Source organism: Pontibacter diazotrophicus (assembly GCF_003367245.1).
Lineage (GTDB): Bacteria > Bacteroidota > Bacteroidia > Cytophagales > Hymenobacteraceae > Pontibacter > Pontibacter diazotrophicus.
Window position 1 is genome coordinate 114,792 of sequence record NZ_QRGR01000012.1, and the last position, 57,671, is coordinate 172,462.

The window sequence follows — 57,671 nt, forward strand, 5'->3', positions numbered from 1 at the left end:
TGCGCCGTCAACGTTGCCAAAGCCTGTGATTATATCGGGGCCGGCACGGTAGAATTCCTGCTAGATGAGAACCTGAATTTCTACTTCCTGGAAATGAACACCCGCCTGCAGGTAGAACACCCGGTAACAGAACAGATCACCGGGCTGGACCTGGTTAAAGAACAGATTAAGATAGCGGAGGGTAATCCATTAGCTTTCAGGCAGGAAGATTTGAAAATCAATGGTCATGCCCTGGAACTTCGGGTGTATGCCGAGGACCCATCAAATAACTTCCTACCGGATATAGGCCGGCTGGAGACATACCAGCGCCCACAGGGCTTAGGCGTGCGGGTGGACGACGGCTTTGAGCAAGGCATGGATATACCTATCTACTACGACCCGATGATAGCGAAACTGGTAACCTTCGGCAAAGACCGCCAGGAAGCCATAGACAAGATGCTACGGGCAATAGATGAATATCAGATAACCGGAATAGAGACCACTTTATCGTTCGGCACCTATGTACTCCAGCACGAGGCCTTTGTTAGCGGTAACTTCGACACCAAATTCATTGACCGGTATTTTACCCCGGAAGCACTGCAGCAGGAGCCTGAAGAGGCCACTGAGGAAATCACGGCTGTGCTGGCTGCCATGCTTGTGGATCAGAAAAAACCAGCGGCGGTAACTGAAGGAGCAAATAGTGTACCTCGCCCTACTTCGAACTGGAGAAAAAACAGAACCAGGTAAAATCTTTCGGCAGTAACCGACTTCGCAGTGGGTTTTAGAGGATTTGAAAGAAAACAAAAAGAAAGGGCACTGCAATATACTTGCAGTGCCCTTTCTTTTTGTTTCTGTATCGTGTTTAACTTTAAATCAGGTCGAACAGATTACGCACGCCAATATAGCGTTCTTTCGTGAAGCCCTCCCCGTAGGTAACGCCTATTGTATGGCCCAGTTCTTTGGCTCTGGCCTCTACAAAACCAAGAAACTCAGGCGAAGAGATGTAGGTGTTCGGGGAGTCATCGTTCGGGTTATAGAACTGTGACCTGTAAGCCCGTATTGATTCCATCTTCTTTTCCCAATAAGGTGTTACGTCAACCACAATATCCGGTGTGATAAAACGATCCTGGATAAAATGGTATACTACCTTCGGGCGCCACGCCTCCTGCGATTCCCCCTCCTCATTGGTGGTGCTTATCATTTTAAGACCTGCTTTAAAACAGGATTCCGTTAAAAGATCAGCACCACGCCCATGATCCGGGTGGCGGTCATGAATGGCATTGGCAATGACAATCTCGGGCCGGTACTGGCGTATTTTCTGGATAACCTGTAACTGATGCTGCCGATCATTCTGAAAAAAACCATCCGCAAAGCCTAAGTTGTCTCTTATCTCCACTCCCATCACTTTGGCCGCGTCAGCTGCCTCCTGCAAACGAATCTCTGCTGTGCCGCGCGTGCCAAGCTCTCCGTGTGTTAGATCCACTATGCCCACCTTTTTACCAGCGGCAATATGGGCAATCAATGTTCCCGCGCAACCTAACTCTACATCGTCCGGGTGCGAGGCAAAGGCAAGAATATCTAATTTCATATTTCTTTAAGTGATTATCTGATGCGCAGCGATTTACCGATGCGCAAAGTGGTGCGGGTACTCATGCCATTCAGCTTTGCCAGCTGGCTCACAGAAACACCGTATTTTTTGGAGATACCGGAGAGAGTATCACCGCTGCGCACTTTGTGGTAAGTGGCCCGCCTGCCGGCACTCGCACTTCCCTTCTTTGCTTTGTTGTAATAGTTGAATACTGCTGACGTAATCTGAAAGCTCTCCCCTTTCAGCAGGTAATCAGGGAAATCGTATATATTTTCCGGATCCAGCGGGTTTCCCTGGTAACGTACTTCGTAATGGAGGTGCGGACCAGATGATCGACCGGTGCTGCCACCGAGGCCTAACAGTTCCCCCGCCTTCACATACTGCCCGGGTTGTGCAATAGCCTTGCTCATGTGGCCATACAAGGTCTCCAGGCCATTGTAATGCCGCACTACAATATAATTACCGTAGCCACCGCCGTCCCACTTGTTAATGCGCACCACCCCGTCAAAAGCCGCGAAAATGGTATCGCCGGTATTCAGGTCAATATCAGTGCCGTAATGCCAGCGCCCCCCCCTGCTTCCAAAGTGGCTGGTGATGGGGGTTTTTACCAACGGCATGTTGTACTTCCGGTTAGAGGCCATGTCATACAGTTTAATGTCTACCGTATCCTTCAGCTGCCGCGCATCCATCTTGTAAGGGTTGAGGTTGCGGGTGTCCCAGATAGCATAGTAACCCGCAATTTTGATCCAGCTGGAGTCTACCAGCACCTCTTCCGACATCTCTACTATATGCTGCTCCCCCAGGTCAAGCTCAGAGGTGTCTTCACTTACGATAGACAGCTCCTTCTTCGGATTGAAGAAGATGGATGCATCAGCATCTGAACCCTCATCCGGAAAATCCTCATACTTGATTAAGATAGTCGTGTCGGGACGCACATACTGAATCTTTGGGGTCTTCACCTTAAAGAAATCCTTTGTCTTGCTTTGCGCCATCGCACCTCCTGCACTACACAGCATGCAGAGAAAAAGCAATACAAAAAATATGGGTGCTTTGATTTTAAACATTCTTCTTGAAAGGTTGGCTGTGCTGCCTTTTCTGCAACACATTTTGCTTCTTTTAACTACAGCACAGCCATATTATTGTAATACATCCCCTGTCACAGCATAAAATGACAGTAAAAGCAGGATGCTCTAAGGCACCGGTAAATTAATGCAGGTTCTGAGCTGCCAGGTACCTTTCGGCATCGAGGGCAGCCATACAGCCGGTTCCAGCCGCCGTTACGGCCTGCCGGTATGTGAAGTCCTGCACATCCCCGCAGGCAAACACACCATCTACATTTGTCTTGGATGTGCCCGGAATGGTACGGATATAGCCGTTTTCATCCAGGTTCAAGGCATCGGCAAATATGTCAGAATTAGGCTTGTGACCGATGGCCACAAAAAAGCCTGCCACTGGAATCTCACGTGTTTCCTCAGTCAGCACGTTTTTCACACGAACAGCCTCAACGGTATGCTCTCCTAAAATCTCATCTGTTATCGTGTTCCAGAGAATTTCGATGTTCTTCGTGTTTTTCACGCGCTCCTGCATGATAGTGGAAGCGCGCATCTCACCACGGCGTACTATCATGTATACCTTCTTGCACAGGTTAGAAAGATAAGTGGCTTCTTCCGCAGCCGTATCTCCGGCTCCGATGATAGCCACATCCTGCCCCCGGTAAAAGAAGCCGTCGCAAACGGCACAGGCAGACACGCCGCTACCGTTCAATCTTGCCTCAGACTCAAGCCCAAGCCATTTGGCAGAAGCACCGGTTGAAATGATCACCGTGTGTGCTTCAATTACTTTCTGATCGTCGATCGTTACCTTGTGTGGCTTCGAAGAAAAATCTACGGCTGTGGCAATACCATAGCGTACATCAGTACCAAAGCGCTCTGCCTGCGTCTTAAAGTCTTCCATCATCTGTGGCCCGTTAACTCCTTGAGGGTAACCCGGGTAGTTTTCAACATCGTTGGTGATGGTCAGCTGACCTCCTGGCTGAAGGCCCTGGTATAAAACGGGATTAAGACCGGCCCTCGAGGCATAGATGGCAGCAGTATATCCTGCAGGCCCGGAACCGATTATTAAGCATTTAACTTTTTCTATTTCCATTACAAATATGTTTCAAAGAAATCAGGATGCAAACATACAAAATTTCTGTGCCTCTGCCTGCATAGCGGCCTGATTTTGCCTTGCTTGGTAGGATAAAAAAAGCCCCGGCGTTTGGGCCAGGGCTATTACTATTAATGTGAACGAGCCTTTAGCCTAGGTAAGGCTTCAATGCTTTGCTTCTTGATGTATGGCGAAGTCTTCTGATAGCTTTTTCTTTAATCTGGCGCACACGCTCGCGTGTCAGGTTAAACTTCTCGCCAATTTCCTCCAGTGTGAGTGAATGTTCTCCATTTAAACCAAAGTATAGAGAAATTACGTCAGCTTCGCGTTTTGTTAAGGTTGAAAGGGCACGCTGTACTTCTTTACGCAGTGAGTCGTTCATCAGACCCATATCCGGCGACTCTTCGTCTTCGTTCTCCAGCACGTCCAGCAGGCGGTTTTCCTCTCCTTGCACGAAAGGCGCATCTACAGACACATGGCGACCAGATATTTTTAGGGTATCTACGACCTCAGCAGTTGTTAATTCAAGTACCTCGGCGATTTCTTCAGGTGATGGCTCACGCTCAAACTTTTGCTCAAGCTCTGAGAAAGATTTAGAAATCTTGTTAAGGGAACCTACACGGTTAAGCGGAAGGCGCACAATGCGCGACTGCTCAGCCAAAGCCTGCAGAATAGACTGGCGGATCCACCAAACGGCATAGGAGATAAACTTAAAGCCTCGTGTTTCATCGAATCGCTTGGCTGCCTTAATCAGACCCAGGTTACCTTCGTTGATAAGGTCGCCCAAAGAAAGGCCCTGGTTCTGATACTGCTTTGCCACCGACACGACAAATCGTAAGTTGGCTTTCGTTAATTTCTCAAGCGCAAACTGATCTCCCTCTCTGATTCTCTGAGCCAGCGACACCTCTTCGTCTGGAGTAAGCAAATCAACTTTACCAATCTCCTGTAGGTATTTGTCAAGCGACTGGCTTTCGCGGTTTGTAATCTGTTTGCTTATCTTGAGTTGTCTCATCAGAGTATGTTGTTATTGCAAAAAAAATGTGAAAATTAATAAATTAGTTTGGTGTCTGAACACTAGAAAATCGCGCAAAGTTCTTTCATCTTTTAAATAAAATCAAGATGTGAGGCTTTGGTGACTAAAGAAACTCTTGGCACCATGTACTTAACCAAAGTGAGGCACCAAGAGTTCTGTCATGTGATAATATTACTATTGATTTTATTCAGGAGCACCTGGTTTAGGTAAGATAGCCTTGCGAGACAACTTAAACTTGCCGGTCTTCTTATCTACATCAATCAATTTCACCTTCACTTCTTCTCCAATTTCAAGCACACCTTCCATTGATTCGAGGCGCTCGTGCTTGATCTCAGAAATATGCAATAAACCATCTTTACCGGCCATAAACTCTACGAAAGCACCATAAGGCTGGATAGACTTCACTTTACCGATGTAGGTATCGCCAATCTCCGGCTGGGCAACAATGGCTTTGATTCTGGAAATCGCATTGCTCATGGCTTCCTCGTCTGTGGCGAAGATGTTCACATGGCCCTTCTCGTTCTTTTCCTCGATGATGACAGTAGCACCGGTATCTTTCTGAATCTGCTGAATCACCTTACCACCTGGTCCGATTACGGCGCCGATAAATTCTTTATCGATTACGATGTTGAAAGAACGTGGCGTATGCGGCTTATAGTCTGCATTAGGTTCAGCCAGTGTCTTGGACATCTCGTTCAGGATGTGCGCACGGCCAGCGTTAGCCTGAGCAAGCGCCTGGCTCAACACCTCGTAAGACAAGCCCTGTACCTTGATATCCATCTGGCAGGCGGTGATACCGTTTTTAGTACCAGCCACTTTAAAGTCCATATCACCTAAATGGTCTTCATCCCCTAGAATATCTGATAACACAGCAAATTTGCCTGTTTTCTCATCTGTGATAAGACCCATCGCGATACCGGAAACGCCACCCTTTACAGGAATACCGGCATCCATCAGCGCCAGAGAGCCAGCACATACAGTAGCCATGGAAGAAGAACCATTAGACTCCAGGATATCGGAAACGATACGAATCGTGTATGGGTTCTGATCTTCCGGCGGAAGCACTTTCTTAAGGGCACGCAACGCCAGGTTACCATGGCCTACCTCACGTCGGCCAGGACCTCTGTTCGGTTTTACCTCACCGGTAGAGTAAGCCGGGAAGTTGTAGTGCAGCAAAAATTTATTTGTGCCGGATACCATGGCGCTATCAATCAGCTGCTCATCCATTTTGGTACCCAGTGTTACCGTAGTCAAAGATTGTGTTTCGCCACGGGTAAAGATAGCGGAACCGTGTGTAGCAGGCAGGTAATTCACCTCCGACCAGATAGGGCGGATTTCATCCAGCTGACGGCCATCCAGGCGAACACGCTCATTTAGAACCATGTTGCGCACTGCGTCTTTCTCCGTATCGTGGAAATAAGTCTTGATCAGGCCCATGTCGTAGGTGTGATCCTCTGGCAGGGTAGAAACAAACTCTTCTAAAACTGCAGCGAAGCCTTCTTTACGCTCTGCTTTGGAAACGCCTCTTCTAGCTACCTCGTACGCTTTCTGGTAAGTAGCTTCATACACACGCTGACGCAACTCTTCGTCGTGCGTTTCGTGCGAGTACTCGCGCTTTACGGTTTTGCCAACCAGTTCAGTCAACTCCATCTGCGCCTGGCACTGCACTTTAATTGCATCGTGAGCATACTGGATTGCCTCCAGCATTTCTGCCTCAGACACTTCACTCATTTCTCCCTCAACCATGGCCACGCTGTCAAATGAAGCACCAACCATCAGGTCAATGTCAGCACGCTGCAGGTCTGTTACGGTTGGGTTTATCACCAGTTTGCCATCTATTCGGGCTACGCGCACTTCAGAGATAGGACCGTTGAATGGAATATCGGATACTGCCAGGGCAGCAGAAGCTGCAAGTGCGGCAAGTGCATCCGGCATGATCTCTTTATCAGCAGAGATCAGGTTTATCGATACCTGTGTTTCAGAATGGTAATCAGACGGGAAAATCGGACGGAGTATACGGTCTACCAAGCGAGACACGAGGATTTCATAGTCAGATAATCTGGCTTCTCTTTTAAGGAAACCGCCGGGGATTTTACCGGATGAGGCAAATTTCTCCTGGTAGTCTACTGAAAGAGGCAAAAAGTCAACCCCTTCACGGGCATCTTTGTTTGAAACAACAGCTGCCAGCAGCATGGTATTACCCATTTTCACTACGACAGATCCGTCGGCCTGCTTGGCTAGTTTTCCTGTTTCAATTGTTATCTCCCGGCCATCCGGAAGTATAATGGTTTTTGTTATCGCGTTGTAAGGCATCATCATTTTTTCATTTACATCAAAAAGACAGGGCTACCCATTGTGGCCGCTGTCGGTACTGGCAATTGAGGAAGGAAGGGGGGTATAAAAAAGATTAGGGAATTCCTGTAAAAGAAATTCCCTAACACTTGAAAGCTTACTTACGGATACCTAGTTCCGCAATGATTGCTCTGTATCTTTCAATGTCGTTTTTCTGCAGGTAGTTCAGAAGTCTTCTTCTTTTACCTACGAGTTTCAAAAGTCCCAGGCGTGTGCTGAAATCCTTCTTGTGGATTTTCAGGTGCTCTGTAAGGTCAGCGATGCGTGTGGTGAACAGCGCTATCTGCGACTCGGCAGAACCTGTGTCAGTCTTAGACTTGCTAAAACCATGCTTTTCGAAAATGTCTTGTTTCGCTTCAGTGGTTAATCTCATTGCGTAAATATATCAATCTGTTTTTATCTTGCAAAGACTATAATACAAGCCACAAAGGTATATAATTTACTTCTACAAAAAAAACTTTTGCAGCATCTTTATATACCAAACCTGCTATAGTTTATTACGGCGGAAGCGGGTCATTAGCTTACGCCAGAAGTCTACCTCCAGCAAACTGGAGTCATTACGCGCCTGGTACAGGAAGAATAAACCCATCGGAAGCAGGATTAAATTACCTCCCCACAAGCCTGCTCCTATCGACACCATACCCTCACGCGCCCATTTCTCCCCTAGTATCGCCATCACATACATCAGAATGAAGAAGATAATGGATATGAGCACCGGCACGCCAAGGCCTCCTTTCTTAATGATGGCTCCCAGAGGGGCACCAATTAGGAACATGATGATAATGGCGGCGGATTGCGTATACTTCTTCCATATCTCGATCTCGTAGTTGTTCGCTTCACGCAAGGTGTTCTTAATACGCTCCTGGTAGCTACTGGTAAAGCTTTTCACGTTCCGGGCTTTATTGGTGGCCATCCGCAGCACATCAGCACTTGGCGCTGTCAGTTCGCGCTCCACGGATTTACCTTGTAAGCGGTAACCATTCTTTACCTGCCCGGTATCTGCTTTAAAGTAAGAATAGAAAGGGTCCACGTTGGGCGCGTAAAAATTAACTTCCCGGGCGCTGTACCTGCGCAATGAATCTGTTACGATACTTAGTTGCGCGATATTCTTCATCATCTTATTATCAGAAAACAGCTCTTCACGGGTACGGTCCAGGTTGAAAGAAGCCATACTCAGGATGATTTTGCTTGCATCAAACTGCTGCCGCACAAACTGATCATTGGAGGCCCGAAAGGATGCATTACCCTGCGCAACGTAAGTGTTACCCCTGAACAACTCCATTATCAGGTAGCTGTCGTTATAGGCCATATACATCTCACCGGAGTCAGCCAGAATCACGGTGGTATTGGAGCCGCCTTTGGAGTGATCATATATCATCACATCGCCCAGGGTCTGGCCATCATTCATTTTTTTGTTTACCTTAATGCTATAGCCGGGTATGCCATTGTAAAACGCCCCTTCCTTGAAGTTCATGGCAGGTTTTTTCTGGCGAATATCCCAGAGAAGGCTATATGCTTTCAGGTTGGCCTTGGGCACAATATTATTGTTGAAGAAGAAAGCACCAACAGTAAGCAAGGAGACTACTATTAGAACAGGACGTAATATGCGGGTGAGGGTAATGCCGGAGGTTTTGATGGCCGTGAGCTCATTATGCTCGCCCAGGGTCCCAAAGGTCATCAGCGACGACAGCAATACTGCCAGGGGCATTGCAACCGGCGCCATGTTTATGCTGAAATAAAAAAGGAGCTCCCCAAAAACTTCGGCACCCAGGTCTTTACCTACAAGTTCGTCGAGGTACTTTAGCATGTACTGGGTGAGCAGAATAAACTCCACCACAGCAAATGTCAGGATAAATGGCCCGAAAAAGGCCTTTAAAATAAGCTTATCTAATTTTTTCATGGGCAACAAAGGGCAATATGGCTGGGCGCCACAGTGCCCAAGCCTTTTAGAAGGCTCTCAAATATCGTGCAAAGATAAGCAGATGCAGTGGTAAACCTGCTACCCCCCTACTAATTCACGAAGATTTTGCATCAGGTTTTCCCACATTTCCTCCAGTTCCTCCTGGTCCTCTTCGTCTGAGTAGTCCGTCACTTTCAGAAACTGCTCCTGTGTCAGTTCGCTCGACTCAATCGAAAAGTCTACATAGGAAGGATCTGCCACATGCATTTTCCTTTCGTTCAGGAAAAGAAAGCGAATCGAACGGTTGGAGCGGAAACCGGTAAGTTCTGCAAAGTGGTTGACGCCATCCCAGTAGAAGTTATAAACTTTGTCTTCGTCTACAGTCACATCATCGCAAAACCACTGTGATAAGCCGCTCGGCGTCGATAAATAAGGGTAAAGAAGCTTTGCAGAAGCATTGATCGGGTACTCGCGAACAAATTTAGTCTTCGTAGCTTTGGTCATAATTTGTCATATAAGTGTCTGAGTAAGTATAAGATTAATTTCCCAATCTACGTATATCTTAAAAATAAAATATTTTTTTTTAGAGAAGCAACTTGCTTATTTAAGAAACAATGCCCTATATTTGCACCACAATTCGGCGGGGTAGCTCAGATGGTTAGAGCGCAGGATTCATAACCCTGAGGTCGGCAGTTCGATTCTGCTCCCCGCTACTAGAAAAGCCGCACTATCTACTGGTAATGCGGCTTTTTCTATTAACAGCGTTCACAGCAGCCAAAAACTCCAAACACCCTCTTGCTGTGCTATTGCTCCTCCTTTATTTAGCGGCTGCTAATCTATCACACATAAAGCTTTCTCCAGCATCCATGTTTACTGTTACAGGCAGGCATACCGACTCATGTGCTGCATTACATGCTGGCGTTATAACAACTATACAAAAGTAGAAATCACCTGATCGCTCTCATCAGGTTTGTAACTCTTCTCTCGCAGATAAGCTTTCAAATTCTTCTCGTTACATATACTGAGCTAATCTTTTTACCTGTTGTTCCGTAAAAACCTGGGACAAATAAATTAGAATAGCTCTATATAAAGTTTTCCTGACAAAGATTCTGCTATGCACTCCAAAAGCAAATTCCCTGTAGCCACCCTTGTGTCGCTGGTTCTAATCATTTCAACAGTATATTATCCTGACGAAGCAGAAACAGTGGCGAGTATGTTGTTCCCCATTGTGTGGCCGTTGATATTTATAGCAGGATTTGCCGCCATCGGTCTACTTATCTACAAAGGCAGCCTGGCAAAAAGACTCCGAAAAGAGGCTGTTACAACCCAGGCATACCGGCAATACGCTCGCAAACTTCAGCAGGAAAACAGCCATTAGGAACCCAATAAGATACAGAGCAGGTGCGATTATTAAAATGCTCCTTAGGGGCTCATCTTGTTCCAATCAACCAGGTTCTTTCCTGCTTTCACGGCAAAAAAAAAGGTTCAGAAACGCTTCCCGTCTATTCAGGCAGAAAGCGTTTTTTTATTTCTCCCCATTCTGTATTCGCAGCCAGATATTCCACAGAAGGTGTTTCTGTGTAGTTAGTAAATCAAGCCATTTCTCCTTCCTCCTACCTATAATCTCCGGTGTATTATATCCCCTTCCGCTCCGCTTCGTACATACGAAACAGAAATCAAGATATATCCAAATATAATATATACGCTGAACAATATGGCAAACAAGCAGGAACAAGAGCATTTATGGTGGCACGAAGGAGTTATTTATCAAGTTTACCCCCGTTCGTTTCAGGACAGTGACGGTGATGGCGTTGGCGATCTGAAAGGTATTATCAGCCGGTTAGATTACCTGAAGTGGCTGGGTATTACCGCTATCTGGGTCTCTCCTATTTACCCCTCGCCCATGGCAGACTTTGGCTATGACATCGCTGACTATTGCGGTATTCACCCTATGTTTGGCACGATGGATGACTTTGATGAACTGCTGCAGCAGGTGCATAGCCGTGACATGAAACTTATCCTGGACCTTGTGCCAAACCATACCTCCAATGAGCATCCATGGTTCCAGGAGTCAAAGTCGTCGCGCGACAACCCGAAGCGTGACTGGTACATCTGGAAAGACCCGGCAGAGGATGGCAGCGAGCCTAACAACTGGCTGAGTGTGTTTGGCGGCAGTGGCTGGGAATGGGATGAAAACACACAGCAGTACTACTACCACGCCTTCCTGAAAGAGCAGCCAGACCTGAACTGGCGAAACCCGGAGGTGCAGGAAGCCATGTTTGATGTAATGCGCTTCTGGCTAGACAAAGGCGTGGATGGATTCCGGGTGGATGTGATGTGGCATATTATCAAAGACGATAAACTGCGCGACAACCCGCCTAACCCGGATTACAAGGAACATATGTCCACTTACGAAAAGGTTGTTCCTGCCTATTCCACAGACCAGCCGGAGGTGCACGATATAGTGGCTAAAATGCGGAAGGTAACGGACGATTATGAAGCGCGTGTGATAATCGGTGAGATCTACCTGCCGATTCATCGCCTCGTGACGTACTATGGTCACGAAAACACCGGAGTACACCTGCCCTTTAACTTCATGCTCGTCAACGAAGAGTGGAATGCCCGAATCTTGTCTTTGAAAATAGATGAATATGAAGGTGCCATACCTCCCGGAGGATGGCCGAACTGGGTAATTGGGAACCACGACCAGCCCCGGATTACCAGCCGCGTGGGATATTCTCAGGCGAAAGTGGCCGGTATGCTCCTGCTTACGCTTCGGGGTACCCCAACCATGTATTACGGAGACGAAATAGGTATGCGCGATGTACCTATACCGCCGGAGGAGGTGCAGGACCCACAAGGTCTGAACATGCCCGACAAAGACCTGAGCCGGGACCCGGAGCGCACGCCCATGCAATGGGACAATAGCGAGAATGCAGGCTTTACAGAAGGAAAACCCTGGCTTCGCCTGCCGGATAACTTCCGCCGTGTAAACGTGGAGGTGCAGCGCGACGATGAATTCTCTATGCTTACCTATTACCGCCGTTTGATAAAGTTACGCCAGGAGGAGCCTGCACTGCATGTCGGTGATTATGCCCCTGTTGTCTCAAAGGATTCGTTGCTCTCTTTTATCCGCAAACACGAGGATCGGCAATTTCTTATCATTTTGAACCTGACGCATAAGCCATGCCTCTTCCGGGCAGAACACCATACCTACAAAGGCAAAATCGTGTTGGCAACAGACCCAGAACGCGAAGGCAAGCAGGTAGAGAAAAACATCAGCATTTCAGGAGATGAGGGCATCGTGGTGCTACTAGATTAGCCGGAGCAGCATCAACTTTTGTCGAAGTTTTAGAGTAAAATCAGTCTCTTACATGCTTTACGCTGACATAAGAAGATGGAAACAGTTGGTTCTGAATATATGGGAAATGGCCGATGCCGCTTTACGGTATGGGCACCCGAGAAAAAGACGATGGCACTACACCTCGTGCACCCTCGGGAGCGCGAAATAGCTATGGAGTGCGCCGAATGGGGCTATTTTACAGCAGAACTGGAAGATGCCTCGCCAGATATCCGGTACTACTATAAACCGGAAGGTGAAGAAGGATTTCCCGATCCGGCCTCCCATTGCCAGCCAGAGGGTGTTCATGGTCCTTCAGAAGTGGTAGATCATGGCGCATATACCTGGCGGGATTCCAACTGGAAAAACATCCCGATGCAGGATCTGGTGCTCTACGAGTTGCACGTGGGCACTTTTACTCCGGAAGGTACTTTCGAGGCCATCATACCACGGCTTGACGCTTTGAAGGAGACTGGTATCAACGCCATCGAGTTGATGCCGGTGGCCGCTTTTCCGGGTAGCCGCAACTGGGGCTATGACGGCGTTTTTCCTTATGCGGTGCAGGCTTCCTACGGCGGCCCTACGGGACTGAAAAAGCTGGTGGACGCCTGCCATGCCAAAGGAATAGCGGTTTACCTGGATGTGGTGTATAACCACCTGGGCCCGGAAGGAAACTATTTTGAGAAATTCGGCCCCTACTTCACAGAGAAATACGGCACTCCCTGGGGCAAAGCTATCAATTATGATGGTGCCTACTCCGATGGAGTCCGGGAGTATTTTGCTAACAACACGCTATACTGGCTGGAGTACTATCATATAGATGGACTGCGATTAGATGCCATTCATGCCATCTTTGATCAGAGCGCCGTCTCCTTCTGGGAACTGCTGCAAAACAAGATACAAGCCCTGACGGAGCAGATGGGAAGGTCATTTTACCTCATCGCAGAGAGCGACCTGAATAACCCCCGGGTGGTGCAGCAAACCGAAGTGGGGGGATATGGGTTTAATGCGCAGTGGCTGGATGATTTCCATCATGCCTTATATGTGCTGCTAGACAAAGAAGGAATAAAATTTTATGAAGATTTCGGTAAGACAGAGCAGTTCGCAAAAGCCGTTACAGAGGGATTTGTTCACAGCGGCGAATATGTGAAGTTCCGTAAAAAAACCTTCGGCACCTCCTCCGCTGCCATTCCGGGCAATCATTTTGTAGCCTTCGCGCAAAACCATGATATAGTAGGCAATCGCCCGGAAGGAGAACGGCTGTCGGTGCTCGTGGACTTTGGAAAGCTTAAAATTGCTGCAGCCGCAGTTCTTCTGTCGTCATACATTCCGATGCTTTTTATGGGAGAAGAATACGGAGAGGAAACCCCCTTCTTGTATTTTGTGAGCCACTCAGATAAAGGACTGATAAAAGCAGTGCAGGAAGGACGCAAAAAAGAATTTGCAGATTATAAGGTCAACGGCGCACTCACCGACCCGCAGGACGAAGAAACTTTCCAGCGGTCTAAGCTGGAATGGGGAAAAAGAAACCAGGGCAAACACCAGAAGCTCCTGAAATGGCACCAGACCCTGATTCAACTCCGCCGCAACCATGCAGTACTACAGAACTTTGACAAAGCTGCTATAAATGCGCAGACACTGGAGCAGGATGGTTTGATATTCATTCGCCAGAACCATGATGGTTCAGAGCACCTGATTTGCCTGTTCAATTTTTCTGAAAAAGACCTCAGCTATACATTGCCTAACACAAAAACCCATTGGAGCATGCTCCTTAACTCCAAAGAAGTACAATGGCTCCACGAACAGGAGGAAGAATTTACAGCAGCAGCGCAAATGGCAGCAGGGCAAGTTTTAACGATACCACCCTTAAGTGTGCTCGTTTATCAAAGCCAAACTTAACTACTACCATCATCAACTGAATGCTGCGCATATGATGTACAGCTTTAATCCACCCCTAGCCTTTCCAAAGAGGGGAATCTGCCTATAGACAAAGTAATGCGCACTGATCAATAGATATCGGTATAATATCAGGATGTAGTATCAAAAGTCAAAAAAGGCCCCGATATTTCATCTCGGGGCCTTTGCTGTTTTAATAAGAAGTTGAATCAGAACAATGAATATTCATCTCAACCACAATTGCATTCTCCACTTACTCCGCTATTTTGGTTTCTATTTCTTCGATTTCCAGCATTATTTCTTCCCACTTCTCCTGGGCCACCTGTATTTTCTGCTGTACCGCTTCAAACTTTTGGGTAACTTCCTGGAGCAGGTCTATATTGCCAAAAACTTTCGGATCAGCCAGCTGCTTCTCATAGTCCTGCTTCTCTTTCTCTAAGTCCTGCACTTCTTTCTCTACCTCACTCAGTTGCCTGTTTACCTGCTTTAACTGATTGGTGAGCTGCGAGAAATCGCTTTTCTCTTTCGGCTGCTTATCCTGCTGCTTTGGCTCCGGATTGGCTGCTTCCACTTTCTTTTGCTCCTTTTCGCGCTTCTCCTGCCATTGCTCGAACTCGCGGTAAGTGCCAGGGTATGTTTTCAGCTCATAATCTTCGATGTACCATATTTTTGTGGCGACATTCTCTACAAAGAAGCGGTCGTGCGAGATAATAACAAAGGTACCCTCATACTGGTCCAGTGCCTGAATAAGGATGTTCACCGACTGCATGTCCAGGTGGTTGGTCGGCTCATCTAGCATCAGGAAGTTAGCTTCGGAGATGAGTGTTTTGGCCAACGCTACCCGGCTCTTCTCTCCTCCTGACAACACTTTGATTTTCTTGAAGACCGTTTCTCCGGTAAACAGAAATGAGCCAAGCAAGGTGCGCAATTCTACTTCTGTTTTCTTGGATCCTGCCTGCTGCATTTCCTGCAGGATTTCGTTGTCCACGTTCAGCGCCTCCAGCTGGTGCTGGGCATAGAATGCCATGATGACATTATGGCCCAGCTCCCGGTTGCCCTTTATAGGCTCTGTACCCGCAATAATACGCAGCAGCGTAGACTTACCTTTACCATTGGCCCCTATCAATGCAATCTTATCACCCCGCTCAATGTGTGCATGGGTGTCTTTGAAGATTACTTTATCACCGAAGCTCTTGCTCATGTGCTCCAGCCGGAAAATATGGCGGCCAGGCTGGATGTTAAACTTAAAGCTGAAATTCACCTTTGCCGCATCCGGTGCCACATCTTCAATGCGGTCCATACGCTCGAGTTGCTTCATCCGGCTCTGCGCCTGCTTGGCTTTAGAGGCTTTGGCTTTAAACCGTTCAATAAAGCGCTCTGCCTGTCGTATCTGTGACTGCTGGTTTTCAAAAGCGCCCTTCTGAATTTCATCGCGCAGCACTTTCTCCTCCATGTAGAAGCTGTAGTTTCCCGCATACAAATTCAGCTTACTGTTAGAAACCTCCACTGTTAGGATAGTGGTGCGGTCAAGAAACTCCCGGTCATGCGACACAATCACCACTGCCCCCTCATAGCGTTCCAGGTAAGACTCCAGCCATTTAATGGACGGAAGGTCGAGGTGGTTTGTCGGCTCATCGAGCAGCAGCAGCGAGGGTTTCTGGAGCAGTATTTTCGCCAGCATCACCCGCATGCGCCAGCCTCCGGAGAAAGTCGCCAGCGGCTGCTGCAGTTCTGCGGTACTAAAGCCCAGTCCTTCCAGGATAGCCTCCGCATTGGCTTGCATGGTGTAACCACCCAACGCCTCAAAGCGCTCCTGCAGGTGCGCCAGTTTATCTACCAGGTCGTCATGAAAATTATTTTCGAACTCGACCAGCACTTTATCAATTTCCTGCTGCAAACTGATGGCCTCTTCAAAAGCCTGCATCGCCACCGACAGAATACTTTCATGCGTCTCATAGCTCAGCAAGTCCTGGTTCAGAAAGCCAATGGTCGTTTCCTTGCTCATCTGGATACTGCCTCCGTCAGGTGTATACTCCCCGACAATGATGCGCAACAGCGTAGATTTTCCTGTACCGTTTAAACCAATAAGGCCTATTTTGTCTTTTGGTTTTATATGTAGACTGGCATCCTCGTACATGGGGCGGCTGCCAAAATGGAAACTGAGATTATTGATCGAAATCATGTGATTGCTTATACTGAAAAAACAAAGGTACTTAATTTTGTGCTTCTCTGAAAAACACAGCAATGCCTCTGAAGGTGCAACAATGTTTTATTTAAAATAAATGTAGACTCCGAACGGCAAAACAATTGCATTGAAAAATAAAATAGGGGCACTTCCAGAAAGGGCATCTAAGAGCATGTTTAAAATTTTTTGCGCTGCAAATTGTTCAAAAAGGAGAAGCCAGTTTCCTTTCTGAACAATTTTCGCTTACAAAAACATAATTTAAACATGCTCTAAGGCTATTGCAATTACTGAAATAAATATGTAAATTTTAATCTTTTAATCCTTAGCAGGAATGGCTGAAACAACTTGTAATTTATACATTGCAACGGGTTTAATTAAACCTATGCCTCCTGCTGCTCACCCACCGCCACCTAAACAATAATGGAGTAGGTACGTTTCATATCTTTATGCTAAGGCGTAAGCATATTTTGCCTATAGCTAAAAAAGTACTAAAAGCTATACCTTTATGATTGCGATTACTTCGCTTTTAGATAGTAACACTTCAGCGCGTGTGTCGGAAATGACATCAAAACTGGAGAGTAAATTTGGTTTAACTGGTGTAAACATAACGCCTTACCCCCATCTGACAGCACTAACTGCTGAAGTTCCGGACATGGAGGAACTAAAAGAATACCTCGAGTTGACCTGCCTGGAGACACGTAAAATTACCGTCCGGACTACGGGCCTGGGAATTTTCCCTGGGAAGAACCCTGTCATTTTTATACCTGTGCTGCGCACGCCGCCACTAAATGATTTACATAGCCGCCTGCACCGTGATATTGCCGAGATGAGCACAGAAATGGGGGTCTATTATAACCCAAACCTGTGGCTGCCCCATATTACATTGGCACTGGGCGATACGACTCCTGAATTGCTTGGCCCTGTTCTGAATTTTCTGGGTGAATATAATTTTAACTGGGAGATTACGCTGAACAACCTGACTATCATGCAAAAGTGCGGAGACTATTATCTGAAAGATGATGAATTCCAGTTTGGCAAAAGAGAATTGATAAGCTAAGGAAAAGAGCGGCTTCTTTGTCTTCACCTTTCATTTTATGATTAACAGAGCCAGCTTTGACTCATCCCGTTATTTACCTCCTATCATCAGTATAAAACGGTAATTTTATATATCACAATGCAATTTATAGATTAGGTTAGAGTCAATTTATTTGTTCCTGACCCCACACATTCAAGCTTCCTTTCAAACCTGTAGTCCTTCTGCTTTTCTACAAAATATATCCTCAATATCACACTGGAGATAACCAGCGCCATATTTCTCTTCTCCATTCCTACTCATACAAAACTCCTGCTGCTAAACCTACTTTGTACAAACAAGAAATAACTACTTTAACTTAAAGTAGTCACAGTCCTATTATAATACTATTTTAATTCAACCAAATAATTAAAGTATCCAACTATCTCCTTTTTAAACCCGTAGTTTCATCATACAAATTAGTGTCAAAAACAGCCTGACTGTACTCCATGCGAAAAATAGCAAAATCATCACACTCATCTTATTCCCAAGAAAACAAATAAGTATTCCTTAAAATCTCCAGAACAATTTAATCATGAAAGAGCACGAAAACGAAGGTAACATGAAAGCAAACAAACCCAATGTAAACCAACACTCCAAGGATAAGCAGCTGGATGATTTCAGAGAGGATCCGCAGGACCAGTATATGACGACCGACCAAGGAGTTCGTGTGAACCATACGGATGATCATCTCAAGGCAGGTCCACGGGGCCCACTCCTGATGGAAGACTTCCACTTCAGGGAAAAGATGACACATTTTGACCATGAGTCTATACCAGAGCGTGTGGTACATGCCAGAGGCTCCGGTGCACACGGTTACTTCCAGCCTTATGATGACTCGATGAAAGAATTCACGAAGGCCAAGTTCCTGACGGATCCGAATACCCGAACACCTTTGTTTGTGCGCTTCTCAACGGTGGTAGGCTCCAGAGGCTCTGCCGACACGGTACGAGACGTGCGGGGATTTGCCACCAAGTTTTATACGGAAGAAGGAAACTATGATTTGGTAGGCAATAATATCCCTGTTTTCTTTATTCAGGATGCAAATAAGTTTGCAGACCTTGTACACGCTATCAAGCCTGACCCGGACAATGAAATGCCGCAGGCTTCTGCTGCGCATGACACCTTCTGGGATTTTGCCTCGCTGATGCCCGAGATTAACCATATGATCATGTGGGTACTATCAGACCGCGCCATTCCAAGAAGCTTCCGTATGATGGATGGCTTTGGGGTCCATACCTTCCGCTTTATCAATGAGGCAGGCAAAGCCACTTTTGTAAAGTTCCACTGGAAGCCGACACTTGGGGTTCATTCCCTTGTATGGGACGAGGCACAGAAATTGGCAGGTAAGGATGCGGACTGGCTGCGACGTGACCTGTGGGAAGCAATTGATATGGGCCATTACCCGGAGTTTGAGCTGAACGTGCAGCTTGTGCCAGAAGAGGATGAGTTTAAGTTTGACTTCGATCTGCTGGATGCCACTAAGATTATACCAGAAGAACTGGTGCCACTGAGGCCAATCGGAAAGATGGTCCTGAACCGCAACCCTGACAACTTCTTCGCTGAGACCGAGCAGGTAGCTTTCCACCCGGGCAACCTGGTGCCTGGTATTGATGTAACGAATGACCCGCTGCTACAAGGCCGCCTCTTCTCTTACATTGATACACAGCTAAACCGCTTTAACAGCGCAAATTTTGGCGAGGTGCCAATAAACCGACCTGTCACTACTGTACATAACCATCAGGGAGCTGGCTTTATGCGGCAGACCATTAACAAAGGCAAGGCTAACTACTGGCCAAATTCTATTGGCGGTGGCTGCCCGATGATGGCCCCGGGTAACCAGGGAGGCTATGTGCATTATGCGGAAAAAGTAGAAGGGCATAAGATACGTGCGCGCAGCGAAAGCTTTAACAACCATTACAGCCAGGCTACCATGTTCTGGAATTCCATGACGGAGCCGGAAAAGAAACATATCGTAAAGGCGGCACATTTCGAACTTGGTAAGGTAGAGTCGAAGGAAATACGCCAGCGCATGGTGGGGCATTTCTCCAAAGTATCCATGGACTTCGCACAAAGGGTTGCAGAAGGTATTGGCGTGGAAGTGCCTAAAAACTTTGACCAGGAATCGACAGGCAATTATGAAGCTGACGATGCGAGCAAAAAAATGAAGAGTGGGAAGTCTGTGAAAGAGACGAAGTTCGTCAGCATTGAGAAAGACAAAGTCAGAACAGCAAAATCAAGAAAAGTAGCGATTCTGCTGGAGGATGGTTATGACTACTGCGAAGTAATGCAGGTGAAGCAGGCGCTGAAAGATGCCGGTGCCAGTGCTAAAATCGTTTCCAAGTTCCATGGCATGCGCAAGGCCAGCACCGGGGAAGAAATAGAGACAGACAAGAGCCACATTACCACAGGCTCCATTATGTACGATGCCATCTACATCCCGGACGGTGAGAAGAGCATAGAAGCGTTGATGAAAGAAGGTGATGCCCTGCATTTTATCAATGAAGCGTTCAAACACGGTAAAGCTATCGCCACCTCCGGAAAAGGTATAGAGTTGTTCAAGAAGGCTGATGTGCTTGGCGTAGACTTTGCCGATAAAACTTCCGGCAAAGTGAAGTCTGACAAAGGCGTGGTAACGGCAGGCAACGATGCAGAGGCAAAAGAGTTTGCAACGATGTTCATTGATGCCATCAAAGAACATCGCCACTGGGACCGCGAAGAGAAAATGATGGTTCCAGCTTAATCATCTAGTATAATTACATTATTGAAAGGCCAGTATTTAGCTGGCCTTTCTTTTATTAAAAACTCACTCCCGATTTATGAGGGGCAAGAAAAACAAAAAGGCCACAGCATCGGGATTGATGCTGTGGCCTTTCTTACTTTATTGATGCGCGCTTAAGTAGCTGATTTTTCGAGCAGCTGCCCTGTTTGCGCTTCGGTTTCGTCCTGTTTCTGATCTTCCAGGCCGTGCGTCAGCTTATTGATTCTACGTGTAAGCACCATCAGGATAACACCTAGTACAATTGTAAAAGCGGCGATAGACATAAAGATCTCCAGCTCTCCCAGGCGTTGCGCCCAAATACCTATCCAGGCGGCAACGTAGTTACCGGCTCCTGTAACAGCAAAATACAAGCCCATCATAGAGGCCACGATGCGTTTTGGCGCTACCTTGGTGATAAAGGAAAGTGACACCGGCGACAGGGCTAATTCTCCTATTGTGTGGAACAGGTAAGCAAAAACAAGCCAATGCAGGGAAGACAAGCCATCTGGCGACGCATTGCGCTGCAGGGAAGCAAACACCATAAAGATAAAGCCAATCCCCAGGATAGAAGTACCAAGTCCCATTTTAAAAATGGAAGGCGGGTTTTTACCACGTCTCGCTAATGCCACCCATATGGCAGCCACTACGCCGCCTAGTGTAATGATGAAGAAAGCATTCAGTCCCTGCAGCCAGCTTGCCGGTACTTCCCAGCCTAATACATAACGGTCGGTGTATTGCAGTGCGTACAGGTTCATCAGACCGCCTGCCTGCTCAAAAGAAGCCCAGAACACCAGTACAATGATAAATGAAATCAGGATTACAATGATTCTGTCCCACTCATTTTTGGTAAAGCCCATAAAGCCGTGAGAAGCAGCTCCTTCTGATTTAGTAAAAATCTTGTCTGCGTCCTTTTCTGCCTTTGTTGTCAGGTTGCCTACCCCTTTCAGGAACTTACGACCCCAGATAAACACTATCTGCCCCAACACCATACCGAAACCGGCAAGGCTAAAGCCGTAATGCCAGCCGTAGGTTTCACCTACATAGCCCACAATAAGAGAGGCAAGCAGGGCGCCCAGATTAATGCCCATGTAAAAAATGGTGAAGCCAGAGTCGCGGCGGTTGTCATTTTCGCGGTAAAGGCCACCAACCATCGTAGAAATGTTTGGCTTCAGCAAACCTGTTCCAGCCACAATAAGGCACAAAGCGGTATAAAAAGCCCATTCAGGTGGGTACGCCATCAGCAAGTGGCCCGCCACCAGTGTAAAGCCGCCTATGATAACAGCTTTCTTCTGCCCCAGGAATTTGTCTGCCAGAATACCTCCCGGTATTGACATCAGGTATACCAGCGCAGTATAGGTACCATAGAGCTCCAGGGCTTCTTCGTTTGACCAGCCGTAACCTCCATTTGTGGTAGACACCAGAAACAGCACCAGAATGCCGCGCATGCCATAATAGCTGAAGCGTTCCCACATTTCGGTAAAGAACAAAACCATCAGTCCTTTGGGGTGGCCGAACAGGTTACCCTGCGTATCTACAAAGCTAGGTGCTCTCCCACCCGAAATATTCTGTGATGTTGACATATAAAGAGATTGATTTTTATAAAAGGTTTGCTCAAAATATCTTTTAAAAATACGAACCTATATCCTCTAAAACAAATTTTGCTGCCTGTGCACCCCAAGCCATAGAAAGCGCTTCGGGTAATATACCGGAGGATTATGTAAAAACCCCATATACAAGTATGAGTCGTGCACGTACACTATATAGTGTGTTGATTAATTTTAGAAGTTGAGTGATTATGAAACTCATAATATTTAAAACAGTAGTAGTTTAATAATTATGAAATTCATAATTATTAAACTACTTTTGACAGCGCAAAGTAACCACTCACTTTTGTATACCACATTATAAAACTTATGAAAGAATCTGGACATAAACCAAATACAGCAAATCTTGAATCCTTAGGCATTAAAGAGGCGAAAGAGATATGCTGGAACCTGAGCCCGGCAGAATTAGTGGAGGAAGCCCTGCAAAACCAGGAGGGTGTTCTCACTAACACCGGCGCACTGATGTGCGACACAGGTAAATTTACAGGACGCTCACCCGAAGACCGTTTTATTGTAAAAGACGCCAAGACAGAAGATGCCGTTTGGTGGGGGGATATCAACATCCCTTTTGACCCGGAAAAGTTCGACAACCTGCAGCGCAAGATGACCGAGCACCTGAAGAACCAGAAACTGTATGTGCGCGATGCCTATGCAGGTGCTCATCCGGATTACCGTCTGAACCTGCGCATCGTCAACACACAGGCATGGCATAACCTGTTCTGCCATAACATGTTTCTGCGTATACCCGAAGAAGAACTTCAAAACCACACCCCTACCTTCACGATTATATGCGCCCCGGAGTTTGAAGCTGATCCGGCAACAGACGGCACACGCCAGAAAAACTTCGCCATTATCAACTTTACCAAAGGCATCATCCTGATTGGTGGTACAGGCTATGCCGGTGAAATGAAGAAAGGCATCTTCTCCGTGTTAAATTTCATTCTTCCGCATGAAAAAAACACCCTGTCGATGCACTGCTCAGCCAATGTTGGCAAAGAGGGTGATACGGCCATCTTCTTCGGATTATCGGGAACAGGTAAAACAACGCTTTCAGCAGACGCGAACCGCGGCCTGATAGGTGATGATGAGCACGGCTGGACAGCAGACAGTGTCTTTAACTTTGAAGGCGGCTGCTATGCAAAAGTGGTAGACCTGAGCCGGGAGAAAGAGCCGGAAATCTGGGATGCCATCAAGTTCTGCGCTATTGTGGAGAATACGCGCTTCTACGAAGGCACCCGAACAATAGATTATACCAACAGGTCAGTTACGCAGAACACGCGTACCGCCTACCCTATCTATCATATCGAGAACGCCATTGAGCCTTCTATCGCTGACATACCGAAGAATATTTTCTTCCTGACAGCTGATGCCTTCGGTGTTTTCCCTCCTATCTCCAGGCTGAACAAGAGCCAGGCCATGTACCATTTTATATCCGGCTACACCGCAAAGGTGGCAGGCACAGAAGTCGGTGTCACAGAACCGGTAACCACCTTCTCTGCTTGCTTTGGCGCCGCCTTCTTACCCCTGCACCCAACAAAATACGCCGAAATGTTTGGTAAGAAGATGGAAAAAGGCAACGTAAATGTATGGCTGGTGAACACCGGTTGGACCGGTGGTCCCTATGGTGTGGGCTCCCGCATGAAGCTGTCTTACACCCGAGCCATGGTGACAGCTGCGCTAAATGGGGAACTGAATGATGTGGAGTATACACAGCATCCTATACTGGGTGTAGAAATGCCAGCGTCCTGCCCTGACGTGCCATCCGAAATCCTGAACCCCCGCAATACATGGGATAACAAAGAAGAGTATGATGCGAAAGCCACGGATCTCGCGTCTAAATTCGTAAAGAACTTCCAGAAGTACGCCGACTTTGCCAACGAGGAAATTATGGCAGGTGCACCACTCATAGAAGAAACTGCCTGATATGAACAGAAATTAATCTGTCTAAAGCCTCTCCGCCATCTGGCAGAGAGGCTTTATCAATTTATAGCTTCCGGAATAGGCGCAAAATCCATAGATTCGTATGATAAATTTAAGGGAGGTGCAGGAAATTTTCTAAACTTTCTGCTCCCTTTCTGCTCATTCGGTTTTATATCCGAATGTAATTGAGCAACGGTTTTGTGATCCGTATTTTGCAGAAGCTATAGCATCAGCAGGCATGCTGGTTGCAAATCAGCTACTAAGGAAGTTAAACGAGTATAGTTTTTAGCACCCAATCATTCACCTATTCAAATTTTATAAAAAAGTGCATTTGTTTTACACACCTGACGTTAACACAGATTTCTATGTTTTAAGTGAAGAGGAATCAAAGCACTGCACGCGCGTGCTTCGTTTGGGGCAGGGCGATACGGTCTACCTCGTAGATGGTGTCGGAGGCATGTATACGGCCATTATCCAGGAAGCTAACCAGAAGAAGTGCCAGCTGCAGGTAATAGACAAGCAGATAGAATACGGAAAGCTGCCTTACATTACGCACATAGCTGTGGCTCCTACAAAAAACATGGACCGCATGGAGTGGTTTATAGAGAAAGCCGTCGAAATTGGCGTGAGTGAGATAACCTTTCTGCTGTGCGAGCACTCCGAGCGCCGGCAACTCCGGCTGGACAGGCTGGAGAAAATTGCGGTGAGTGCCATGAAGCAGTCACAGAAAGGGTATCTGCCGCTTCTGAACGAAATGACGCCATATCACCGTTTTATCCAGAAGGCACTGCCGGAACATACTTTTATTGCTCATTTAGAAGATGATGCAACAAAAAGCATCAAGGAACACTATCAGTACGGGAAGCCGCATTGCATCCTGATTGGCCCGGAAGGAGATTTCTCTGCCCAGGAGATAGACGCAGCGTACAAAGCAGGAATAAAGCCCGTGACCCTCGGGAAAAGCAGGTTGCGTACCGAGACAGCAGCATTAGTCGCCTGCCATACGCTGAATGTACTGCACGACATATACGCACCGTTGTAGAGGAAGAAGGGACGAAGGATTTCAAGATGAAAGACAAAGGACTACTCGTTTATCCTGAAAAACTTTGTTATAGGATTCCTTTACGTCTTCCTTGAATGGCAGGGGCTTTGCTTTCTTCATTTCATTGACGCAGGTTTTTAAACTTGTGTCGAAATAATTTGTTGACTTAGTAACCCGATTGGGCAAGGCCCAGGAATATTTAAACACGAGCGAAGACGATCACACCAGACAATAGAGGGAATAATTTAATAAACCGAATGCTTCATGCTAATTCCGATGCACAAAAGATATATGAAACATACCCTGCTTTTAATAACTTTAGTTCTACTTTCAACTTTCGGCTTACAAGCTCAAAGCCATAGCTTTAGGCTGGCCAAGTTAAAGTATAACGGCGGTGGTGACTGGTATGCAAATAAAACATCCTTGCCCAACCTGATCAGGTTCTGTAACCAAAACCTGAACATGAACATTGCCAGCGACGAGGCCGTGGTAGAAGTAGGCAGTCCGGAGTTGTTTACTTATCCTTTTGTACACATGACGGGGCATGGAAATGTGGTGTTTTCAGATGCAGAAGCACAAAACCTGCGCAATTACCTCTTAAGCGGAGGCTTCCTTCATATTGATGATAACTACGGTCTGGACCAGTACATCCGGAAGGAAATGAAGAAAGTGTTTCCAGAGTATGAGTTTGTAGAACTTCCCTTTGATCATCCTATCTACAGACAGAAGTTTTCTTTCAGCGACGGGCTTCCCAAAATACACGAACACGATAACAAGCCTCCACAAGGCTTCGGCATCATCCATGAAGGCCGCTTGGTTTGCTTTTATACCTATGAAACAGATTTGGGTAACGGTTGGGAAGACCAGGACATCTATAATGACCCTGAGACGGTAAGACAGCAGGCCCTCAGAATGGGAGCCAATATCGTAACATTCGCTCTGACACAGCCGATTTAAAACAGGCGACTTACTTTGATCGCACACCCAGTTCTTTGGAGGGCCATTCCACTTTACTGGCGCAAGTTTTCAAACTTGTGTCTAATCATGATGTCGGGTTTGCAACCCGACTGGGCCAGAGGCCCAGAAATAGTACACACGAGCGAGGACGCTCGCGCCATAGAACCGCCATCCAAAAAACCTTTAGTCATACTTCCGCTTAAAAATCTCAGTCAGAACAAAAGCATCCCGGACAGTAGCCGGATTTTTTAAAAGCTTCGCGTACTTACTTGGTTTTACTACCTGTTGCTCTGCCTTGAAAAGCCTTTCACGTATCTCCTCAGACTGCCTGGCAGCCTGCCTTTCCGCTGCTTTCCGCTCCCACGACATTACCTTGGGCACTTCCATATCGTAATTCCTGTACTTAGGAGGCGCTTCTGCCGCAGGTGGTGCTACAGGACCGGCTACTTGCTTGGCTTGCTCTTTCGCATTTTCAACGATAGATTTCCCCCGCTCCTCTGCCCGCTCCACTTTAGGCTGCAGTTCGCGCAGGATATCCTCGAAAGAAGTGGGAGGTCTGTTCGGTTGCTGCGGCCTTCTCTCCTGCGGAGGCACCTCTACATCAGCATCATCACTGGGTGAGTTGAAAGCTTTACGCCACTGCTGAAATATGAAGTAGATGACAGCAGCCAGCGCATAGAGTATAATGTGATAATCTTCCATGTCGTTTGTTTCTACTCAAATATAACGAATTTTTGATACTTTACTGTACTCCTGAAGCAAGCATTAGTCGCTACCAACAGCAACTGTGCATCTACCAAAACTTCGTACAGGCAGGTCGCGACCCAATGGCATATAACTCAAGGAAATTTCACCCAAAAGATATCACTCTATTGTCATCTCGAACGCAGTGAGAGATCTTTTTAGAATTCCGGATAGTTCTCTCACTGCGTTCGAGATGACAAAAAATGTTAGGTTGACGACATTGGGTCGCGACCTGCTCCACATCGGCATAAATTCAAATTGCAATTCTCATATTACACTGTTCCGCTACCGTTGAATACCCACCCCTACCCCTCCCAAGAGGGGAATTTTGGCATGGAAGAAAGATTCCTCTCCTCATAGGGGTTAGGGGTTCATTTCAGATACAAAAAAATATTCGCCAATGAGTTTATAGTTAAACCGAAGGTGACCGATATAGTTATGCAGGCCCATCCTACAAATCCCTTATATCCTGAAAATCCTGGGGGTATGGACCTTAGATATGTTTCAGGCAAGTACATCCTGAACAATTGAAACAAATTTCAGCATCCTTTCTATCAGAGCAGATGCTCCTGCAAAATACATGTTATCAGCGCATTGGAAACATGCTGTCCTTTGTCATCTGTCTTTATGCCTGTGTCTGTTCACTTATATAACGGTGCAAAATACGATGGTATCAAAAAACGTCTTATTTTTGAGTTTAGTTAGAAATTCCGCACACGCGAATGCAGGTATCAAAATTAGAGATTAAAGGTTTTAAGAGTTTTGGCGATAGGGTCGTCATTAACTTCGACAATGGCATTACAGGTATTGTGGGGCCGAATGGTTGTGGGAAGTCCAACATTGTGGATGCGATCCGTTGGGTACTGGGTGAGCAGAAGACGCGTAACCTCCGCTCCGACAAAATGGAAAACGTGATTTTCAACGGTTCCAAAACACGGAAACCAGTGCAACTGGCAGAGGTGTCCATCACCTTCGATAACAACAAAGGTATTCTGCCAACCGAGTACTCACAGGTAACAGTAACCCGCAAGTATTACCGCAACGGTGACAGCGAGTACATGCTGAATGGCGTGGCGTGCCGTTTGAAAGACATCAACGAACTTTTCCTCGATACTGGGATTGGCTCCGACTCTTATGCCATTATCGAGCTGAAGATGGTGGACGAGATCCTGAATGACAAAGAGAACTCCCGCCGCCTGTTGTTTGAAGAAGCCGCCGGTATCTCTAAGTTCAAGGTCCGGAAGAAGCAGACGCTTAAAAAGCTGGAGGAAACCGATGCCGACCTGGAACGTGTGGAAGACGTGCTGCACGAGATTGGCAAGAACATGAAAACGCTGGAGCGCCAGGCAAAACAGGCTATTAAGTACTTTCAGTTAAAGGAAGACTATAAGAAGCATAGCCTGGCCTTTGCCCGCCGTAACATCTCGCAGTACCAGAATTCCCTGGAGCGCCTGGAGCAGGATGTGCAGCAGGAAAACAACCTGAAAGAGCAGTATGTTAGTACCGTAACTGAAGCCGAAGATGCCATTGCCGACCAGAAAGAGGAGCTGAACGTAACGCAGGAAAAGCTGGCTGAAATGCAGAAAACCATGCAGGTGCAAACAGCCAAGCTTCGCCAGCTGGAAAGCGAGATAAAGCTGAATACCGAGCGAAGCGCTTACCTGAAAGAACGCATGCAGCAGTTGCGCCAGCAGATAAGCCAGGATACGGCCAACGTAGAGCATACCCAGGAGAGCATTCTGGAACTTCGCGATGAGCTGATGGAGGTGCAGGATCAGTTTGCCACAGCAGAAGAGCAGGTAAGCGAACTGAAAGAGCAGTTGCAGGAAGCCAATGAGCAGAAAGCAACGCTGCAGGATACGTTCCAGGACCTGACACAAAAGCAGAAGGCAAAGCAAAACGAGGTATACCAGCTGAGCAAATCCCTGGAGATAAGCCAGGTGCAGATACAGAACATCAACCAGGAGTTGGAGCGCCTGCACCAGCAGCAACAGACCGCAGATGAAGACGGCCGCGTACTGCAGGAGCAGCTGCAGGAGGCACAGGTAGCGCTTGAGGATACCACCTCAGAGTTAGTACGCCTGCAGGCAAAGGAAGAAACACTGCAGCAGAATGTAGAAGCCACTGAGGCCAACATCGAGGAGCTGAAGACACAGCGGGTAGAGCTGAACCGCGCCCTGGATGCAAAGCAAAACCAGTACAACCTGACAAAGTCTCTGGTAGAGAACATGGAAGGTTTCCCGGAAGCTATTAAATACCTGAGCAAATCTGAGAGCTGGTCGAAGCCTGCTCCTCTCCTGTCCGACATCCTGATATGTGAGCCTGACTACAAGCCGCTTATCGAAAGTTACCTGGAGCCTTACATGAACTTCTTTGTGGTGGATGAGCTGCAGGATGCCGTAGAAGCCATTGCCCTGCTCAAGAGCGAAAACAAAGGGCGCGCGAACTTCATCATCCTCTCCGAGATTGAAGAACTGGAGCCAACTGCCACCTACAGCGAAGGCAATCTAAAGGCCGGTTACGAAGTGGTGTCAGCGGAGAAGAAGTACAGCAGCCTGATGAAGTACATGCTGCGCAACGTATACATATCCGACGACAGCGAAGAAGACCTGTACGACAGCGACTATAAAACCATCATTCTGAAAGATGGTAGCGCCATCCGCAAGCCCTTAAGCCTGTCAGGTGGTTCCGTTGGTTTGTTTGATGGGAACCGCCTGGGGCGTAAGCAAAGCCTGGAAAAACTGGCGGAGGAAGTGGAGGAACTGACAAAGCAGGTGGACCTGATGCAGAGCCGCGTGAACACGCAGAACCAGATTCTGCAGAACTATAAGAACGAGTCGCAGAAAGACGTTATCAAGCAACTGGAGAAAGAGGTGGCGAAGCAACAGCAGGACCTGCTTACCGTGCGCATCAAGCACGAACAGCACCAGCAAAACCTCCGCAACTTCGACCAGAAGAAAGATGAGCTACAGGAAAGGCTACTGGCCCTGCGCGAGCAGAGCGAGGACGTGTCTCCGCAGGCGGAGGCCGACCAGAAAGAGCTGAAGCGACTGGAGGAAGAGCTGGTAGTACACAACACGTATATAGAGCGCCAGCAGGAACAGATTGCCGTTATCTCCGGCAGGTATAACCAGGAGAACATCCAGTTTCACCAGCTGAAGAACCGCTTCGCCAGTTTGCAGCAGGAAATCAGCTACAAGCAGAAGACGGTAGAAACAAACCAGGAGCGCATTACGCAGCTGAAGCAGGAGTTGGTAAAGGCAGAAGAAGAAATCGCCACGGCAGATACTTTTGTAGAAGAGAACGAGGCGGTCGTGGAAGCGATGAACGAAGCCCGTAAAGCTTTTGGGCAGGAACTGGAGGAGATAGAAAAGGAATACTTCAGTTTGAGAGGCGACCTGGATGAGAAGGAGAAGACGATACGGGAGCTGCAGCGCAAGCGCCAGAACTCCGACGAACTCCTGCTGCGCATGCAACAAGCCAAGAATGACACGCAGCTGAAGCTGGTGGCCATCAAAGAGCGCCTGGCGGCTGAGTTCAGTATTTCAGATGAAGACTTCGCTACGCCTGTTCCGGAAGAAGACTTGCTGATACCGCTTTCTGCCGAAGAACTAAGCCAGCATATCTCCAACGTAAAAGGGCAGCTGGACAAAATGGGCCCTGTCAACGCCATGGCCGCCGACGCTTACGCTGAAATAGAAGCACGCAATACCTTCATCACAGAGCAGCGCAACGACCTGATAAACGCCAAGAACATCCTCATCGACACCATCAATGAAATTGACACGGTGGCGAAGGAGAAATTCATGATTGCTTTCGAGCAAATCAAGCACAACTTCAAGCTGGTGTTCCGCAGTCTCTTCACAGAAGAAGACAACTGCGACCTGGTGATTTCAGATCCGAAGAATCCGTTGGAGTCTAAGATTGAAATCATGGCGCAGCCAAAAGGAAAGCGGCCGTTAACCATCAACCAGCTTTCCGGAGGAGAAAAAACACTGACAGCCATTTCCCTGCTGTTCTCCATTTACCTCCTCAAGCCAGCGCCTTTCTGTATCTTCGATGAGGTAGACGCCCCGCTGGATGATGCCAACATAGACAAGTTCAACAACATCATCCGCAAGTTCTCAAACGACTCGCAGTTCATCGTGGTAACCCATAATAAGCGCACCATGGCCTCTACAGACGTTATGTACGGCATCACCATGATAGAGGCTGGTATCTCCCGTGTTATCCCTGTAGACCTGCGCCAGATAGCGTAGCCAGTTATCAATTTACATTTAACATTTAGCAGTAACAGAGAGGGCCGCTATCTTAATAGCGGCCCTCTCTGTTTATGTATAGTGCTGTAACAATGCTTCAGCACTCCAGGTAATGAAAATTACGATGGTCAGATTTTTAATGATTTTTTTCCTAATGCCCTATTGCTGTTTTTTTGATGTCAAATGAAATTAATTTATGATGTTTCATTCTAGGCGATTCTCCCCTTGAGGGGAGCTAGAGGGGTGTTTACATTCTAATGAGTTTAACAATAATATTTATGAGGCGAAACAAGATTATACCATACCGCCAGGACCTGAAGCTGAAAGCGAGGGAGCTAAGAAAGAACAGTACGCTTTCTGAAGTACTGCTCTGGCAGGAAATAAAAGATAAAAAACTATTAGGTTTCCAGTTTCACAGACAGGTTCCTCTACTAGATTATATTGTAGACTTTTATTGCCATGAATTACAATTAGCTATTGAAATAGATGGAGACAGCCATGAAAACAAGGGGAGCTATGATAAAAAGAGGCAGAAAGAACTAGAAGCCTATGGTGTATGTGTTGTGAGATTTGATGACCTGGATGTGAAGAAAATGATACGTTATGTCCTTAATGAAATAGCACATTACATACATAATATCGATTCTGGTAGCGCAACACCCCTCTAACTCCCCTCAAGGGGAGAATCTACTAGAATGAAACGTTCTATCCTCAAGGGGAAAATGCTTCTTTTTGCATACAAAATTAATTTTTTTGAAAGCTGTCACCTTACTCCCTGCTCCGGGAATTTACCAGTTTTGGTACGGTAGAAGGCTTTAATCTTTTCGATGTCTGCATCTATGTCTCCGGAGGGATAGATGGTGGGACCAACACCGGCTTCTTTTTTAGCATAGTCCAGATAGCCCAGCACGATAGGAACACCGGCTCCCTCTGCCACGTGGTAGAAACCCCTTCGCCAGCGTGGCTGGTACTTGCGGGTGCCTTCCGGCGTCACCATCACACACATATCTCCAGGTGTATCCTTTATGATCCGTATCATGGCGTCTACCATCTTCGTGTTTTTAGAGCGATCCACAGGTAAAGCGCCCATCGATTTAATCAGGCCTCCTACTAGTGGGTATTCTACAAACTCTTTCTTGATGGTAACCCGCAGCGGTGCGTCCATGAGAAAGAAAGCGGCACGGGCGTAAACGAAATCCCAGTTGCTGGTGTGTGGTGCCGCTATCATCACACAGCGGCGGTTTTCTGGTGTCAGGTTACCCTTTAGTTTCCAACCAGAAAGTTTGAAAAGGGCTTTGGAAAGAAGTTTGGCTATCATTTAAGAATTTGTGCGAAAGCTGCATACCAGTAGCCGAAACTACATCTGGCATATGTTAGCAGCAATTGAAGCCGCATAAATACACACAAAATTCCGCTTTTACAAGGCCTCCTTGATCACGTGCGCACGCTTGCGCCAGATATAAGCCTGAACGCCAAAGCCTAACATAGGCCCTAAGGTAACATTAGACTTGTCACCTTCCCACTCCCTGAAGTATCGGAACGACAGGATAGGCTCTAAGGCAATTTTTTCGTTGATGAAGTGTGCATAGCCAATGCCAAGACCGCCTTGAAATAGATTTGTCTTCTGACCGTTAGAGAAGTTCAATAGACCGACTTCAAGCGATAACTCCCCAAACACACCGTTATCCAGGTAATAGCGGGTAAAAGGGCCGAATAGTAGCATCGTCCGGCGGAATTTTTTGTCTTCTCCTTCCTCCACTGCAGTGCTGAAGCTTTCGTGCTCTAAAGACACTACCAAACCAACCGCAAAATCATGGTCTATAAAGTAGCCGTTCTTCGTTCTGAGAGAAGCTAAGATGTTGGTTCCTTCTTCTGCTCCAAGAGGTAAATGCAGCTCTTTAGTTGTTTTATATGCGGAAGCACTGAGCGTTCCGCCAATTAAAAGAGAACCATGTTTCACCTTAGCAGGAACCATGTGGCTAAGGTTTTCCTGGGCATAGACTGAAAAATTAAAAAGCAGAAAGGCAACTAGTAAAATTTTTCGCATAAGGGGTGTAAGGTTAGGTTTAAGGGCTCGGTGTCTTTATACGTAACAACGATAAAAAGTATCGTATGATTATAAATAAATATTCAATACATTATATATCAGGCACTTTATTTCGTGGAGGTTAAGCAGAAAGGTGTAAACAGAAACAATTTTCAAGTAAGCTTCCCTCCCATCCAGATGAAAATAAATAGTTGCCGGGCGACATATCTTAGTGCGGAATGGCTGTAGCTTGGCGGATAGTGGCCGCAGGTGAAGCCATTTTAAAGCTAAACTGAAGGGCAATTATTTTTTTAACTGACGTTACGCAACAGCAGTTTATCTTTTGTTTTAGTCCCGGCGGAACGACCTATTAATAGCCCTATGGCCAGAAGTCGCCCTTAGGTCTAACGGAGCGGCCTGTACATACTCCCCAACAGTTCGCTCCGCTGGAGCTAAAGAATACTGGGCATTTTTTCTACCAACAGATCGTCCCGCCGGGACTCTTGCGCAATGTCAGCTATGTAGAGCATGTTTCAAATTCATCCTTTGCGCTGTAAACTGCCCATAAAGGAACCTGACTTCACCGTTTTCTCGCTCCATAGCGCTGCTATGAAGCTCCAAAACCGTTTCGCCAGAACCCTTCATGGACAATTTTCGCATCCAAAAACGAAATTTAAACATGCTCTATTCGTTTCCGGCGAAGAGAAACTATCTCTGAGCCACTAGCCCAGATGACTTACAAACCCGACATCATTTAAAGACACAAGTTTATAAACTTGCGCAAGTGATATGGAAAAAATAAGCCAGCCTCATGCAGTTACTTATTCATCAGCTGGCGCAGGTGCTTTTCCATGTGCATCGTGTAATCGTAACCTACTTTAAAGATTTCATCTGCTTTCCTGAAATTGGTGAGCCGGTAGTACCGGAGCTCCTGCGGTTCCAGGAACAGGTCGCAGAGGTGCAGGCGCAGCTTGATGTTGTTGTTGATGGCCAGCAGCACCGTGCGCTCTATCATCCCCCGCAGGCTCGTAACGTGTGCCTGGTGGTTCACCGGATTCACGTGCACGCCAATTTTGACGTCACAGTTGTTATGAAGTGGCTCTACAGGTAAATTGTTTAACAGACCACCGTCATTAAGCAGCTTGCCCTTATACTCGACAGGCTTATAGAGTATCGGAACGGCAGAGGTGGCTATTAATGGCTTGATAAGCTCACCAGAGGAAAAATAAACATTGGTACCCTCGTTCATATCCGTCGTGCCAATCACCACCGGAATCTTAAGGTCTTCAAAGGAGGCATTCGCTCCTAGGTAATTTTTATAGAGCTTTTCTGTCTCCTCCAGGTGCATCAAGCCCGCATTTCCAAAAGTCGGGCGCATAATCTTGAATACGCTGAGCTCCTTTATCAGCTTCAGGATTTCGTCCGGCGTAAATCCATAGGCATACAGCACCCCGGCAATCGCCCCGGAGCTTACCCCCGATATCATACTAATTTTTATTTCCAGCTCATCCAGCGCCTTCAGAACCCCCAGATGCGCAATACCACGGGCTCCCCCACCCGACAAAGCCAATCCTACCCGCATACCTTAAGCTTCCGCTAACTTAAAGGTGTCAGCCAGGCGAATGCCTTTCTCAGTATGTTGCACGGTGCAGCACTCATTTACCGGGTCATGCTCCAGGAACATCACATAGTTTTCATCTGCAGCCGTCTTCATGAATCTCGCCTTCTCATCCAGCGTCAGTAAAGGGCGTGTATCATAGCCCATCACATAGGGCAAAGGAATGTGACCGGTGGATGGCAGCAGGTCGGCCATATAAGCCAGTTTGCGGCCCTTGTACGTGATAATGGGCACCATCATCTTATCGGTGTGGCCATTGGCGTAAAAGATGTCAAATTGCGGTAAAGGCGACGGTGCAGCAGGGTCTATGAGTTGCAGGTGCCCACTCTCCTGCATCGGCAGAATGTTCTCCTTCAGGAAAGAGGCTTTTTCCCGCGCATTGGGTTTGGTAGCCCACTCCCAGTGATCGGAGTTAGACCAGTACGTCGCATTAGGAAACGTCAGTTCCAGTGCTCCATCGCTGTTTTTATACTTCACCCCGCCGCCGCAATGGTCGAAGTGCAGGTGCGTCAGGAAAACATCTGTTACATCGGCATATGAGAAACCAGCCGCATGCAAAGACTTTTCAAGGGTCGCATCGCCGTGCAGGTAATAGTGGCTGAAGAACTTTGCATCCTGCTTGTCGCCTAAGCCATTGTCAATCAGAATCAGGCGGTCACCGTCTTCAATCAGCAGGCAGCGCATCGCCCACGTACAGAGGTTATTTTCATCAGCAGGATTCGTGCGTTGCCAAAGCGATTTGGGTACCACCCCGAACATAGCACCTCCATCCAATTTAAAAAAACCTGTATCTATTACGTGTAGCTTCATGTGTGTTGTTGATTTTCTGTTGTGTGAGTAACGGATGTTACCCCTGTTTCGTTTTTGTACCACTTTGGGGGATGATTTACATCCGCGAATAATTGCAGGGGCATTTATCCATGCCTCGTACGGACATGTCGCAACCTGCTAATCGTTCCCGAATTTGTCTGAATCAGGATTTTCGGGATTATTAGGATTTTCAGGATTTAGGATTGGCAGGATGAACATCCATGTTCCTGTCTGCCGGTATTGTTTCATTCACAGGCTGATGCGGGACAGGTCGCGACCTGTCCGTACGAACAACGAACGACGAACAACGAAATTCCCCTCCTCGGAGGGGCAGGGGTGGGTTCATTTACTTCACCAATGCATCCTCCGAAACAAAAAAATGAACTGGGAATACAGATGGAACTCCATATTTCCAGTTCATTTCAGGTAAAATATATTGAATGGGTAATTAACCTTCCAGTACCACACCCATGCCGGAGAACTTCTCTATTCGCTGCATGATACGCTCTTCAGCATCTATCCCCTCCAGTTCATCCAGAAGCTTAATAATTTCCTTCTTCAGGGTGCGCATCATTTTCGTCGGTTCCAGGTGCGCGCCTCCGAGTGGTTCTTTGATGATACCGTCTATCAGCTTGTTCTGCAGCATGTCTTTGGCGGTGAGCTTCAGGGCTTCAGCGGCCTGCTCCTTATAGTTCCAGCTTCTCCACAGAATAGAAGAGCAGGACTCCGGGGAGATAACAGAATACCAGGTGTTCTCCAGCATCATCACGCGGTCGCCGATGGCAATGCCGAGGGCACCGCCAGAGGCCCCCTCTCCTATGATGATACAGATAACCGGCACCTTCAGCATAAACATCTCCTTCAGGTTGCGGGCAATCGCCTCTCCCTGTCCGCGCTCTTCCGCCTCCAGTCCCGGAAAGGCACCCGGCGTGTCAATGAGCGTCACAATCGGGCGGCCAAATTTCTCGGCCATCTTCATCAGGCGAAGTGCCTTGCGGTAGCCCTCCGGGTTCGCCATACCGAAGTTGCGCAGCTGGCGCTGTTTCGTGTTGCGCCCCTTCTGCTGCCCTATAAACATAATGCTGCGGCCATCCACTTCACCGAAACCACCGACCATGGCTTTGTCGTCACTCACCGTGCGGTCGCCGTGCAGCTCCACAAACTTCTCCGTGAGGCCGTTGATATAATCCAGGGTGTAAGGCCGCTCCGGGTGGCGCGACAACTGCACGCGCTGCCAGCGGGTCAGGTTGGCGTAGGTTTCCTTTTTAAGGTTCTTGATTTTCTCTTCCAGGGCCTTTACTGCCTCCGAAACATCTACCTGGCTCTCATCTGCCAGCTTCTTCATTTCCTTCAGTTTGCCCTCAAGGGCAGCAATGGGCTGTTCAAAATCTAAAAGCATGGGTTCCTCCTTGTTTAGGATACAAATTTAAGAGTTTCCACTCATGATAGGTAAGAAGATAGCAAAATCTGTACAGGTAAAAAATAATCTGCTTGTAAATGAACAAATTAACAATTAAACGGCAAAATATAGCGTCAAAAACAGGCTCTCCGCTTGCACATTCCAATTTAACGCTATACATTTGCATCACCTTATCAGAAAGATTAAGGGATAACAAAACGGTCTGGTAGTTCAGTTGGTTAGAATGCCGCCCTGTCACGGCGGAGGTCGCGAGTTCGAGTCTCGTCCAGACCGCAGCTTTAAAACTGCGGTAAACGCAAAAGAGCAAAAGGCTCTGCATTAGTAAAATTATTGGTCTGGTAGTTCAGTTGGTTAGAATGCCGCCCTGTCACGGCGGAGGTCGCGAGTTCGAGTCTCGTCCAGACCGCGAAAGCCTGAGGTGAAAGCCTCGGGCTTTTTTATGCCCTCACCTGAATAACCTCACCCCAGCCCTCTCCTTTTATCGAGGGCCCCTACCCCCAAAACAGGAGAGGGAGCTAAGCAGTTGCTCTTTACTCACCTATTCTTTCAAGTGCAGTCCCAGCAGTTTTCATATTCAAAAAACTGGCGCCGGAATCCATCCGGTGATGTGCAGTGGGTAAGAGTTTCCAGACTCGCTTTATATTTATAAGAGATGAATGGAGGTGTAACACCGCTTCTCATAAACATCATTCCATAGCTCCGGAAATATCTACTCTACTTAGGCTGCGTAGATTCAGCATATCCAGCGGCATCTCACCTACTGTTCCATTGTTTCTCTCCGAGCTCTCAAGGCCGAGAGGCCTCGTCTTTGGGCATCGCGCTGGGAGTTTTTTGCGCCGGGGCGCTGCCGCGCGAGCGGCACCAAAAATCTCCAAATAGAGGGCCCCTACCCCCAGGCGCTCAACCCAAAGACTGGAAACATATTCACTTCGTGCCGAAGGAGAGCATTAGATAAATTTTTTAGAAGGGGCTGGCAAATTGATGTAACGCTACAGAAACTGCGTCAGCTTCCGGAGTGGCTTCAGATAGCGGGTATAAAAGCGGGGCTGCAAGCCATTGATGTGCCAGGCTGTATGGTCTTCTTTGTTTGCCCTGATTCTGTTCTTCAAGGTTACGTTGCTCTTCCCACCCACACGCATCCGCACAAGGCATTCCGGTACATAGGCCGTGCTGATGTTGTGCTTGTACAGGTAGCGCAACATGAGCTCATAATCTGCCGCACTTTTGAATAGCGTGTTATATAAGCCCAGCCGCTCGTATACCTCCCGTTTCACATAAAATGTCGGATGTGGGGGCATCCAGCCATAGATAAAATTGTCCCGCTTATAGCTTCCTGATTTCCAGTTGCGGGTTACTCTCTCCGGCTTCTCACGGTCAACATAAACCAAGTCAGCATAAACACTTTCGCAGTTATTTGCCTTGAATGCAGCTGCCACGGCTGTAATGGCTTCTTTGGAGTAGAAGATGTCATCAGAGTGCAGCAGGCCTATCACATCACCGGTAGCCATACGTATGCCTTTGTTGATGGCATCGTACAAACCGCCGTCTTTTTCTGATACAAAATGCGTGATGCGGTCACCATACCCTTTCACAACATCCACGGTACCATCTGTAGACAAACCATCCACCACAATGTATTCAATGTTCGGGTAGGTTTGGCACAGTACCGAATCAATAGCGTCGGCTATTGTTTCGCAGTTGTTGTATACGATGGTGATGATGGAGACTTTCACAGCTGATGTATATGGGCAAGCCTTATAGTTTTTGAAAACTTAACGGGTTCTGTTTATTCTAGTATGCGTTCCCGTTTAGCTTCGGCAGGATTACCCTGGTAAATGGTATAGGGTTCTAAATTCTTCGTCGCGACAGATCCCGCAGCCAACACACTATGGGAGCCACAGGTAACATTGGGGCAAACAATGGCCTTCGCTCCTATCCACGCCCCTTCCTCCAGGTGAATCTCCCCTACCACCAGGTCGAAAGTTGGTTGCTTATAATCGTGGCTGCCTGTGAGCAGCATACAGCCCTGGGAGAGCGTTGTATTATCGCCTATCGTTACTTTCACTAAATCATCAATCCAGACGTTCTCTCCTATCCAGACATGGTTACCCACCTGCAAATGCCAGGGGTACTTAACATTTACTCCTGATTTGATAACGACTCCTTTTCCTATCCTGGCACCAAACAGGCGCAGCAACAGCACCTTCAGAGCAGATACCGGGTTCAGCGGGTTGATGAAGAAGAGCGCATTAACAAAATACCAGAGGGTACGCTTGAAAGCGCTGCCTCCAGGCTCGTACCAATCGTTGTTATAGGCCGCCAGATCTACTTTCTTTTGTCTGAAATCAGTAATCACAGTTTGTTGTTTTATTGGAGCATCAGGTGGTTCAGCCCAACTGCTTTCTCATCATTCAAAAATTGTTGGCTATAAAGATAAGCCTTCTCCGAGGAGGTATCATAGTTTTCCTGCTCTTTTTCAGAAAGTTCACGTATGGCCTCCACAAAGTCTTCTATTTTATTCAGCGGAAGATCGTAGCCGATGCCAAATTCTGTAAGATTCTTCCAGGGCGTCTGGTCACTGATGATGACGGGGCAGCCAGCGGTAAAGCTTTCGAGAATAATATGCCCAAAGTTCTCGCCACGGGTCGGCATCAACATAGCATGATAGTTCGGTAAGGTGGCGGCCACCCTCCCGCTCTCCAGGCTCCCTTTGTAGTTTACCACCACATTCTTCGGAAGCCGCTTAATTACCTCCTGGCATTCGTCCCAGTAGGCAGCATTATAGACAGGTCCGTAGATATCAAAAGTCACTTTACCTACTCCGGCACATCTTTCCAGAACTTCCAGGGCATATTTCGTATTCTTTTCAGGAGAAATGCGTGCCACACTAATGAGCTTTAATTCTCCTTTGTGTTTCAGCCGTTTTTCGTTAACAAGTGTAGCAGCCTTCTTTGGCAGGTTCGGAGCTATTACTACCTTCGCTCCAACTCCCAGCGCCTGCACGATATCCTGCTTCTCCCCTTCATGGGTCGCATGGAAACGTATGCCTTTATACATGCTTGTCAGTTGGGCCACTTTCAGGAAAAGCTTTTTCTTTCCCCCTTTTACATGGATGGCACTTTTTGCCAGCATGCCCCGGGCCGAAACAATGATGTTCCGATGCTTCAGGCGCTTCAGTATCAGTAAGGGGAGAACTGAGAAGTAGAAGGAGTAAATACCATTCACAAAAGCAGTATCAGGCTTTATGGCTTTTATTACATTGTAAAGGTGTTTTATATGCAGCTGGTCTGATGAGAAGTAGTAAACCTGTACGTTATCTGCTACCCTATTCCAGCTGTTGGACTTTATACCTGTATAGGGTTCAGATTCGCAATAGTCTGTGTCACGTGTAATGATGTAGAAGTCAAGCTCATTCTGAAGGTGCGCCACAATATTGGCGCAGGACTGTATCGGCCCGCCTGCTTTATAGCCTGGGGTGAACCAGTCAATGGAAATTAAAACTTTAGGCTTTTGTGTCACGAATTTTCCTCCAGTACCCTCTTATACAGTGCCTCATATTTAGCGGCAACCATTTCAGGTTTAAAGCGCTGCACGTTTTGATAGCCTTTGTTAACAATATTGTTCCTGTATGTATCATCCGCTACTAAATCTATGATAGCCTGCCTAATCTGCTCTGGTTTAAAAGGGTCCACTAACACAGCTCCTTCTCCGGCTACTTCAGGCATGGCAGTCGTTGTGCTGGTGATGACTGGCCGTCCTAAAGCATTTGCTTCTAGAATAGGCATTCCAAAACCTTCGTACGTCGACACAAAAGTAACAATATCTGCCCGGTAATAAAGCTTTATCACCTCCTCGTAATCCAAAGAAAAGAAGTTTTCATAGACTATCCCATTTTCTTCTAATAATTCTCTCTGACTAGCTGCAAGTTTCCCCAGGATTAGCAGCCTGCACGATATGCCTTTAATGGCTTCTACAACATTTGGAAAGTTCTTATTGCTTTTAGTGCCCACCTGTAGTAAAACCGGCTCCTGCTTGTTTAGCAGCACCTTCGGCTTAAAGTCCTTATCCGTGAGCTGTACGCAATTCGGGATGACAATGACTTTATCTGCAGCGACACCGGTAGCAGCCAATACTTTCCTTTTGCTATACTCCGAGATAACTGTTACATACCTCACCCGTCTCACAGGAATTTTGAGCCACAACAGGTGAAGCAAAAAGTTCTTCATCCTGTTTTTACTCCCCAGGGAGTCAATATCATGGATGGTGAGGATGGTTTTCTTCTTATCTAAGGCAAGCGCGATGTAATATACATCACCTGTTATATGGTTGACTTGCCCCTGCCTTTTAGAGGCGTACAACGTATTTTCCAGCAAAGCAGCAGGACTTGTAGCAGACTTGTATGGAAGAAAAACTTTTTCAGCTACAGAATGCCTCAGGTTGCTGATGATGGTTTGAAACAGTACTTCGATACTAAAGAAAGAGGGTGCTGCTTTGCGAAAGAAGTATACTATTTTCATGGTTGGTTGAACGGCGAGGAGACAAAGCTTTTCAAAAGTCCCCCTTCGAAGGGGTAGGGGGATGATTACACCTGAGTACAATCCTTCAAATGAAATGATTAATTATTTCATGTTCTTGCGGTTGAGCTAAAGCAGTTCAAAGGCATTGAAAACCTCTCATCCCCCTCACCACCATCAAATGGGGACTAAAAGAGACCTTACTTAACATATTATATTTCAATTTTCAGAACTTTCCTGAAGGTATAGAAAACTAAAACCATCACAATAGTAGCCTTTACCAGATAATTCAAGGTGGTTGTTAAATCAGTTTCGGCTTTCACCACCTGCAAATATAGAAAGGGAATCCAGAAAAGATAGGTAGGGTTAACCAAGCTTTTAAGAATGATAAACCTTAATATGAGGCTAAACACTATACCTATCAAAAACATAAAAATGACGCCACCATCTTTCCCAAAATTACCATAGCCTTCCCCTAGCAGACTGATGTTCATACTTGTTCCTGCTTGCAGCATAATTCCAGTAAAGCGCTCCATATTAGCCCGACCACCAGCTATCGCTTTGTTCTCAGACAGAAAGCGTGGAAGTAAAGCAGCATCAAAGGCACCTCTTATAGTTTCTCCACCAGCATAAGGTTTATGAATAGGAATATAATTCATTACACGCGTGATAATCCAACCCTGGTTAAGCCTCGTGATGGTCAGTTCATTTGCTTTGGGATCGAAAAGGACATCTGGTGAAAATAGTCTATCCACAATCATACCGAAGAAAAGTTCTGATTGGTCGTAGGCGTCTAAAGATGTATTTGTCCAGGCTATGTTCCTGTATTGATATTTCACTGACTGCAGCAAAAACACCATAAAGAAACCAATAACTAAGGCTGCAACCTTCTTCGTAAGGCTTACCTTGTTTTTGATGCAGTAGATAAACAGAAAGAACATGCCCCACAGCAAGAGGTCATGAAATAAGGCAGAAGCCAGAGCTTCAAGCAATAGAAAAGCAAAAACGACGTAAAGGGCTACTTTATTCTGTGAGTCACTGACATACAGGTAGAAACAGCCAATAAACTTTAACTGCGAAAGTAAATATAAAAAGAAAGACAGCGCAGGCGGAGCAAACGGAGAAAGAAAAGAGGAAAGGAAACCAATCCCAATCAGGTAATAAGCCCCTCTCATCTTACTATTTATATGATCTCCTATATTATTAATTACCTCCTTCGGGATATTCTTAACACCCGCAATGGGTAAAGACAGGCCTATATAATACAGAACAACACCTGAAACCGCAAAACTCAGGTATTCCTCCTCAGGAACCTGCATTCCATAAAAGGGATGGTTTATTCCTGTATAATAGCTTAAAACAGGTCCTATGACCCACTGCAGACAAGCTAAAAAAACAATGAGCAAATTAATTGGTATACCTTCACCAAAGCCAACAAGCAAACTATTTAGAATATATAAAGAAAACAATACGCCTGCTAAAGCAAGATATGACAGGGACGTAAAGGCCAATAACAGTACAGCTACAGTGACGAGTGTAGAAGCATGGAAAAGCAACTTATTAGGAGACTGATATTGTTCTGCAATATTCATAAAGCTTTAACCCTGCATATAGCTTAAACTGTTTGATGTAAGGCTTTTGTGATAGCGTCACAAATATGCTCAAAACTCCAGTTCGTTATTATTGCCCTGGAGGTACTACCCATTTCCTTAAGCTCTTCTTTCGTTTTAGTAGCGCATGCCGCTAACTTCTTAACTAAGCTGGCCTCACTGTTAGAGTCAAAGATAAACCCATTTTCACTTTCATGCACCAGGTCAACAGCACATCCTACTTTATTACTGGCAACAACAGGTAAGCCGCAGGCCATCCCTTCATTAATACACAGGCCCCAGGTTTCGCCAGGCCCACTGGAAGGAAGTACCACTACGTTGCCCGCCCTATAAACAGCGGGCATACGGGATTGATTCTGGAAAGGGAGAAAATAAATGTTCGCAAACCCCATGGCTTCCTCTTTTAAATCAGCTTCTAAAACACCATTACCAACTAAGAGTAGGCTGGTATTCGGCCTATTTAGTTTTTTAAAAGCGTTTATCAGTAAGAACGGGTTCTTCTTTTTTTCGAATTTGCCGGTGAAAAGAAATACTGTATCGGTTTCAGGGATACCTAAGCTCTTTCTGATCAGGTTGCTTTCATTCTGGTACAGCAGATCATCGCCAAACCTTGCATTATCAATGGCGTGGGGTGCAAATATAAGATTTTGCTCTTTGATGCCATGCTTCAGAAAATAAGCTTTGTTATTCTTTCCTACATATAAGGCTTTATCTATATAACGGTAAGTCCAGGTTAAAGTCAATCTTCTCAGAATTAACCTGAACCCTTTTTTTTCGTCCAGTAAATTTGAGTCTCCCCTGAAGTAAACGTTGACTTTGTTTTTAAAGTATTTTAAAACCTTTAGATGGCTGTCGAAGCTCCAGCCAAAAACCAAAAGATCGGTAGGCTTAAAATTTTCAATATCCTGAATGATGGTGGGATTAATGACACCTTTGAAATAAGAAGTACCCGGATTCTTCGAAGTATTATCTAAAAACTGGTAGGCATAGCCCTCCAGCAGTGGAATGTCCCAAGCAATCTTTTTACCAAACCCCTTATCTATCACCTCTTCAGAAGATTTACCAAGTGTATAAAATACTTTAATCTGAAGCACTGGATTTGAAGCTAACAGTTTGAAAACCGGGGCATTGTATTGTATAGGGTGCGTTGTGATAATGGCAAGCCGCTTCATATGATGTCATTCAGCTTATGAACAAGGGCCTCTGCAGATGCTCTGGCTGAGTACTTTTCTAATTTACTCAGATCCGGAGTCCACTGAAATTGACCATTCAGTAAAAGCTCCAGCTTATCAGCTATATCTGATAAGAGAAATTGCTCCTCCGATTGCTCCGTATATTCCACCAACAGGCTTGCTGCCTGACATTCCTCCATCACAGTAACAGCGCTGCTCTCTTTGTGGAAAATTCCGAACACAGGTCGTTTGCTTAACAGTGCCTGGTATGTCTTAGAAGCAGTATAGTGCTTTTCTGTGCTGCCAATTATCATGACAGCATAGGCAGCTGACAAGAAATTGAGCACATGCAGGAAAGGAAAACGCTCTCTCACCTCATGAACGATTGATTCAATACCATACTGCTTCGCGTAATCCGCAATGGTTATACCGGCATAAAAGCCGGTACCTAAAAAGAACAACTGCTTATTCTTATCCCAAGCCCCCTGCTCCACTTTCAATTTGATTGCCTGAAACAAAAGTTTTATGAAAAGATGAGAGTTAGGTAAGAACGCACCTGCGTATACTAAAGGTTCACAACCCTTATCCGGCCATGGAAACTTTAACCGATCAATAACAATATTATGATCTTTTGGATCGAAACCATAGGGCATGCCCACATGCGCTATTGCTTTGTATTTAAAGTTTCTCTCCAGCACAGGCGCATAATAAGCAGTAGAAACACCGGAAATTAAGGCAGCCTTTTTAACAGCAATAGGCTCTAACCGCTGTGCCACAAACAAGCTAAGCTTTGAACGCCAATCCTGCCGGTTACTGATATCCCTTACCCACGGGTCAATGTAGTCTATACCATAAGGTAAGCTTGTTTTTGAATGAATTAGTCTGCCCAGCAGCGCACTATAGAAAGACGGTATAGGGATCCAAAGAAAATCTATTTTGCGGGTCTTGATTAGCTCTACAGCTTTTTTATAAAGGAAAGGAAAAGCGCGTAGACCAATGTCACCGACAACTCTAGGTTTAGAAACCTTATAGGCACTAGTATAAATTACCTCTATATCTTGTGAAGCTGTTCTGGCGATATCAGGATCAGCTAGCTCTTCATAATATTCAGGAGAAACAGTCAACAATATGGGATGCCAACCAAAATCATTTAAAAAATTGGCTATAAGCCTCGGGCGGTGCACACCGGCAAGATTAGAGGGAACCCAATGGGGGTATATTATCAATAGATTTTTCATGAACATTATATAGAAGCCTTCCAGGTGCTCAGCAGTTTAGAAGCTTCTTTTTCCCAGGCGAGATTCTTTCCGGATTCAAAACGCTGACTCCTGTTCGCTATAATTTCTTCTTTATGAATCAATATCTCTTTAAGAGCTGCCTCAAAAGCGAGCTCTGACTGCTCAAATACCATTCCTCCTGACGGATTTTGATTCATAAAGTGTTTTTGAGCTTTAGTGTCCGTGGCCAGTATATATAAGCCAGCCTGCGCATAGGCAAAAATTTTATTTGAGTAGGCAATGTCCTTGTTTAGATCAGCAGAACTAACTTCAACAGCCAAACCTAAGTCAAAATTTGCTAATTCAAGGTGTAATGCCTGTTGAGGTAAAGGTTTGTTATAAATAATAAATTCATCAAACTGGCTTAAAAAGCTTTTCTGGAAGGAAGAAACTATATTTCCTATCACTGTCAATTCAACACTGTCTCTGTATTTATAAAGAACAGGCACAACTATCTCCAGACCTCTACCTGATGCTATATTCTGTGAAAACCAAACAATACGCAATTTACCACCTGCATGTGCTGGAGGCAAAAAGAAATCAGTAGATGAAAAAGAATTGTTGATGAGTAAATGATTCCTGTTTTTTAATTCAGGAACAAGTTCTAAAGAGGCTTCCCCTATCAAAGGACTGGCATAACTGATATAGGAGGCATGAGGTAACAATTTTTTCATCAGAGCTTCTCTTCTCTTCACCTCTTGGTTATTGTCACTACTAGTTCTCTCCCCTGGATGATAATCTTCTATGTCAAAAGCGAAAGGAATCTTGTTCTTTTTGGCATAAGCATAAGCAGGATATAAAGCTCCTAAATTATGGCTAATAACAATTTTATAAGTAGAGGTTAACTCATCTAATTTTCTGATAAGGGAGAAACTTCTTTTATCAGAAGCATAAGCATTCAACTTATCAGAATAATCAAAAGCTCTACTAAGCTTTCTACAAATAAAATGTATGCCAGACGAAACTAACCAACTGCCAAAAGCTAGGCGGGTAGCTGGAATGGAAACAAAACCTACACCGTTCAAAGATTCCCTGTGTGTGTTTTCAATTTCAGTCGTCCAATTATCAAAGTCGAAGCATAATACAGTAGGTGCAAATCCATTATCTAAAGCCAGAATAACTTCTTTTAGCAGGCGCGGATTTGTAGTAAGGTTATTAGTTGTTATAAAAAGTATTTTCTGCATTATATAAGGCTAAGCTCAGACGCCCTTATTTAAAACTTTCTTGATCTTGAGTGCTTGTTTCCAGCCAAAAAGAGAGGATAAACAACGGAGCACAGTGCCGCCCGGCAGTTTTAATTCAGATCCACCTAATTCTTTGACCTTGCGTTCTGCTAAAGCAGCTAAGTCAGGATTTGCAATATAATTCGAATAAACAAAGTCTTGGTACATGTTAGCGATAGTTAACTTCGCTCGCGAAGATACCTCTAGGCTTAGAATATACTTTTCAACAAGTTGATAAGACTTCAATAAAGACTCCATAGAAGGTCTGGATTTTGCATTAGAAATAGAACCTGTGTTACCCGACCTGTAAAACACCTGTGCCTCTTCGCAAAAAAGAACCTTAGTAGCTTTAAGCATTAGTCGTGAGTAAAATTCCCCATCCTGGTTTCGTTTCAAACTTTCATCCCACTGGCCAGCATTATTAATAAGATTTCGATGGGTTAACCAACAGCCGGTCATGGACATTTGGTTTGCTATCATCCAATCAACAGGATCAAGATCTTTGCTTATACTTTCATGAGGTCCCCAAAAGTAGACTTCTTCATTATCTCTAAACCGCCCCCATTTACCATGTATCAATAGGCTTTGGTAATTATCATACTTATATAAAACCTCTAGCTGCTTTTCGATTTTGCTTTTTTCTAGTAAATCATCAGAATCTAAAAATTGTATAAATTCTCCTGTAGACTTTTCAAAACCAAAATTCCTGGCAGAGCATGCTCCTTTTTTAGGGTTGGTATAATAACTAATTAATTCAGGCCTTTTATACTTATATGATTTTATAATCTCTAAACTATTATCTGAGGAGTGGTCATCTATAACAATTATTTCCTCAACATACTTCCCTTGGATCAGGCAACTGTCTAAGCAGTCACTCAAGTATTGCCCACCATTGTAATTAGGTATTATGATTGATACATTGGACATTCTTAAATCTAATAAAATCTTTTCAGAGCTAATGTACAGATAATTGAAGACTATGATAATATTGAAGAAATCTACTATAGTTTGGAGGAATTACTTAGTAACCTCAGGGGTTTGATTCCTGAATTATTGTATAACCTTATTCGCTCCTTTATTGAAGCCCCCATAGGGTTTTTAAGTAATTTAATAAATTGATTCCGTCTTAGTTTATCAAGTAAAGCAATTTTATCATATTGATCTAAAAGACTTAGCCTTACATATTTTTCAGCAAGAAAAAGATAATCCATTGTGTATTTATGATGACTACTCATCTCTTGCTCATCATGTATCCTATACCAAATTAAACCTTGAGGCATCAAAACTACTGGTTTGGATAAGGAAAGACGATGCCACAATTCACAATCTCCAATCATTCTTTTATTTATAAATCCCTTCAACTCGTCAAAAGCATTTTTATTTATGATCGATGATAAAGGAGCTCGATAGAAAATACCTTTTTGTTTTATATAATTATATTCATAAGCTTCTTTGGGAGAAAGAACGAAAGGGAAAATGCAATCTTGATCCTGAGGTATTGTACAAAGCCCATAACCTGCATCAGGAAATTTTTCCATCATTATAACAAGAACCTCCAACCCATGTGGATATAATAAATCATCAGCATCCACATATTTCAAATACTTACCCTGTGCATAAGAAGCTGCTTTATTACGATTCGGATAATCTCCAAGATTTTTATCATTTATATACACCTTTACTCGTGCATCTTTATCGGCAAAACTCTGCGCTATCTCTACTGTTTTATCTTTTGACCTATCATCTACTATTAACAGCTCAAAATTTTCATAAGTTGAATCAAGCACACTCTTAATCGCATCAGCAATATATTTCTCCCTGTTATAGGAAGTCATTAAAACAGAAACTAATGGTTTTTCCTGCATGTAGCAATTTTAATATATTAATTGAAACCATATTGTAAAGAATACCCTTAATTAGTATACTAAACTACAAAGCTATAATTTATAAATGTCCCCTGTGCTAGCTAGACCTGCTCCATTAAAAATTTAATTTTAGAATCATGAAGTGATATGTTAGCTCCCTTATCAATTCCCTTTATTCCTAAAAACTGATTACCTGTTATTCGAATATACACTAGACCCCTTAATTTAGTGATTTCTAGGAAGCAGTCATTTACCCACTCTGGGGCACAGATGTCAATAACCTTTGTTGCAGGTTTACAAAAAGCAATATTTGTAAAAGCACTCCCATGTACGCCTACAATCACCTCTGCATTAGCAAATATTTCTGCCTGCTCAATCACAGAATATTCTTCAGGGAAAATTTCATAAAACCCCTCAGCTTTTAGTAAACATAAAACTTCTTGTTCATTGAGCAATTTCCTGTTAGGAGCTTTTGATCGGCTTAAATATATTTTTTTGTAAAACTGCTTACCTTGTGAAGTTTTTTGTTTTGGATAGATATACTTTTCCAGTGTTTTAATTGTGAAGTAGGTTGCACGATTTAGTTCAGATGTGAATGAAGGAAAAATTAGCTTATCAAACTGGAAATGATAATTCCAAAGATTTTTCACTTCTATTATTTTATTTTCAGGAATGCCAAATATTTTTAGTGTCTCTTTTTGAAAGGGATATTTTATCTCATTGAAAACAAAATAATCTATAGAATCAAATTCATCTGCTTTTTTTAATAATTCAATACGTGGTAATATGTCTATCATCCAATGATAATAAACATTGCCAGCCGGTTGTGCTACTATAGCAGCAACACCAGTTTTTATTTGAGGATTTATTACAGATTTTTGATAAAATACTGAATTCCGCTTTTCCTTTAAGAGTGTTCTATTAATTTCTGAAATTAGAATATTATCTTCAGTTATCACAGTTCCATTGCTACTCCACACTCGTCCATTAAGTAGCGTGAGAATATAACTTTCGTTTTCCTCAAAATTCTGAATCGATGCAGATTTGTTTTTTTTTAAATATTCATCAATGCTCACTTCTTTTGTTGGTGAAAACTTTAAGAAGGGAGCTTTAAGATACTTAAGAATGCTTAAACTTTGATATCTAAGCTCAAGTTTTAAATCATAATTCATAATTTAAAGTTTTATTCTCATACTCATGGCATTTACCTTTAATACTGATTTTTATGTGGGTTATCTCTTTTTTAACTTAACATTCAACAATAAAAACATTCAAGTTAAATCATTCGCTCAAAGAGAATTACATTATATAGATTTACACATAGTATATATTATATTATAGTATGATAAATAATTGAAGGCACCTGCTAAATTTCAAACTTAAAGTTAATCTATCGAAATCTTCCTTTCCTGCAGAAGAATATTCTAATCAATAGAAATGTTAAGTGCCTGATATTACTAAAGCTAAATATTTTTACTCTTGTTTAGCTAAGCAAAACAAGAGAGCATATGACTAATCTTTTTTCAGTTCAATTAAGTTGGGATAGCAAACTCTTATGTATGTTAATATCTAGATTTTGTAAAGCATGTATTCGTGCTCTGCTACTTAGTTGCTCCCAACAGTATCTCTTATTCCAAGCTTCTTCCAAAGTATTATCTAATGCTTTGGAAGATAAGTCATTGATTAGAAAACCTGTTTCATTTTGTAAAACAAGTCTTTCATTATCACCAACATTTGTAGTTATTGCTGCTCTACCAAGAAGGTTTGCTACGATTAGGGCCAATGGTAAACCTTCTGCCACAAATGGTAAAATTAAAACATGATTATACTCCCCTACATGTCTAATGTCTTCAGTTTGACCATGCATTGTAACTTGATCTTCAAAGGTTTGATTTTTAATCAGCATTTGAAGGTTTGAAGTATCAGGACCTTCTCCATAGAAATTTACAGTAATATTTCTATTTCTCCATTTCTCTTGAGCAAAAACATTGATCATAATATCTTGGCGCTTAATCTTAAAATTAATACGAGCTACACATGCTATATTAAATGTATCAAAATTAGGCCATTCTAACTCATCCAATTTAAGTTTGATTGGATTATTAATAATGAAAGCACTTGTTATTTTTTCTCTAATTGTTGCCTCTGCAGAGGCTTGATTTCTATTTGAAACGAAATAAACATTTATTGCTGATTTAAAGAGCTTCTTAGCTCGCTGTTTAACTACAAGCGGTAACGGAGCTATACCTTTTCTACATGAAATTGTGAAATCAGAATATTAAACCGGTTAATGTCTGAGAAAGCATTTAACCAAGGTAGAAAACATTTAATCTTGTACTTGATCTTATTCTCAACATTACTTAAATCCACATCATGCCTTAATTGAAGCTTAGCTCCCATACTTATAAGCTGTCAATTAAACACTTACGAGAGGCTTTGATATCGAATTCATTAAATTTTTCACTTAAAATATGTGTTCACTTACTTTGTAGGCCACGAAATCAGTTTGGACCGAGGTCAATGAATTCTTATACAACTATTATATTTCAACTGCAACGACAATAATTGTACAAAAAAATTTATAATATTTATACTTGGTTGCTAAAGGAAATATTGATGCTATGTTATCTAATCCTTTTATCACCATAGCATTCTTTATTATTACTTAAAAGCCATATATTTTTCCCGTCTTACTTTCTATTTACTCGGTTAGATAACTGTCTTATAAGCTTTGTTACAAAATTAGGCACATAAGGGTTATCAAGCCTACTCCTACCTACTCCAACAGAGAATTCTTTTATTTTATTTTCCTGAATATTATCCTGCACAATGTTCAAGAACTCTTCAAAATTATAGCTGTTATTGAAATAAGAGTTCACTCTTTTAAAGGCATCTTCAGACATCTTCTGTAATAATTCCCTTTCATTATTAAGCATAATTATTTCCTCACAATAAATGCCTGCCTTGTTATCCCTTATTCTTAACCCCGTCTCCCTATGTACAAGAATATCTGGAGCTATTGCAGGTATGTCATTAACAAGTGGTAACACACCTGCCTTCATCGACTCAACAATAGAAATGGAATATCCTTCAGCTCTTGAAGGTAAAAAAAACAAATGGTGATCAGCCAGCAAGTGCTGGAGAACATTATTATCAAGCTGTTCAATATATGTAATCCCTGATTGTGATAAAAAGTCTTTATATTTCTCTTCGTATAGAGCACCTATAATGGTAAAATGAAAGACTAAATTTGAATCTTGCAGATGTTTGTATGTTTCAACTAAAACATCAAATCCTTTTGCATAAGAAACTCTCCCGATGAAGATTATCTTAAGAACATTTTCAGAAAACTTACTTACTTTAAGTTTATTATCCTGAATTAAAAACCTAAGCGTAGATACTTTTGTATTAGGTAATATCTCTTGTATTCTTTTTTTAATGATAGGGTTGACAGTAAATAATTGATTTACGAACCTACTAGCCACTGTAGCAAGATTGTAATAGTAGTTGTAATCACCATGCAGAACAAAAAATGATGGGTTTTGCAACTTCATATTAGTGAGCATAAAGACCTCTAAATAATCGTTGCAAATAATAATGGCATGTTCATGTGGAACAAATTTGCTCAATTTTTTATATACAGAAAATCGGTTGTCAAATTTACTATATGAAAAACGTTTAAGAGAAACGATAGGAGAAATAGAATTACCCGGTACTATGTCTTTATTATGATTTTCAATTACAGAAGTTAATACAACAGTAACAGTATTGTTTTTATTTTCTGCGATTAGATAGCTTGTATATTGTGTAACAAAACTAAATACACCACCAATTATATCAGGCAGAAAAAAGACGTAATCCATAAAATTTTTGTTTTACTGGTGATAGTCCTATTCTAATAATTGATAATTTAGTGTCGTGTTTAATATATTTCCCGCTTTTAAGCAGATTAATATACATCTTTGCCCAATTCTTTTGCTTTGAATAAAATAGAGCCTTTTTCAAAAAATAAGCTAGCCACTTTTTTTCAAGTGTATGCTTAGTAATATTGGGTATTTGAAAATTTTCTATCCTTCTTTCATAGGCATTTGTTACAGCAACAAGATTCCAATATTGCGCCTTTAAAGAATTTTCATTCAAAGAGATACTATTTGAATGATGCCTATAATAATATAAAATTTTATCTATATATAGAACATCTCCTTGTTCTTCCAACTTATAATACAAATCCTGATCTACAGCACGCTTCAATTGAGAATCAATACCAGATGTTCTCAAGTAAATCATTTTTTTAAAACTTGCAAAATGAGAAATATTTCCTTCTTTGCTTGTTAAATGCGATTGTTTTTCAGGAATAGCAGTAGAATTATAAATATTGGATGAAGAGGGTGAGAGTACCGGACGCAGATTCTCGTCACAAATAATATGAGTTGAATAAACCAAACTACTTTCTGGCATACTAATATGTTTTTTTACCATCTCCTCAATAGCTTGAGGATGTAAAGCATCATCTGGATCAAGAAAGCCACACAGGTCACCTTTAGCCAGTTCTATACACCTTCTTTTTGTATACCCACAGCCTTTGTTTTCAGTATTATAAGCTATAGAAATTCTGCTATCCTCACGAATTTGTTCGTAAATAATAGATGACTCATCAGTTGAAGCATCATCTACTATAATTATCTCCCAATTTAGGTAAGTCTGCTGTCTTACGGATTCTACAGCTTCAAGTAAATATTTTCCATTGTTGTAATTTGCTATAAGAACTGAAAAAAGTGATGTTGTTGCGACAGTATTCATGTGATTAAATTAAATTTTCAGAGTGTTTCTAATATATTCTAACTCCAAATAACTTCACGTTTGACAACTTTAGCCGGTACACCAGCAACTAAACACCGTGCAGGAACATCCCTATTCACAACAGAACCAGCAGCAATTATTGCACCTTCTCCTATTGTAACGCCCTTCAAAACTATAGCCCTCAAACCTATCCAAACATGATCTCCAATAACAATTGGTAGGCTAACATTCTTAGTGTTGCCATTCACTATATGATTGTCAGAATCTCTTATTATTACACCCTTTGAAATAGCAACTCCATGACCAATTCTTATGCTTTTGAAGCATGAAATTTCTACATCATTGTTCGTATACCCACTGCCAATTTCAAGTAATGCACCTTTATTTACAGTGATAAAAATACCAGTGTGGAATTCGAAGTTACCTTTGAATCTTATTTTACCTCCTTTATCAATTTTAAGAGTAGAATAGTTGTAATTAGTTCCTTTCCATGTACTTCCCATTTTTACCTGAACATTCTCATCAAAAATTAATGAAGCCTCCTTATCAAGATACACCTTGGTTCCTGGATAGATTAATAAGCGTAAACGTGGGAAAAGGCCTCTTTTAATATTAAATCTGAGAGTAAGGTATATTTTTGTAGGATAAAGAAACTTCTTAATATATTGTATATATTTTAACATGTGTTAGCTAAAATTGGACTTCAAACTTCCTCAAAAAATCCTACTCCAACATATGAGTAGCAACAAAGATAATCTCTTTGATTATTACTTAATACTTTTATTCGTAAGAAGATACGATTTATGGATTTGCTTCAGGTTTTTAACTAATCTAAAAATTACCACTACTTTAACTCTAGCTTCTTTAAACCTTCTATACATCAGAAAAGTAAAGAATGTATCAATATCTGTTTTCAATGCATATATAAACCTGCCCCAAAAAAGCCCTCCCGAATTTTTAATTTTAAGTAGGCTTCTTATATAACTTCTTTGAACATTGAGGTTTAAATTTGAATTGTTAGTTTCATTTCTATCGTGATAGATTTTCACCTTTGGCACCACACCAATTTTATAACCCAATGATAAAGTTCTAAATGCATAGTCATCATCCTCTCCATAATGAGGAAAAATAGGATCAAAAAGCCCTACAGCTTCTAAACAGGATCTTGAAATTAGCCAAGCCGCAGCATTGATGAATTTAGATTCATAGATTTGCTTTGGTCTAGAGAAATAAAGGTCAGACAGTAAGTTGGGAGTGTTAGTAGCACTTATATGATGCGAAAATGCAAAATCTAGTTTATCACCTAAGCCATTTAAATGGACTGGACTTAAAATGCCGTAATTCAAATTATTTTGATGCGCTAATATAAGTTCTTCTACAGTGTTGCTTTCAATCCATGCATCCTGATTTAGTAGAAAGAAATAATCACAGCCCAAGGTTAACGCTTTCTGCAATCCGATGTTATTTCCTTTACCGAATCCTAAGTTAACATCACTTTTTATCAAAATAACTTCAGGATAAGTTAATTCTATTAATGAAGTAGTACCATCAGTAGAACAATTATCTACTATAATGGGAGTAACTGGTATAGTAGAATTTCTTAAAAACCCCACACACTTATCAATCCATTTTATGCCATTATATGTAACTATGATAACAGATACTTTTTCTGCCATAATCTTCTTATGCTTTTTTTAAAAAATCGCTTAACTTACCAGTATTCCAGCTTTCCCGAAAAACAGCTAACTTTTGACTATCAACCTCCTTGCAAGTAGAAGCTTTTCTTAGCTTTATGAATTTCTAAGAGTGTAGCCAGAATATTTTTCCAAATCTTGATTTAAAATTCTTCTTCTATCTAAAACTTTGACCAATTCAAAATTAAAAGATTATTAAGGTAGTAACCTGAGGTTTCTAAAAACTTTATAAATTATCCGGCTTCTGATGTTTCTAAGATCTTTTGCTAACCTCTCTTTCTCCCTTAGCATATGTATAGGATCTCCAATCATTCTCGTATAAGCTTCATGATGTTTTTCATACACTTGAATACGAATATTAGCTTCTTCTGCAAAAGTAAAAGAATCAGATCGTGTACCGTTACGGCGTCTGTAATAAAACAATATTTCTGGTATCTGGTAAGCCTCTCCTCCTTCCTTAAGAATAGAAATCCAGTAATCCCAATCCTCCAGACCTTTGTTCATGAAAGAATTATAGCCACCTACCTTATCAGAATCAGCTTTGCGATGCAGGGCAGTACAGAAAATCATGTTCCGGATTAAAAGATTTTCGAAGGTATAAGGTTTAAGAACAATTTCTCCGGTTAATTCACCGAAATAGGCCGCCTTGCAATATACCACTTTTACACCCTCGTTATTTTCGAGCACTTCAATACCTTTCTCTATGTATCTGCTATGAATTTTATCATCGCCGTCTAATGGTAAGATATATTTACCTCTCGCAATTTGTAGTGCACTATTCCTTGCAGTTACAACACCTTGATTTTCTTGAAAAATATATTTAAACCTGTTATCCTGCCCGCAAAAAGAAAGCGCAACCTCCTCCGTATGATCTGTTGATCCATCATTCACTATAATGCATTCCCATTCCTTATATGTTTGACTTAGCACAGAATCTAAAGCCTCTGCAAGATAATGGCCGTAGTTGTAGCAAGGCACTATCACTGAAACTAATGACAACATTTTTTTAAATGATTTTGGTAAGTACTTTTCTTGTGACTCTAGTTCCAAAAAGAGAATGCATAAGTTTCAAAAAGTAGTAGATTAGATATCTATTAGTACCCTCTCTATACATTTTTAAAACAACAGAAAAATTATCCGTCACATAAACTGGATATTTAAAAAGTAATCGCCTATACCAGTTCCTAATATGGTAATTTTTTAAATCTCTGAATATTATTGAATCTATTTTTAAGGACTGAATGGCATATATAGCCTGCAAGGTTGACCTTTTGTCATTTAGTGTATTTTGGGTAGGGTGTATTCTATAGTAGGCTAACTTTTCTTTCATACCATAAAATTTATAGCCTTCAAGTATAAGCTTTAGCCAAAGGTGGTAATCTTCTGCATTTTGTATATTTCTAACTTCTGTAAACCCCCCTACACTCACAATGCTTTCTCTTTTTAAGAGAACAGTTAAGATAGGAATTCTGTTCTTTTCCAGAAATAAACTTAAACCATCTGCTCCCTCTAATAATCCAGTTATAGTGCCGAAAGAAGTTTTGCACCTTTCTTGCTCAGTAAAAATCCAGCCATCACTAAAAACTAAATCAACATTGTATTCTTCCAGACATTCTAGTTGTTTCTCTAACTTACTAGGATGCCATAAATCATCTGCGTCTAGAAAGGCCAAGAAGGCTCCTTTACTATTTCTTATACCATTGTTTCTAGCTTTTCCTTGCTTTCCATTCTCTTGATATATATAACGGATACGAGAATCTACTTTAACGAAATCACTAACTATGGACGCAGTATGATCTGTGGAGCCATCATCCACAACCAAAAGTTCCCAATTATTACATGTTTGAGAAAGTACGCTGCTGATTGATTCCGCAATAAATTGCCCAGCATTATATACAGGCATTATAATGGAAACCAAAGGTATTGAATTCAAAATCTTAACCTTTTTAAATTGCTGTTCAACTTTATAGCTGCTTTTATTATTTTTTGTTTATGGAGCTGCTTGTACTTTTTATTTTCCTTCATTAAATCGAGCACACATTCTGGCACTAAGCTTTCCCATATAATTTCCTTTTCTTCTTTATAACCCTGGTAATTAGTAGCACTCAATCCACTGTTGTCATATGTTACCATTGGGAAATCTAAATGCATATATACTTTGTTATTAAGAAGACTTTTTAGAAATAGCCAATAATCTGAGGCTAATTTATAACGTTCTGGATAGAGACCAAATTCTTTAAATAAATCTGCTCTTATCAAGGAAGCTTGATGATTGATAGTATTAGATTGAAAATAATCTAAATCTAATTTATTAGGAAATTTTTTCAGAAAATCCTCTTTTCCTTTTGAATTTACAACTGATATATCCCCATAATATATATCTGCGCTAGGATTTTTTTTAAAAATACTTAAGCAGTTATAAATGGTATTAACATCAAAAAAACAATCACCACTATTTAAAAAGAGCAAATACTCACCATTAGCCTTAGAAATGCCCTTATTTAAGGCATTATAAATACCTCTATCTGGCTCACTGCACCAATATGTAAATTTAGAAGAGTAATGTGTTATGATTTCTGCACTTCCGTCGGTAGAACCTCCATCTATCACTATGTATTCGAAATCCTCTAAAGATTGTGAGAAAACACTGTCAAATGTTTTTTTCAAACCTAATTCATTATTATAATTAATAGTGATAACAGATACTTCCATAGGAAAATCCTAGAATAGCTTTCTTTGATATTTAAGATACAAATACATAAGATCTATTCTATTCCGTTAAAAAAAGGTAAATAATTTTAGAAAGTTTAAGCTCTAGTTTAGAAGGAAATCGAAATTCAGTGCTTTATACAACTTATACTTTAA

At 43.5% G+C, this 57,671-nt stretch carries 47 protein-coding genes and 3 tRNA genes (2 of these 50 cut by a window edge); 14 read left to right on the top strand and 36 right to left on the bottom strand.

Translation table 11 applies throughout. The annotated features are described in order from the left end of the window. A protein-coding gene (gene accC, locus DXT99_RS12750) for an acetyl-CoA carboxylase biotin carboxylase subunit (RefSeq protein WP_115565943.1) crosses the window boundary here: on the top strand, positions 1-726 show its 3' portion. Its footprint begins 777 nt before the window's first position; 726 of the gene's 1,503 nt are visible here — the last part of the coding sequence; the start codon falls outside the window, past its left edge; it ends in the stop codon at positions 724-726. Positions 727-847: 121 nt separating this feature from the next. Here accC and bshB1 read toward each other — a convergent pair whose 3' ends face one another. The 8 genes from bshB1 to DXT99_RS12790 all read right to left on the bottom strand — a co-directional run bounded on the left by bshB1 (position 848) and on the right by DXT99_RS12790 (position 9,501). Further along, complete coding sequence (gene bshB1, locus DXT99_RS12755) at positions 848-1,567, bottom strand: bacillithiol biosynthesis deacetylase BshB1 (protein ID WP_115565944.1); 720 nt, start codon at positions 1,565-1,567, stop codon at positions 848-850. A gap of 14 nt (positions 1,568-1,581) precedes the next feature. Then, positions 1,582-2,631, bottom strand: coding sequence for a M23 family metallopeptidase (locus tag DXT99_RS12760; protein ID WP_115565945.1), 1,050 nt, complete (start codon positions 2,629-2,631; stop codon positions 1,582-1,584). Positions 2,632-2,773: 142 nt separating this feature from the next. After that, the gene (gene trxB, locus DXT99_RS12765; protein WP_115565946.1) at positions 2,774-3,712 is read right to left on the bottom strand and encodes a thioredoxin-disulfide reductase; all 939 of its coding nucleotides are present in this window, start codon (positions 3,710-3,712) and stop codon (positions 2,774-2,776) included. Positions 3,713-3,860: 148 nt separating this feature from the next. Then, positions 3,861-4,724: a sigma-70 family RNA polymerase sigma factor gene (locus tag DXT99_RS12770; RefSeq protein ID WP_115565947.1), complete on the bottom strand. Its 864-nt coding sequence runs from the start codon at positions 4,722-4,724 to the stop codon at positions 3,861-3,863. A 204-nt stretch (positions 4,725-4,928) separates the two neighbouring features. Beyond that, positions 4,929-7,061 carry a polyribonucleotide nucleotidyltransferase gene (gene pnp / locus DXT99_RS12775; RefSeq protein WP_115566001.1) on the bottom strand — a complete coding sequence of 711 codons (2,133 nt, stop codon included), beginning with the start codon at positions 7,059-7,061 and terminating at the stop codon, positions 4,929-4,931. 133 nt (positions 7,062-7,194) lie between these two features. Then, positions 7,195-7,470 (bottom strand): 30S ribosomal protein S15, encoded by a 276-nt coding sequence (rpsO, locus tag DXT99_RS12780; RefSeq protein ID WP_115565948.1) that lies wholly within the window; start codon positions 7,468-7,470, stop codon positions 7,195-7,197. A 114-nt stretch (positions 7,471-7,584) separates the two neighbouring features. Next, positions 7,585-8,997: an LptF/LptG family permease gene (locus DXT99_RS12785; protein WP_115565949.1), complete on the bottom strand. Its 1,413-nt coding sequence runs from the start codon at positions 8,995-8,997 to the stop codon at positions 7,585-7,587. A 99-nt stretch (positions 8,998-9,096) separates the two neighbouring features. Beyond that, positions 9,097-9,501, bottom strand: a complete 405-nt coding sequence (locus tag DXT99_RS12790) for an START-like domain-containing protein (RefSeq protein WP_115565950.1) — start codon at positions 9,499-9,501, stop codon at positions 9,097-9,099. Between the two features lie 135 nt (positions 9,502-9,636). On the opposite strand from DXT99_RS12790, the gene DXT99_RS12795 reads away from it, so the two are divergent. From DXT99_RS12795 to treZ, 4 genes are all read left to right on the top strand, one after another. Further along, a tRNA-Met gene (locus tag DXT99_RS12795) sits at positions 9,637-9,710 on the top strand. 401 nt (positions 9,711-10,111) lie between these two features. Continuing rightward, a complete protein-coding gene (locus DXT99_RS12800; RefSeq protein WP_115565951.1) occupies positions 10,112-10,375 on the top strand; it encodes a hypothetical protein in 264 nt (87 codons plus the stop codon). A gap of 336 nt (positions 10,376-10,711) precedes the next feature. Next, positions 10,712-12,319 (top strand): alpha-amylase family glycosyl hydrolase, encoded by a 1,608-nt coding sequence (locus DXT99_RS12805; protein WP_115565952.1) that lies wholly within the window; start codon positions 10,712-10,714, stop codon positions 12,317-12,319. 75 nt (positions 12,320-12,394) lie between these two features. Next, positions 12,395-14,236, top strand: a complete 1,842-nt coding sequence (treZ, locus tag DXT99_RS12810) for a malto-oligosyltrehalose trehalohydrolase (RefSeq protein WP_115565953.1) — start codon at positions 12,395-12,397, stop codon at positions 14,234-14,236. A 250-nt stretch (positions 14,237-14,486) separates the two neighbouring features. On the opposite strand, the gene abc-f is transcribed toward treZ, so the two are convergent. After that, positions 14,487-16,415, bottom strand: a complete 1,929-nt coding sequence (gene abc-f / locus DXT99_RS12815) for a ribosomal protection-like ABC-F family protein (protein WP_115565954.1) — start codon at positions 16,413-16,415, stop codon at positions 14,487-14,489. A 508-nt stretch (positions 16,416-16,923) separates the two neighbouring features. On the opposite strand from abc-f, the gene DXT99_RS12820 reads away from it, so the two are divergent. Next, positions 16,924-17,475, top strand: a complete 552-nt coding sequence (locus DXT99_RS12820; RefSeq protein ID WP_115565955.1) for a 2'-5' RNA ligase family protein — start codon at positions 16,924-16,926, stop codon at positions 17,473-17,475. Between the two features lie 550 nt (positions 17,476-18,025). Continuing rightward, positions 18,026-20,233, top strand: a complete 2,208-nt coding sequence (locus tag DXT99_RS12825) for a catalase (protein WP_220273385.1) — start codon at positions 18,026-18,028, stop codon at positions 20,231-20,233. 152 nt (positions 20,234-20,385) lie between these two features. On the opposite strand, the gene DXT99_RS12830 is transcribed toward DXT99_RS12825, so the two are convergent. Continuing rightward, the gene (locus DXT99_RS12830) at positions 20,386-21,831 is read right to left on the bottom strand and encodes a peptide MFS transporter (protein WP_115565956.1); all 1,446 of its coding nucleotides are present in this window, start codon (positions 21,829-21,831) and stop codon (positions 20,386-20,388) included. Between the two features lie 333 nt (positions 21,832-22,164). On the opposite strand from DXT99_RS12830, the gene pckA reads away from it, so the two are divergent. From pckA to DXT99_RS12845, 3 genes are all read left to right on the top strand, one after another. Beyond that, positions 22,165-23,778 carry a phosphoenolpyruvate carboxykinase (ATP) gene (gene pckA, locus DXT99_RS12835; protein ID WP_115565957.1) on the top strand — a complete coding sequence of 538 codons (1,614 nt, stop codon included), beginning with the start codon at positions 22,165-22,167 and terminating at the stop codon, positions 23,776-23,778. Positions 23,779-24,100: 322 nt separating this feature from the next. Next, positions 24,101-24,817: a 16S rRNA (uracil(1498)-N(3))-methyltransferase gene (locus DXT99_RS12840; RefSeq protein WP_115565958.1), complete on the top strand. Its 717-nt coding sequence runs from the start codon at positions 24,101-24,103 to the stop codon at positions 24,815-24,817. A 291-nt stretch (positions 24,818-25,108) separates the two neighbouring features. After that, positions 25,109-25,774 (top strand): DUF4159 domain-containing protein, encoded by a 666-nt coding sequence (locus tag DXT99_RS12845; protein WP_115565959.1) that lies wholly within the window; start codon positions 25,109-25,111, stop codon positions 25,772-25,774. A gap of 183 nt (positions 25,775-25,957) precedes the next feature. Here DXT99_RS12845 and DXT99_RS12850 read toward each other — a convergent pair whose 3' ends face one another. After that, the gene (locus DXT99_RS12850) at positions 25,958-26,476 is read right to left on the bottom strand and encodes a hypothetical protein (protein WP_115565960.1); all 519 of its coding nucleotides are present in this window, start codon (positions 26,474-26,476) and stop codon (positions 25,958-25,960) included. Positions 26,477-27,240: 764 nt separating this feature from the next. Here DXT99_RS12850 and smc point away from each other — a divergent pair. Further along, positions 27,241-30,777, top strand: a complete 3,537-nt coding sequence (gene smc / locus DXT99_RS12855) for a chromosome segregation protein SMC (RefSeq protein ID WP_115565961.1) — start codon at positions 27,241-27,243, stop codon at positions 30,775-30,777. Between the two features lie 278 nt (positions 30,778-31,055). Next, positions 31,056-31,445, top strand: coding sequence for an endonuclease domain-containing protein (locus DXT99_RS12860; RefSeq protein ID WP_115565962.1), 390 nt, complete (start codon positions 31,056-31,058; stop codon positions 31,443-31,445). A gap of 95 nt (positions 31,446-31,540) precedes the next feature. Here the strand turns inward: DXT99_RS12860 and DXT99_RS12865 are convergent, their stop codons facing one another. The 5 genes from DXT99_RS12865 to DXT99_RS12885 all read right to left on the bottom strand — a co-directional run bounded on the left by DXT99_RS12865 (position 31,541) and on the right by DXT99_RS12885 (position 36,630). Further along, entirely contained in the window at positions 31,541-32,095 is a 555-nt protein-coding gene (locus tag DXT99_RS12865) for a 1-acyl-sn-glycerol-3-phosphate acyltransferase (RefSeq protein ID WP_181885120.1), read from the bottom strand. Positions 32,096-32,194: 99 nt separating this feature from the next. Continuing rightward, positions 32,195-32,752, bottom strand: coding sequence for a hypothetical protein (locus tag DXT99_RS12870; RefSeq protein WP_147294214.1), 558 nt, complete (start codon positions 32,750-32,752; stop codon positions 32,195-32,197). Positions 32,753-33,620: 868 nt separating this feature from the next. Next, positions 33,621-34,385, bottom strand: a complete 765-nt coding sequence (locus DXT99_RS12875; RefSeq protein ID WP_115565964.1) for a patatin-like phospholipase family protein — start codon at positions 34,383-34,385, stop codon at positions 33,621-33,623. Between the two features lie 3 nt (positions 34,386-34,388). After that, positions 34,389-35,231 (bottom strand): MBL fold metallo-hydrolase, encoded by an 843-nt coding sequence (locus tag DXT99_RS12880; protein WP_115565965.1) that lies wholly within the window; start codon positions 35,229-35,231, stop codon positions 34,389-34,391. Between the two features lie 448 nt (positions 35,232-35,679). Further along, complete coding sequence (locus tag DXT99_RS12885; RefSeq protein ID WP_115565966.1) at positions 35,680-36,630, bottom strand: acetyl-CoA carboxylase carboxyltransferase subunit alpha; 951 nt, start codon at positions 36,628-36,630, stop codon at positions 35,680-35,682. A gap of 220 nt (positions 36,631-36,850) precedes the next feature. Between DXT99_RS12885 and DXT99_RS12890 the strand changes: the two genes are divergently transcribed. Both DXT99_RS12890 and DXT99_RS12895 read left to right on the top strand, forming a co-directional pair. Then, a tRNA-Asp gene (locus tag DXT99_RS12890) sits at positions 36,851-36,924 on the top strand. A 59-nt stretch (positions 36,925-36,983) separates the two neighbouring features. After that, positions 36,984-37,057: transfer RNA gene (locus tag DXT99_RS12895), tRNA-Asp, on the top strand. A gap of 583 nt (positions 37,058-37,640) precedes the next feature. Here the strand turns inward: DXT99_RS12895 and DXT99_RS12900 are convergent. The 20 genes from DXT99_RS12900 to DXT99_RS12995 form a co-directional block, all read right to left on the bottom strand. Beyond that, complete coding sequence (locus DXT99_RS12900) at positions 37,641-38,384, bottom strand: glycosyltransferase family 2 protein (RefSeq protein WP_115565967.1); 744 nt, start codon at positions 38,382-38,384, stop codon at positions 37,641-37,643. 53 nt (positions 38,385-38,437) lie between these two features. Next, positions 38,438-39,007, bottom strand: a complete 570-nt coding sequence (locus DXT99_RS12905; protein ID WP_246000705.1) for a putative colanic acid biosynthesis acetyltransferase — start codon at positions 39,005-39,007, stop codon at positions 38,438-38,440. 11 nt (positions 39,008-39,018) lie between these two features. After that, the gene (locus DXT99_RS12910; RefSeq protein WP_115565968.1) at positions 39,019-40,170 is read right to left on the bottom strand and encodes a glycosyltransferase family 4 protein; all 1,152 of its coding nucleotides are present in this window, start codon (positions 40,168-40,170) and stop codon (positions 39,019-39,021) included. After that, positions 40,167-41,168, bottom strand: a complete 1,002-nt coding sequence (locus tag DXT99_RS12915) for a glycosyltransferase family 4 protein (protein WP_115565969.1) — start codon at positions 41,166-41,168, stop codon at positions 40,167-40,169. The genes DXT99_RS12910 and DXT99_RS12915 overlap by 4 nt, the downstream gene beginning before the upstream one ends. A 209-nt stretch (positions 41,169-41,377) precedes the next feature. Beyond that, entirely contained in the window at positions 41,378-42,757 is a 1,380-nt protein-coding gene (locus DXT99_RS12920) for a hypothetical protein (protein WP_147294215.1), read from the bottom strand. A gap of 23 nt (positions 42,758-42,780) precedes the next feature. Beyond that, entirely contained in the window at positions 42,781-43,869 is a 1,089-nt protein-coding gene (locus tag DXT99_RS12925; RefSeq protein WP_246000707.1) for a glycosyltransferase family 4 protein, read from the bottom strand. Positions 43,870-43,943: 74 nt separating this feature from the next. Continuing rightward, complete coding sequence (locus DXT99_RS12930) at positions 43,944-45,185, bottom strand: glycosyltransferase family protein (RefSeq protein WP_147294216.1); 1,242 nt, start codon at positions 45,183-45,185, stop codon at positions 43,944-43,946. Positions 45,186-45,190: 5 nt separating this feature from the next. Continuing rightward, entirely contained in the window at positions 45,191-46,408 is a 1,218-nt protein-coding gene (locus DXT99_RS12935) for a glycosyltransferase family protein (protein WP_115565973.1), read from the bottom strand. Between the two features lie 15 nt (positions 46,409-46,423). After that, positions 46,424-47,374 (bottom strand): glycosyltransferase family 2 protein, encoded by a 951-nt coding sequence (locus tag DXT99_RS12940; protein WP_115565974.1) that lies wholly within the window; start codon positions 47,372-47,374, stop codon positions 46,424-46,426. A 74-nt stretch (positions 47,375-47,448) separates the two neighbouring features. Then, positions 47,449-48,312 carry a glycosyltransferase family 2 protein gene (locus tag DXT99_RS12945; RefSeq protein ID WP_115565975.1) on the bottom strand — a complete coding sequence of 288 codons (864 nt, stop codon included), beginning with the start codon at positions 48,310-48,312 and terminating at the stop codon, positions 47,449-47,451. 101 nt (positions 48,313-48,413) lie between these two features. Next, complete coding sequence (locus DXT99_RS12950; RefSeq protein WP_115565976.1) at positions 48,414-49,484, bottom strand: glycosyltransferase family 61 protein; 1,071 nt, start codon at positions 49,482-49,484, stop codon at positions 48,414-48,416. 356 nt (positions 49,485-49,840) lie between these two features. Continuing rightward, positions 49,841-50,395 carry a glycosyltransferase gene (locus DXT99_RS12955; RefSeq protein WP_181885121.1) on the bottom strand — a complete coding sequence of 185 codons (555 nt, stop codon included), beginning with the start codon at positions 50,393-50,395 and terminating at the stop codon, positions 49,841-49,843. Between the two features lie 607 nt (positions 50,396-51,002). After that, positions 51,003-52,175, bottom strand: a complete 1,173-nt coding sequence (locus DXT99_RS12960) for a glycosyltransferase family 4 protein (protein WP_115565978.1) — start codon at positions 52,173-52,175, stop codon at positions 51,003-51,005. Next, positions 52,150-53,112 carry a glycosyltransferase gene (locus tag DXT99_RS12965; protein ID WP_115565979.1) on the bottom strand — a complete coding sequence of 321 codons (963 nt, stop codon included), beginning with the start codon at positions 53,110-53,112 and terminating at the stop codon, positions 52,150-52,152. The genes DXT99_RS12960 and DXT99_RS12965 overlap by 26 nt, the downstream gene beginning before the upstream one ends. 38 nt (positions 53,113-53,150) lie before the next feature. Further along, entirely contained in the window at positions 53,151-53,795 is a 645-nt protein-coding gene (locus DXT99_RS27880) for an acyltransferase (RefSeq protein ID WP_115565980.1), read from the bottom strand. 84 nt (positions 53,796-53,879) lie between these two features. Further along, the gene (locus DXT99_RS12975) at positions 53,880-54,788 is read right to left on the bottom strand and encodes a glycosyltransferase family 2 protein (RefSeq protein WP_115565981.1); all 909 of its coding nucleotides are present in this window, start codon (positions 54,786-54,788) and stop codon (positions 53,880-53,882) included. A 213-nt stretch (positions 54,789-55,001) separates the two neighbouring features. Further along, entirely contained in the window at positions 55,002-55,856 is an 855-nt protein-coding gene (locus DXT99_RS12980; protein ID WP_147294217.1) for a glycosyltransferase family 2 protein, read from the bottom strand. Further along, positions 55,813-56,739 carry a glycosyltransferase family 2 protein gene (locus DXT99_RS12985; protein WP_147294218.1) on the bottom strand — a complete coding sequence of 309 codons (927 nt, stop codon included), beginning with the start codon at positions 56,737-56,739 and terminating at the stop codon, positions 55,813-55,815. The genes DXT99_RS12980 and DXT99_RS12985 overlap by 44 nt, the downstream gene beginning before the upstream one ends. After that, positions 56,736-57,518, bottom strand: coding sequence for a glycosyltransferase family 2 protein (locus tag DXT99_RS12990; protein WP_115565984.1), 783 nt, complete (start codon positions 57,516-57,518; stop codon positions 56,736-56,738). Before DXT99_RS12990 ends, DXT99_RS12985 begins: the two co-directional genes overlap by 4 nt. 102 nt (positions 57,519-57,620) lie before the next feature. Beyond that, positions 57,621-57,671 carry the end of a sulfotransferase family protein gene (locus DXT99_RS12995; protein ID WP_115565985.1) on the bottom strand. The gene runs 900 nt beyond the window's last position, so only the last 51 of its 951 coding nucleotides appear in the window; its start codon lies beyond the right edge, outside the window; it ends in the stop codon at positions 57,621-57,623.

What these genes read in the sequence shown, in the direction of transcription:
- DXT99_RS12800 (WP_115565951.1), top strand. Translation starts at nt 10,112, where the DNA reads ATGCACTCCAAAAGCAAATTCCCTGTAGCCACCCTTGTGTCGCTGGTT.
- trxB (WP_115565946.1), bottom strand. Translation starts at nt 3,712, where the DNA reads ATGGAAATAGAAAAAGTTAAATGCTTAATAATCGGTTCCGGGCCTGCA.
- abc-f (WP_115565954.1), bottom strand. Translation starts at nt 16,415, where the DNA reads ATGATTTCGATCAATAATCTCAGTTTCCATTTTGGCAGCCGCCCCATG.
- DXT99_RS12850 (WP_115565960.1), bottom strand. Translation starts at nt 26,476, where the DNA reads ATGGAAGATTATCACATTATACTCTATGCGCTGGCTGCTGTCATCTAC.
- DXT99_RS12920 (WP_147294215.1), bottom strand. Translation starts at nt 42,757, where the DNA reads ATGAATATTGCAGAACAATATCAGTCTCCTAATAAGTTGCTTTTCCAT.
- DXT99_RS12860 (WP_115565962.1), top strand. Translation starts at nt 31,056, where the DNA reads ATGAGGCGAAACAAGATTATACCATACCGCCAGGACCTGAAGCTGAAA.
- treZ (WP_115565953.1), top strand. Translation starts at nt 12,395, where the DNA reads ATGGAAACAGTTGGTTCTGAATATATGGGAAATGGCCGATGCCGCTTT.
- pckA (WP_115565957.1), top strand. Translation starts at nt 22,165, where the DNA reads ATGAAAGAATCTGGACATAAACCAAATACAGCAAATCTTGAATCCTTA.
- DXT99_RS12950 (WP_115565976.1), bottom strand. Translation starts at nt 49,484, where the DNA reads ATGAATTATGATTTAAAACTTGAGCTTAGATATCAAAGTTTAAGCATT.
- DXT99_RS12845 (WP_115565959.1), top strand. Translation starts at nt 25,109, where the DNA reads ATGAAACATACCCTGCTTTTAATAACTTTAGTTCTACTTTCAACTTTC.
- DXT99_RS12935 (WP_115565973.1), bottom strand. Translation starts at nt 46,408, where the DNA reads ATGCAGAAAATACTTTTTATAACAACTAATAACCTTACTACAAATCCG.
- DXT99_RS12805 (WP_115565952.1), top strand. Translation starts at nt 10,712, where the DNA reads ATGGCAAACAAGCAGGAACAAGAGCATTTATGGTGGCACGAAGGAGTT.
- DXT99_RS12915 (WP_115565969.1), bottom strand. Translation starts at nt 41,168, where the DNA reads ATGAAAATAGTATACTTCTTTCGCAAAGCAGCACCCTCTTTCTTTAGT.
- DXT99_RS12885 (WP_115565966.1), bottom strand. Translation starts at nt 36,630, where the DNA reads ATGCTTTTAGATTTTGAACAGCCCATTGCTGCCCTTGAGGGCAAACTG.
- DXT99_RS12960 (WP_115565978.1), bottom strand. Translation starts at nt 52,175, where the DNA reads ATGGATTACGTCTTTTTTCTGCCTGATATAATTGGTGGTGTATTTAGT.
- DXT99_RS12940 (WP_115565974.1), bottom strand. Translation starts at nt 47,374, where the DNA reads ATGTCCAATGTATCAATCATAATACCTAATTACAATGGTGGGCAATAC.
- DXT99_RS12880 (WP_115565965.1), bottom strand. Translation starts at nt 35,231, where the DNA reads ATGAAGCTACACGTAATAGATACAGGTTTTTTTAAATTGGATGGAGGT.
- DXT99_RS12965 (WP_115565979.1), bottom strand. Translation starts at nt 53,112, where the DNA reads ATGAATACTGTCGCAACAACATCACTTTTTTCAGTTCTTATAGCAAAT.
- DXT99_RS12990 (WP_115565984.1), bottom strand. Translation starts at nt 57,518, where the DNA reads ATGGAAGTATCTGTTATCACTATTAATTATAATAATGAATTAGGTTTG.
- DXT99_RS12820 (WP_115565955.1), top strand. Translation starts at nt 16,924, where the DNA reads ATGATTGCGATTACTTCGCTTTTAGATAGTAACACTTCAGCGCGTGTG.
- smc (WP_115565961.1), top strand. Translation starts at nt 27,241, where the DNA reads ATGCAGGTATCAAAATTAGAGATTAAAGGTTTTAAGAGTTTTGGCGAT.
- DXT99_RS12790 (WP_115565950.1), bottom strand. Translation starts at nt 9,501, where the DNA reads ATGACCAAAGCTACGAAGACTAAATTTGTTCGCGAGTACCCGATCAAT.
- DXT99_RS12945 (WP_115565975.1), bottom strand. Translation starts at nt 48,312, where the DNA reads ATGCAGGAAAAACCATTAGTTTCTGTTTTAATGACTTCCTATAACAGG.
- DXT99_RS12770 (WP_115565947.1), bottom strand. Translation starts at nt 4,724, where the DNA reads ATGAGACAACTCAAGATAAGCAAACAGATTACAAACCGCGAAAGCCAG.
- DXT99_RS12930 (WP_147294216.1), bottom strand. Translation starts at nt 45,185, where the DNA reads ATGAAAAATCTATTGATAATATACCCCCATTGGGTTCCCTCTAATCTT.
- DXT99_RS12870 (WP_147294214.1), bottom strand. Translation starts at nt 32,752, where the DNA reads ATGGTTCCTGCTAAGGTGAAACATGGTTCTCTTTTAATTGGCGGAACG.
- DXT99_RS12975 (WP_115565981.1), bottom strand. Translation starts at nt 54,788, where the DNA reads ATGGCAGAAAAAGTATCTGTTATCATAGTTACATATAATGGCATAAAA.
- DXT99_RS12830 (WP_115565956.1), bottom strand. Translation starts at nt 21,831, where the DNA reads ATGTCAACATCACAGAATATTTCGGGTGGGAGAGCACCTAGCTTTGTA.
- bshB1 (WP_115565944.1), bottom strand. Translation starts at nt 1,567, where the DNA reads ATGAAATTAGATATTCTTGCCTTTGCCTCGCACCCGGACGATGTAGAG.
- DXT99_RS12760 (WP_115565945.1), bottom strand. Translation starts at nt 2,631, where the DNA reads ATGTTTAAAATCAAAGCACCCATATTTTTTGTATTGCTTTTTCTCTGC.
- pnp (WP_115566001.1), bottom strand. Translation starts at nt 7,061, where the DNA reads ATGATGCCTTACAACGCGATAACAAAAACCATTATACTTCCGGATGGC.
- rpsO (WP_115565948.1), bottom strand. Translation starts at nt 7,470, where the DNA reads ATGAGATTAACCACTGAAGCGAAACAAGACATTTTCGAAAAGCATGGT.
- DXT99_RS12875 (WP_115565964.1), bottom strand. Translation starts at nt 34,385, where the DNA reads ATGCGGGTAGGATTGGCTTTGTCGGGTGGGGGAGCCCGTGGTATTGCG.
- DXT99_RS27880 (WP_115565980.1), bottom strand. Translation starts at nt 53,795, where the DNA reads ATGTTAAAATATATACAATATATTAAGAAGTTTCTTTATCCTACAAAA.
- DXT99_RS12865 (WP_181885120.1), bottom strand. Translation starts at nt 32,095, where the DNA reads ATGATAGCCAAACTTCTTTCCAAAGCCCTTTTCAAACTTTCTGGTTGG.
- DXT99_RS12825 (WP_220273385.1), top strand. Translation starts at nt 18,026, where the DNA reads ATGAAAGAGCACGAAAACGAAGGTAACATGAAAGCAAACAAACCCAAT.
- DXT99_RS12785 (WP_115565949.1), bottom strand. Translation starts at nt 8,997, where the DNA reads ATGAAAAAATTAGATAAGCTTATTTTAAAGGCCTTTTTCGGGCCATTT.